Below are 55,117 nucleotides of genomic sequence, written 5' to 3' on the forward strand. Positions count from 1 at the left end.
ATACCCCGAGCCCGGAGGCCGGGCCGCCCACCCCGCCGAATCCGAGACCGGGCAGGATGCCCGGTCCCGGTGCCCCCCAGCCCACGCCGGGATCGGCATTGGCCACCCCGGCCAACGGCACCGCGACAGCGGCCGCAGCGCTTGCCAGGATCAGCGCTCGCACAGCGATTCGTCGATCACTCATGGTGAATCTTCCTTCCGTATCAGTGGATTTCGTGCAGCCGCCAGTGTCGTCCGGGTGGTGTTCGGTCAGGGTGAGGGTCGTCCTCACGCTCACCAAACAGCCTTGCCGACAGGATGTTCCATGCGTCCGGCACGTGCCGAACTCACAAATCGATCGAAAGGAAGGCCGAACTATGGCTACCCGACTCACCATCCCGGCGCCGGTGCGCCGCCATACCCTCGTCGGCCTCGCCGTCGTCGGCGCCGCCGCGGCGCTCACGCTGGCGCCGGCCACGCCCGCAGTGGCGGCAGCCGACTGCACGGCAAGCGGCCTGGCCCGCACCGTATCGGCGGTGGCGGCAAGCACGGCGGACTATCTCGACGCCCATCCCGACGTCAATGACGCGTTCACCAAACTCAAGGGGGAGCCTCGCCCGCAGATGCGCGCCGACGCACAGCAGTACCTCAACGCCAACCCCGCCGTCCGCGCTGACCTGCAACAACTGCGCGCGCCGCTCAACGAGTTCGCCCAGCGCTGCGGGATGTCACTGCCGGCCGGGCCGCTCGGGGGCTGACCGGGACGGGCACTGCGCCATGCCTCCTCACGGCGGCCAAACACCAGATCGGCGACGATGATCGAGTGCAGTCATCCAAGACACCGCAACTGCTGGGTTGGCCGCTGCGGGGCAGGACTATCAGGACCAGATTGACCGTGCTCTACGGCGGGGCATTCTTCGTCGCGGGCGCACTCCTGGTGGCCGTGATGTATGTCTACGTGAGGCAGTCACTGGACAACAGCCCGGGAGTCAACGCCCTCGAGACCGCTCAGACATTTCTGGGGCAGCGCGGGATGGAAGCGCATCCACTGCTTCAAGACCTCGTCGTCGGCCTGAGCAAGCAAGCAGAAGAGCAGCGGCGCGAGACGCTGCGCGCCGTGCTTGTCTGGTCACTGGCCTGTCTGGCCGTTGTCGGCTTGGCGGCGTTCGCATTCGGCTGGGCGCTGGCCGGGCGGGCGCTGCAGCCCCTGCAGGAGATCACCGCGACCGCGCGGCGGGTCGTCGACCGCAATCTTCATGAGCGCATCTCGCTGAGCGGTCCATCCGACGAGATCAAGGAGCTTGCCGACACGTTCGACGCGATGCTGGAGCGACTGGACCGTGCGTTTGACAGTCGATATCGGTTTGTGGCCAACGCTTCTCACGAGCTGCGTACGCCACTGGCGATCAATCGAACGGTCATCGAAGTGGCGCTGGAGGATCCCGACCTGGTGGAACCGACGCGTCATCTCGCCGAGACGTTGTTGGGGGTCAACAAGCGGCACGAACGGCTGATCGACGGTCTGCTCGTGCTGGCCAGCAGCGACCAGCGCATCGATCGGATGGTTCAGGTGGAGTTGGCCGAAGCGGCCAATCGAGCGATTGCCGATGTGCGTCAGCAGGCGGCCCAGGCCGGCGTTCAGATCACCTCGACGATCAATTCCGCTGGGGTGCCGGGAGATCCGGCTCTGCTGCAGCGTCTGATCGACAATCTTGTCGACAACGCAGTCCGGTACAACATCCCCTCGGGCGGGTGGGTGCACATCAGCGTGGCGGCTGATTCCCGCGCAGCCTGGATACGGGTGGAAAATGCCGGGCCGGTGATCTCGCCGGCCGACGTGGACCTCATGTTCGAGCCGTTCCGCCGGCTTGCCAACGAGGATCAACAGGCGGATCCTGTCGTCTTCAGCGGCGCCGGCCTCGGGTTGTCGATCGTGCGTGCGGTGGCCCACGCGCACGGCGGCCGGGTCCAGGCGACTCCGGGCCCTCGCGGTGGGCTGACCGTCGAAGTGGTGTTGCCCCGCCACCACTGAGTATTGCGGTGCCAATCATGTTGTCTCCCAAACACCGAACCAACATCGCAATTGATCAACTGGTCCCCGTGGCGCTGGTGGTAGGCGCCGACAACTCGTGCAAAACGAAAGGGAACAGCGATGAATTTCATGGACCAGACCCAGCGTTCGTCCTTCGCGGCGCTTGCCGCAATGAGCGCGGTGGCCGCGATCTCGGTGACCGCGTTCGCCGCCGGACCGTCGGGCTCGACCCTGGCGGCGAGGCTGGCCGCGTTGCCGGTCGGGGTGTCTTCGGCCATCCACGATGTCCTGGTCGAGGCGCACACCGCGATACACGCCGATCGCGGTGAGATCGCCGCTGACCGGAACACGATTCGTGCGACCCGTCACGACGCGGCGCACGCCATCGGAGCCAGCGTCCTGACCGGCGACATCGGCGAGGGCCAGATCGTGGCGATCGTCGATGGGGCCCGCAGCGCCGTTCAGGATGAGCGGGAGGCGGTCGGCGAATCTCGTGGCGACATCCGCCAGACCCGGCAGGCCGCGGCGGCCGATATTCGCACCATCATCGCGGGCAACCATGACGGAAGCACGGTGCAGGATGTGAAGGCGATCCTCGACACCGCCAAGATGGACAACGCGACGACGCGTTCGGCGATCGTCGCCGATGCTCAGGAGAACAAGTCGATCCGGCACACCACCACCAGCGATGCGGTGGCAATCCGGCAGAGCGTGCGGGCCGGCGAGATCAGCAAGCAGGAGGCCGCGCAAGAGATCCAGGCAGGGCGCAGCAGCGCGCATGCCGAAATCGCCGACAACCACGCCCAGATGGCCACCTCGCACAAGGACATCAAGGCGACCCGCCACCAGGCAGCCAAGGACGTCGCCACGACCGTGCACCAGGGCCGCACCGGGGAGTGAGCTGACCGCCGCTGGAGCCCCTCCCGCATCCCGCGGGGGAGGCTCCAGCGCCGGACCGCATAACGCCGAGCCTCATAACAAAGGGGTCAGTAAGACAACGGTAAGGAAACGCCCAGATCTCAAACGGTGATGTTGCCGTGTCGCAAATGTGACATTTGTGCACCAGTGTTACCGAAGTGAAATCGAGCGCCTCGGGCCTCGAACCAAAGGGCAGGAGTGGCAATGACTTCTATGACCGCGTATGAATCGTGGACTGCCGACTCGTGGACTGCCCCGACCATGCTCAGCCTGTGGACCGAGCCGGAACCCAAGCAAGCCAGGGTCGTTCGTCACGTGTCGCAATGGGTGAAGGCCGTCGACACCACCGTGATCGTGCTCTGCCCACCCGTCGTGTCGGTCTGCGCCATCTTCGCCGCGATGATGTGGCCAGGCCCCGTGCTGGCCGACACCATCGGCCATGCGGCGACATCGGTGCCGCTGAACGCTCAGCTGCAGGACGTCGCCCCGGCTCCCTAACCGCTTGTGCGGGTTGACCGGTCGTGCGCTAGTTTCCCGTCGGTTCGCTCGCCCCGGTGCGGAGCGCCGCACCGACCCAGCGGCCCAGGTAGCGGCGCAGCTCGGATCCGTGCCGCGGTGGCCGGCCAGGGTCGACCATGAACGACTGGACGATCCGCAGCAGATGCTCGCCCAGTTCGTCGAGATCGCTGTCGCTGAATCCGTGTGCGGCCCAATCGACATCGAAGCGGCGCAGCAGGGAGCCCGCGAACGTCAATGCGACATCCGAGGTCACCTCGGCGCTGAACGCGCCGGCCCGTTCCGGTCCGAGCAGCAGGCCCATGTGTTTGTCATGGGGCAACGCTTCCACCGCGGCAGCAATACCTTCGGTGACCGCCTCGGCCGGGTCGGTGATGCCCGACAAGTGCGCGGCCATCCGGTCGAGGAATCCGGCCGCAGACGCCATCGCCGCGGCCTGCAGCAGTGCGTCGGTACTGGGGAAGTAGCGATAGACGGTCTGGCGGGTGACGCCGAGGGTGCGGGCCACGTCGGCGATGCTCAGGTCGGCGCCGCGGGCGTCGATGGCCTGGTTGGCGGCGGCCAGAATCCGGGCGACGGCTTCTTCGTCGGTGGCAGGCGCCGAACCCGACCAGCCGTGGGTGCGCACGATCTACCCGCCCACTGCCGCGACGTAGGCCAGGCCGCCGAAGAACAGCACGACCAGGCACAGCACCAGCGTTCCGGCGGCGAAGGGCCAGCCGCGCTTGCGCCGGGCCAGCTGCACGATGGTGACGACGATCCCGGTCAGGCCCACCAGCGCCATGATCGCCAGGGCAGACAACACCGACGTCACGGCGCCGTCGACACTGCACGTCGCGGGCGGGCAGTGGTCCAGGAACGCCAGCGAGAACAGGCCCATGAACGCGCTGCCCGCGCCGACGATCACCGTCGACACCATCAGGATGATCGAGATCGTAAGGTCGGCCGCCGAGCGCGGCGGCTCGGCAGGCGGCGGATAGCCGGGGTAGGGCGCATAGCCCGGGTAACCCATGACCCGGGATGCTATCTCCGGCTCCTGCGTCAGTGGTATGCGACAGGCAGTTCTTTGACCCCGTTGATCCAGCCCGAACGCAGCCGCTCCGGCTCGCCGAGCTTGCTGATATCGGGGATCTGATTGGCGATCTCGTTGAAGATCAGTTTGATCTCCATGCGCGCGAGGTTGGCGCCGATGCAGAAGTGCGCGCCGTTGCCGCCGAACCCGAGGTGCGGGTTCGGGTCACGCAGGATGTTGAATCCGAACGGGTTGTCGAAGACTTCCTCGTCATAGTTGGCCGAGCTGTAGAACAGTCCGGCCCGCTGCCCCTGGCGGATCGTGACGCCGCCGATCTCCACGTCCCGGGTGGCGGTGCGCTGGAAGCAGTGCACCGGGGTGGCCCAGCGGACGATCTCGTCGGCCGTGGTCTCGGGCCGCTCCCGCTTGAAAAGCTCCCACTGCTCGGGGTTTTCGAAGAAGGCGTTCATCCCGTGGGTCATCGCATTGCGGGTGGTCTCGTTGCCGGCCACCGCGAGCAGGATCACGAAGAACGCGAACTCGACCTCGCTCAGCGACTCCCCATCGATGTCGGCCTGCACCAATTTGGTGATGATGTCGTCGGCCGGACACTGCCTACGCTGCTCGGCCATCGTGTACGCGTAGCCCATCAGCTCGGCGTTGGCGACGGTCGGGTCGTCGTCGAAGTCCGGGTCGTCGGTGTTCATGATGCTGTTGGTCCAGTGAAAGAGCTTCTGGCGATCCGCTTCCGGGACGCCCAACAGGTCGGCGATGGCCAGCAGCGGCAGCTGCATCGCGATGTCGGCGACGAACTCTCCGGTGTCCTTCTCGGCGGCCGCGGCCACGATGTCGCGGGCGGCGTCGGCCAGCTTCTCCTCCAGCTTGGCCACCGCCCGCGGGGTGAACAGTCGTGAGACCAGCTTGCGCAGCCGAGTGTGCTCGGGGGCATCGTGGTTGATCAGCAGTGCCTTGGTGATCTCCACCTGGTCTTTGGTCATATCGTCGGCGAAGCGCATCACGACGCCCTGGGCGTTCGTCGACCACAGGTCGCCGTCGCGGGAGATGTCGCGGATATCGCGGTGCTTGCTGATCACCCAGTAGCCGCCGTCGTCGAAGACCGACGGTGCCTCGTTCCACCACACCGGCGCGGTTTTGCGCAGCTGCGCCAACTGGGCGACGGGCATGCCTTCCTTGAGCAGGTCGGGGTCGGTGAAGTCGAAGCCGGAGGGCAGGAGCGAAGCGACCCGGGAATTGGGGTCAGCTCCGAACGGGCACACGCTCGCGGTGGTCATGGTCTACCTCGCTGTCCTGTGATGTAGCGCACGTTGGCTATGACCATACACCTCAATGCCGAGTGTATGCCCGCTAGGTTCGGTTGATGACCGAGCGACCGGACTTCGCCGAGCTGCAACGCCGGCGCGCGCTGACCGAGGACGCGGCGCGCCCCGACGCGGTGGAACGCCGGCACACCGCAGGCGGCCGAACGGCCAGGGAGAACATCGCCGACCTGGTCGACGTGGATTCCTTCGTGGAATATGGGCGGTTCACGGTCGCCGCCCAGCGCCGCCGCCGCGACCTCGACGACCTGATCGCGCGCACGCCGGCCGACGGTCTGATCGCCGGGACCGCGGCCGTCAACGGTCACCCGTGTGCGGTGCTGTCCTACGACTACACGGTGCTCGCCGGTACCCAGGGAGTGTTCGGGCACCGCAAGAAGGACCGGCTCTTCGAGCTCATCGAACGGATGCGACTGCCCACCATCTTCTTCGCCGAGGGCGGCGGTGGCAGGCCCGGTGACACCGACTTTCCCGCGGTGTCGCAGCTCGAGACGCGGGCGTTCAAGCTCTGGGCGGCGCTGTCGGGGATCGTGCCGCGGATTGCGATCGTCAAGGGCCGCTGCTTCGCAGGCAACGCGGTGATCGCCGGCTGCTCGGATCTCATCGTCGCCACCGCCGACTCCTCGATCGGGATGGGTGGCCCGGCGATGATCGCCGGGGGCGGGCTTGGTGACGTTGCTCCCGATTCTGTCGGCCCGATCTCGGTGCAGGCACCCAACGGCGTGGTCGACGTCGTCGTCGACGACGAAGCCGAGGCCGTCGCCGTCGCAAAGCGCCTCATCGGATACTTCCAGGGCAGCACGTCACCCGGCCCGGCAGCGGACCAAACCTCCTTGCGCACAGTCATTCCCGAGCGCGCCCGCCGCGCCTACCCGATCAAGCCGATCATCGAGACACTCGCCGACGACGACTCGGTTACCTTCCTGCGGGAGAAGTTCGCCCCGGAGATGGTCACCGCGCTGGCCCGCATCGAAGGGCGCCCGGTCGGCGTCATCGCCAACAACACGATGGTCATGGCCGGTGCGATCACCGCGGCGGCCGCTGACAAGGCGGCGCGCTTCCTGCAGCTGTGCGACACCTTCGGACTGCCCGTCGTCTCGCTCATCGACTGCCCCGGCTACATGGTCGGCCCGGCAGCCGAGGCGCAGGCACTGGTTCGGCGCGCGTCACGGATGCTGGTCGCCGGCGCGGCGATCCGGGTGCCGCTGGTGGCGGTGATCCTGCGCCGCGGCTATGGCCTGGGTGCGCAGGCGATGACCGGCGGCAGCCTGCACGAACCGCTGCTCACGGTGGCGTGGCCGGGTGCACACCTCGGCCCGATGGGCCTCGAGGGTGCGGTGCGGCTCGGCATGCGCAAGGAACTGGAGGCCATCGACGACGAGGCCGAGCGTGAACAGCGGGTCGCCGAAGCGACGGCGGCGATGGAGGGGAACGCCCAAGCGCTCAATTCGGCGATGATGTTCGAGATCGACGACGTCATCGATCCGGCGGAAACCCGTGGCCTGATCGCCGCGACGCTGACCGCCGCGGCGGCGCGCGGTGAACTCCCGCCGCTGAGGCGGTTCGTCGACACCTGGTGACCGCAGTGGGCGATAGGGTGTGAACCTGTGCGCGTCCTCGTGATCGGATCCGGTGCCCGCGAACATGCCCTGCTACTGGGCCTGCGCAAAGACGACTCCGTCGACTTCCTGGCCGTTGCGCCCGGCAATGCCGGCACATCGGCCGTCGCTGAACAGCACGACATCGACGTCACCTCGGCCGAGGCCGTCACCGCACTGGCCCGCAAGCTCGAGATCGACCTGGTGGTCATCGGGCCCGAGGTGCCATTGGTGCTCGGGGTCGCCGACGCGGTGCGCGCCGCAGGCATCGCCTGCTTCGGCCCGTCGAAGGAAGCCGCCCGAATCGAAGGTTCCAAGGCCTTCGCCAAGGATGTGATGGCCGCCGCCGGTGTGCGGACCGCGGGCAGTGAGACCGTCGACAATCCCGCCCACCTCGATGCCGCACTCGACCGCTTCGGCCCGGCAGCAGGTCAACCCGCCTGGGTGGTCAAGGACGACGGCCTGGCCGCGGGCAAGGGTGTGGTGGTCACCGCCGACCGCGACGCCGCCCGCGCACACGCCGCCGCACTGCTCGACTCGGGGCATCCGGTGTTGCTGGAGTCCTTCCTCGACGGACCCGAGGTGTCGCTGTTCTGTCTGGTCGACGGTGCGACCGTCGTCCCGCTGCTGCCCGCCCAGGACTTCAAGCGGGTCGGCAACAACGACGCCGGCCCCAATACAGGTGGGATGGGCGCATATTCACCACTGCCCTGGCTGCCCGCGGAAGCGACCGCCGCCATCGTCAGTGGAGTCGTGGAACCCGTTGCCGCCGAACTGGTTCGCCGCGGCTGCCCGTTCTCGGGCCTGCTGTACGCGGGGTTGGCGATGACCTCCAACGGTCCGGCGGTGGTCGAATTCAACTGCCGGTTCGGCGATCCCGAGACCCAAGCCGTGCTGGCGCTGCTGGAATCCCCGCTCGGCCAGGTGTTGCACGCCACGGCCACCGGGACGCTGGCCGACTTCGGCCCGCTGCACTGGCATGACGGGTACGCCATTGCCGTCGTGGTGGCCGCGGAGAACTATCCGGGCCGCCCGCGGGTCGGTGACGTCATCACCGGCTCGGAAGCCGACGGCGTGCTGCATGCCGGCACCGCGCGCCGAGACGACGGTGCCGTCGTCTCGTCCGGCGGGCGGGTGCTCTCAGTCGTCGGCTCCGGCGCCGACCTGGTTGCCGCGCGCGAAGCCGCCTACCGAACCCTGGACTCGATTCGGTTGCCCGGCAGCCACTTCCGCACCGATATCGCCCTAGCGGCGGCCGAGGGGCGGATCACGCTAGCTTGACGGGTAGCCGCTTCACGCCGTGAATGACGTTGCTGTGCAGGTATTCCGGCTCGCCGACTTCGACTTCCGGTAGCCGCGTGAGCAGCTGACCGAACAGCTGCCGCAGCTCGGTCCTGGCCAGATTGGCGCCGAGGCAGAAGTGCGGTCCACCGCCACCGAACCCGAAGTGCGGGTTGGGTGATCGGGTGATGTCGAACTCGCCGGGGCGGTCGAACACGGCCTCGTCGCGATTGGCCGAGCAGTAGAACAGGGCGACCTTCTCGCCGGCCTTGATCGTGGTGCCCGCGAGCTCGGTGTCGACTTTCGCGTGCCGGGCGAAGTTGAGGACGGGAGTGGCCCAGCGAATGAACTCCTCGGTGGCCGCGGGTATCCGGGCATCGAAATCCTCGAGAAGCCAGGCCTTCTGGGCCGGATTGTCGGCGAGTGCCTTGAACGCGTGCGAGGTGGTCTGCTTGGTCGTGTCGTTGCCCGCCGAGGCCAGCAGCACCATGAACGACCCGATCTGGATGTCGGTGAGCTGATGACCGTCGACCTCGGCGTTGACGATATTGGTCATCAGGTCGTCGTGCGGTTCGCGGCGGCGCAGCTGCGCGAGCTCGATACCGGAACTGGTCAGGATCCCGATCTGGGTCAGCGCATGCGTGGCGCGTTCCTCGAAGCTGGCGTAGTCGTCGTCGGTGCCGCTGAAGAGGCTTTCGGCCGCGTACGCCACCGCCTCTTGATCGGCGGGCGCGATGCCGATCATGTCCGAGACGGTCCGCATCGGCAGCTTGGACGAGCATTCGCTGACGAAGTCGATTTCCTCGCCGTCACGCAGTCTTTCGATCAGCCGGTCGACGATATCGGCGGCGTTGGCCTGAATCTGCGCCTCGATGCGGCGGACCTGCTTAGGAGTGAACGTCGCACTGATCAGCCGCCGATACAGTGTGTGCTCCGGCGGATCCATGGCCAGGAAGAAACTGGTGGCCTGCTGCACTTCGGCCGGGAGGGGGTCGACGCTCATGCCCAGCGCCGAGCTGAAGATCTCCGGATGCGCGCTGACGTACTTGATGTCGGCGTGCCGGGTGATCGCCCAGTACCCGGTCTCCGAGTGCGGGAAGACCGAGGACACCGGTGCATGCCAGGACAGCCCGTCGGCGGCGCGCAGCTGCGCGAACGTGCGATCGCGGGTGGTGAAATCGGCGGTCCAGAAGTCCGGTGCCGAGATGTCCAGCCGGTGGTACGGCCGCGGCGATATCGGGGGGCTCTCGACGGTCATGATCTCCTCGGTGACGCTTCCGCAAGGCTTATCGAATGGCTGACAGTAATAGCGACTGTAGACAATTCCAGAACGGGAGACAATCATGGCCGACGTGACACCGGATCGTGGTGCGGCGTTCAAGGCCGAGCGCGCCGACATGCTGGCCTTCTGCGCCGGGCTCGATCCCGCCGAGTGGCGGATGGACAGCCGCTGCGACGGATGGCGAATCCACGACGTCGTCGCGCACATGGGCACCGGCTGCAAGGCGATGTTCAGTCCCGCTGCCGCAAAGATGATGCGCACCAACGACATCGAAGCGGCCAACGATCTGTTGGTCGATACCCGCCGGGATCGCTCGTCCCCGGACGTCCTCGCCGAGTACCGCCGCTGGAGCGCGGTGGCCGCCGCCATCTTCCCGGTCATGGCGCGGCGACCGCTCGGCGGACTGCAGATGCAGCTGGCCGACCTGGGCAGGTTCCCGCTGCGGGTGCTCACCGGCGCAATGGTCTTCGACCACCACACCCACCTGCGTCACGACATGGCGCCGGCCCTTGGGCGGCCCGCGCCGGACACCGACGCCAACCGGATGACCGTCGTCGGAGAATGGATGATGGCGGTGCTTTCCAACCAGGTCCGCGCGGCGGCGCCCGCGTGGCTCGACCGTCCGGTGGGGATCACGCTGACCGGGCCCGGCGGCGGCACGTGGCGCGTGGTGCCCGAGGGTGCGGTCATGCCGGGTGTGACCGACGACTGCGCCGCACGGATCACCGGTGTTGCGCTGGAATTTCCGGAGTGGGGCACCCGGCGCGCGAGCTGGCGCGACCGCGACGTGCGGATTACCGGCGACGCCGACTACGCGACGGCGTTCCTGGACACCGTCAACGTGGTCTAAGCGACCAATAACGGTGCCATCCAGGCGATCTCGCCAGGCAGTTGTGAACTCCAGTAGCTGCCGTCGTGCCCGCCCGGTGAGAAGCCGCCGGCCGGCGGGTTGGGCAGCTGGGCGATGAATTGCTTCGTCGCCGAATAGAACGGGTCACTGTTGCCGCAGTCGATCCGGATCGGAATCGACGCCAGGGCGGGCAATCCGAAGACGCTGTTGGCCGCGAAGTCGTCGGGACCGTCGAACGCGCCTGGCGCGGCCGCGCCGGACGACAGCCACAGTGCCGGGCTGACCGCGGTGATCGCGGCGGTGCGGGCCGGACCGAGTCGGGCGCCCAGTAGCAGCGCCCCGTAGCCACCCATCGACCACCCGATGAAGGCGACCCGCGAGGTGTCCAGGCCCTGACCGCCGAGCATCGGGATCAGTTCGTCGAGAACCATGGCGCCGGAGTCTTCGCCGGACGCGCGCTTGTGCCAGTAGCTGCCGCCACCGTCGACGGCGACCACCGCGAACGGCGGCAGCCCGGCCGCCACCGCTTGCGCCAGGCCCTGTTCGACACCGCCGGCCATCACACCCGCCGCGTCCTGGCCCTTGCCGTGCAGCGCGATCACCGGCCTCAGCGGCGCCGTCTGCCCTGGCGGGCGGGCGATGGCCCAGTTGGTGTTGATGCCGCCGCGTGCGGCCGACACGAACGAGCCGGTGACCATCGTGGGAGCGGGGGCGCCCGCCGACGCCGGCTCCAGCGGGGCGGGCGGCAGCAGGGGCGCACCGACACCGGTCATCGTGACGTCCGGGCCAGCAAGCTGCGTGGCGGGTTCGAGGATGCGGCCGGCGGCGAAGGCGCCGGCGGCGCCCGCGACGGCTCCGGCGCCGAGTCGCAGAACAGCACGACGGCTCAGGTTCGCCATTCGGCACATCATGCCATCGCGGGCCGTTCAGCCTAGTGCCAGGTCAAAGCCAGGTTAATGATTCTTCGGAAAGAGCAATGCCGCTTCGGCGCTGCTGGCAGCATTGCTGAACGTGACGGCAGCGATGACCCCCAAGGGGGAACGACGACGGTATGCGCTGATCAGCGCTGCCGCCGAGCTGTTGCGGGAAGCCGGATTCGAGGCGGTGCGGCATCGGGCGGTGGCCCGTCGCGCGGGCCTGCCCCTGGCGTCGACCACCTATTACTTCTCCTCGCTGGACGACCTGGTGCACAAGGCCGTCGAGTACATCTGCGCGGTCGAGACCGCCCAGCTGCGGGCGCGGGTCGACGCCCTGCCGCGCCGGCGGCGCGGTGCCGAGGCGATCGCCGACGTGCTGGTGGATCTGCTGGTCGGCGATCCGGAGGGCGAGGCCAGCAGCGAAGAATTGATCTCCCGCTACGAGCGCTATATCGCCTGCGCCCGCCAGCCCGAATTGCGGGAGATCCAGCGCCGGCTACTGCAGCAGCGCTTCGACGCCGTGGGGGAGGCGATTGCGCGTTCGGGACGCACCATGCGGGTCGATCTGGTGACCGCGCTGGTCCACGCCGTCGATGGTGCCGTGGTCTCGGCGCTGGTCGGCGACGGCGACGGACCCCGCGAGCTGGCCAGGGCGACGCTGATGGACGTGATCGACGTGTTGGCGCCGATCGACGAACGCACCATGCGGGTCTGAGCGATTACGTTCGAAGACATGGATTTCTCCGGGCTCGCCCGGCCGGCCGCGGCACTGCTGGATGGCGTGATGGACCGGGCTTTCGTCGGCTACACCAAGATCGGCTCGGGCCTGCGCAAGCAGTGGTGGGCGGCCGACGCCGGACCGCAGGCGCTGTTGGGCAAGCGGGTGCTGATCACCGGGGCGACCGCGGGAATCGGCCTGGCGATGGCGCGGTCATTCGCCGGATTCGGTGCAGGAGTGCACCTGCTGGGCCGCAACCCGGAGAAGGTCGACCGCTGCGCGGCCATGATCCGCGACGAGGTCGCCGGCGCCCACGTGGTGGCCGAAGTGTGCGACGTCTCCGATCTGGACGCGGTGCGCCAGTGGACCGCCGACTTCGCCAACCGGGTGCCCGCGCTGAACGGATTGGTGCACAACGCGGGGCTGATGCCCAAGGAACGGATCCTCACTCGCGAGGGCCACGAAGTGCAGCTGGCCACCCACGTGCTCGGCCCGCATCTGATCACCGAGCGCCTGCTGCCGCTGCTGCGGGCGGCGGGCGGGGCATCGGTGGTGTTCGTGTCCTCCGGCGGCATGTACAGCTCGCCGCTCGTGGTCGACGATCTGGAGTACCGGCGCGGCTACAACGGGGTGCGGGCGTACGCGCGCACCAAGAAGATGCAAGTCGTGCTTGCCGATTCGTGGGCGCGGCGGCTGGCGGGCACCGAGATCCGGGTGGAGAGCATGCACCCCGGCTGGGTCGACACCCCCGGGGTGGCGCAGTACCTGCCGCGCTTTCGTGCTGTCACCCGGCCGTTGTTGCGCGATGTGGCCGACGGTGCCGACACCGCGGTGTGGCTGGTGGCCACCCGGCCGGAGTCCAAGGCGGGGCACTTCTGGCATGACCGCAGCCAACGGCCGACGACGTTCGGATGGCAGCGCCACGAGAACCCGATCAAGGTGCGCCGCTTCCTCGAGCAGGTCAGCCGGCTGACCGGGACGTCGGAATCCTGGTCGGGCCTGCGCGCCTAATCGGGATCGGGCTGCAACCGCCGCAGGCGGGTCTGCAGCAGCGACACCCGATGCTCATTGCCGGCCAGGCCGACGTAGCGGTCGGCGAACGCGGCCAGTAAGGCATCGTCCAAGCGCCGCACGGCACCCGCCGGGAAGCGGTAATCCATCTGTTCGTTGACGGCATCGGTGTCGAGGTTGGTCAACAGCTCCTCGAGGGCGTCGAGGGTCAGGATGCCGAGCTCACCGAGCAGCGCGGAGATCCATGCGTAGTGCTCGGTGCGGGACCACCCTGCTTCGGGGAAGCGGTGGCCCAGGTAGGTGGCCAATACCGGTGCGGAAATACCCGCGCCCGCGGCGGTCGGGGTGCGGTCGTCGGCCATCGACGCCCGCAGCCGCTCACGGATCTCGGTGAATTCCCGGTCGGCCAACTCGAGCAGCCCCGCCGCCAGCGTGAACCGGCGGTCGAGTTCCGGCGCGTCCCGTTCGGGAACAGTGCCCTTGTAGCGAATGTCGTGTTCGAACTCCGCCCACGCGTGCTGCAGAACGGTGCGCACCTGCACCGACGCCGGCTGCGGTTCACCCTCGATTGCGACCAGCAGGTGTCGGCTCGCGTATCCCCACCGGCCCTCACGCGCGGTGACCTGTCCCATGTCCAGGTCGGCAAGGACTTCCAGTTCCTCGGACAGCACGGTGCCCACCGCGGTCACGTCCTCGCGCAAGTAGGTGATGACCCGCACGCCGACCTGATCGGTGATCTCGGTCGACGGGTCGGTGTAGAGCCGCTGGCCGTGGATGCTGCGATCGGCCTTGGCCGCGAAGGACGCCACGCTCTTGGTGCGGGCGGTCACGCTGAGGTAGTTGATGCCGGCGTCGTCCAGGAGCCGTCTGATCAAGGCCAGGTAGTGCTCGGTGGTGGCGATCAGCGCGGGGCGCTGTTCGGCGTAGCGCGCGACGGCGTCGCCCACGACGCCGGGCGTCGGTTCGGGCGGTGCGGGTGTGAGGTCGCCCGGCAGCGTCGGCGTCACGATGTAGCCGCTGGCGAAGTCCCCGTAGATCGTCACCGAGGCGGGCCGTCGCGTCGCGTACAGCCCGACATAGGCGCACACCACCGCGTCGACCGGATCTTCGGCGCGCCGTAGATCGCTCTTGCGCTGCGCATTCTCGACGGCACTGCGCATTTCGATCCACGTGGGGTTGTCGCCGACCCGAAGGGGCACCGCGGCCTGAGCGAGCCGTTCGATCTCGTCCATCAGCCGCAGCAATTCGGTGCGCAGTTGGGCCAGGGTGCGGCCCTGCTTGTGCTTGTACTTCAGCGTGCGGCCGAGACGGAACAGCACCACTGTGGCCGGATGCGGGTAGACCTCGATGGCCCGCCGGGGTGCCCTCGATTGGGGGTCCATGTCCAGCCCGAGCGCGCCTGCGATGCGGGCGCCGCGCGGTGTGCCGGCGAATTCGGGCTTTCCCGTGTTGGACGGGTGCGCGCCGGCCTCGAACTTGGCGAAGTCGCGGTTCAGGTCCGTTTCGCAGCCCCGCTGGCCGCTCGGGTTGGTCACCACCAGCGGAGCGTCGATGGCGACCAGACAAGGTCCGTCGACGTAGGGCGCAAGCTGCGCGAGGATGCTCGAATCGTCTTGGGCGGTAGCGATATGAACGAGCCTGCCGTCGTCGTCGAGTACCGCGACTCCGGTGGGCTTGCGCTCACCCCAGGCCAGATCCAGGCCGACAAAGTGCATCCGTCTACCTTGCCGTACCTGGGCCGTAAGCTAATGCGTTGTGACAATCCCGAATGTCCTGGCCTCCCGGTACGCCAGCGCTGAGATGGTCGCGATCTGGTCTCCCGAGGCCAAGATCGTCGCCGAACGCAAGCTGTGGCTGGCGGTGCTGCGGTCGCAGAAAGAACTCGGCGGCCCCAATATTTCTGTACCCGACTCCGTTATCGAGGACTACGAACGGGTGCTCGAGAACGTCGACTTGGCCTCGATCGCCGCGCGTGAACGCGTCACCCGCCACGACGTGAAGGCCCGCATCGAGGAATTCAACGCACTGGCCGGGCACGAACACGTGCACAAGGGGATGACGAGTCGCGACCTCACCGAGAACGTCGAGCAGTTGCAGATCCGTCAGTCGCTGCAACTCGTGCACGCCCACGGCGTGGCCGTTGTCGCGCGGCTTGCCGAGAGCGCGGTCATGTACCGCGATCTGGTGATGGCCGGTCGCAGCCACAACGTCGCCGCCCAGGCCACCACGCTCGGCAAGCGGTTTGCTTCGGCGGCCGAGGAGACGTTGATTGCGTTGCGGCGCATCGAAGAGCTGATCGCGCGCTACCCGCTGCGCGGCATCAAGGGGCCGATGGGTACCGCCCAAGACATGCTCGACCTGTTCGACGGCGATGCCGACCGGCTGGCCGAACTGGAACGCCGGGTCGCCGAATTCCTGGGTTTCAACGCCGTTTTCACCAGTGTTGGGCAGGTGTACCCGCGATCGCTGGACCACGACGTGGTGTCGGCTCTGGTTCAGCTGGGTGCGGGCCCGTCGTCGTTCGCGCACACGGTGCGGCTGATGGCCGGTCATGAGCTGGTGACCGAAGGGTTCGCGCCGGGGCAGGTCGGCTCGTCGGCGATGCCGCACAAGATGAATACTCGCAGCTGCGAACGGGTGAACGGCCTGCAGGTGGTGCTGCGCGGGTACGGTTCGATGGCCGCGGAATTGGCTGGCGCGCAATGGAATGAGGGTGACGTCTTCTGCTCGGTGGTGCGCCGGGTGGCGTTGCCGGATGCGTTCTTCGCTGTGGACGGGCAGATCGAGACATTCCTGACCGTGCTCGACGAGTTCGGTGCCTACCCCGCCGTGATCCAGCGGGAGCTGGATCGCTACCTGCCGTTCCTGGCCACCACCAAGGTGCTGATCGCCGCGGTGCGGGCCGGGGTGGGCCGGGAGACCGCACACGAGGTCATCAAGGAACACGCGGTCGCTGTCGCGCTGGCGATGCGCGAAAAAGGCGCTGAGCCAGATCTTTTGGACCGGCTGGCCGCCGACGAGCGGCTGCCGCTGGACCGGGCCGCGTTGGATGCCGCGCTGGCCGACAAGCAGGCCTTCAGCGGTGCGGCCGCAAGCCAGGTCGACCAGGTGGTCGCCGAGGTCGACGAGCTGGTGAGCTCCTACCCCGACGCCGCCAAGTACGCCCCGGGGGCGATCCTGTAAGACGTCACATCACGGCGTGACCGGCATCGACCGGGAGTGCCACGCCGGTGATGTAGCGGGCTTTCGGACTCGCCAGCCACACAACGGCATTGGTGACGTCCTCCGCCTCGACGAAGGGGACCGGCAGCAGATTGGCCGACAATGCGGCGCCGTTGGGGTTCTCCTGGAATGTGCGCAGGGTGTGATCGTTGAGAATCATCGGGGTGCCGACTCCGCTGGGGTGCACGGTGTTGACCCGGATATTGTGCTGGGCATAGGCATTGGCCGCCGAGCGCATCAGCCCGACCACGCCGTGCTTGGCCGCGGCATAGGCGAACATCGCCGCGCTGCCGTCGCCGCCGCGGCCCACCAGCCCCTGTGCGGAACTGGTCAGGATGATCGAGCCGCCGCGCCCCTTGCGGATGATCGAAGGCACCGTCGCCACGATCGTGTGCCACACGCCGCCCAGGTTGGTGTCGACAATGTCGCGGTACACCTGCTCGTCGACCGGATCTTTGAGCCCGATGGCCACCACTCCGGCGTTGGCCACGACGATGTCGATATCGCCGAGTGCGTCCACACCGCTCTGGACGCCGGTTCGTAAGGCGTCGAGGTCGCGGACGTCGGCGACCACCGGCACGATTCGCCTGCCCTGGGCCTCGACCAGCCGGACGGTCTCGTCGAGATCCTCCTTGGTGCCCAGCGGATACGGGATCGAGTCGATGTCGGCGCAGCGGTCGATCGCGATGATATCGGCGCCCTCGGCGGCCAGTGCCACGGCGTGGCTCCTGCCCTGACCGCGGGCGGCGCCGGTGATTACTGCGACGGTGTCGATGAGCTCTGCCACGACGCGGACTCTAACCGATCCGGCCGCGACTGTGAGAAGCTTCCAGCAGCGATGGCGAAACCCAAAGGTGCAGCGTCGGCCAACTCCTCGTTCCTCGGTCGGCCGGTCGGCGCCAACAGTGAAGAGACGAGGCGGCGGATCCTCGAGGCGACCATGCGCTGTGTCGCGGAGGTCGGCTACTCGAAGACGACGATTCGCGAGATCGCGCGTCAGGCGAAGATGACCAGCGGCAGTCTCTACCATTACTTCCCGAACAAGGCCGAGCTCGTCAAAGCGACGTTCGACGAGGTCGCGACCATCGCCGTGCCACGCTTGGAGCAGGCCGCCGGACAGAACGCCGCCACCCTCGACAAACTGATGGCTGTGCTCGACGAGAGTGTCCAGGTGATGCGCGATTACCCGCTGGCGGTCGCCTTCGACAGAGCCATCCGCGCGGAGAGCCCGCAGCATCTGCACCTTGCCGAGACCAGCGACACCCGGTTCGTCGCACTGCGCAACCTGATCCGCGACATTCTCGAACGGGGCGTCCAGGACCAGGAACTGGGCCGCGATGTGGACGTGGAGAGCGCGGCCAACGCCGTGTACATGGTCTTCCGGGGCTTGAACGAATACGCCGCCAGCGCACCGCCACCCGGGGAATACCTGGCCACCGTGGCCGCGCTCAAACAGCTTCTGCGCGGCCAGCTCTTCACCTAGAGCCGGTAGAACATCCGCGCGTTCGTCTCGAGAACCGCCTCGGCGTGCTCGCCGCCGACCGCATCGGCGACGCGGTCGATGTCGCTGTCCTGGAACGGAATCGCTGCGCGGGTCGACGGCAGGTCGCTGCCGAAGATCAGCGCGGCGGGGTTCACGCCGACGATCGTGCGCATCAGGGCGTCGGGGTCGGTCACGCTGATCCGCCCGGCGAGGGCGTCTCCTTCGCCTCCGGCGAATCGGGTTGCCTTGACCACAGTTCCGGCTTCGACCAGGCGCAGCAGCGGTCCGGTGTCGTCCGACATCGCCAGGTGGTCGATGCTCACCTGCGGCAGGGCGGCCAGTGTGGCCTCCAGTTCGGGCAGGTCGGCGGCGTCGAGATAGAACTCGGAATGCCAGCCGGCGACCTCGTGCACACGTCGCGCCAGGGTGTCGACGTGCTCCGAAGTGGCCGACCCGCCGCGATACAGGTTGAAGCGTACTGCGCGGACACCGGCACGATCCAACGCCAGGATGTCGTCGTCGGCCGTGTCGACGGGAATCTGCGTGACTCCCACGAAGCCCGGACCCAGCTGTGCCAGAGCGTCTTTCAGATACTCTTGGTCGAATCCCTGAAATGAGCCGCTGACCACCGCGCCGCCCGTGACTTGCAGCGCGCCGACACGCTGTAGGTAGTCGGCGGTGGTGAACGAATCAGGCAGGTAACCGTTGTTGGGCACCAACGGAAATCGGGAATCGATGATGTGGAAGTGCGCGTCGAAGACGTTCATGTGGCGGCTTGGATGAAGTCGGCACAGCGTTCACCGACCATGATCGCCGGAGCGTTGGTGTTGGCCCGGGGAATGCACGGGAACACCGACGCGTCGGCAACCCGCAAGCCGTCGACGCCACGCACTTTCAGCTTCTCGTCCAGGACGCTGCCCGCATCGGTGCCCATCGCCGCCGAGCAGGCGGGGTGGCCGGTGGTTGCCACCGAACTGCGCACCCACGCCTCGATCTGAGCATCGGTGACCACGTCGGGACCGGGGTTCAGTTCGGTGGTGATGACCGAGCCGAATGGCTCGGCGGCGACGATCTCCCGAGTGCGACGCACCACCCGGACGAACGCTTGCACATCGTCAGGATGGGCCAGGGTGTTCAGCCGGATCTCCGGCGCATCACGGGGATCCGCGGACTGAGCCAGCACCGTGCCGCGGCTCTTCGGCGTCCAGTACGACTGCAGCACCGAGGACGCGCGGCGCAGTTCGCGCTCCATCGCGGCGAGGTTCACGTAGCTGGGGGAGTGGATCAACTGGAAGTCCGGTGCGGGCAGGTCCGGGTGCGACCGGATGTGCGCGAGGGCCTCCATCGCGTTGCTGGTCATCTTGCCGGTTCGGCGAAACACCCAGCGCAACAACCACTGCGGCTTCTGCGCATCGGAGAGTCCGACGAAGCCGGGATGAACGTCCCAGCTCATCGCCGTCGCGGGATGGTCGGTGAGATTGGTTCCCACCCTGGGGCTTTCGGCGATCGGTTCGATACCGATGGCACGCAGATGGTCGGCCGCGCCGATGCCGGACAGCTGTAACAGCTGAGGTGTCCCGTACGCGCCTGCCGAGAGGATCACCTCGCGGTTCGCACCGGCGATCACCCGCTGTCCCTTGCGTTCGTACTCCACGCCGATCACCCGGCCGCCGCGGATGACCACCCGGTGCACGAGGGCTCCGGTCAGCACGGTGAAGTTCGGGCGGCGGCGTGCCGGGCGAAGATACGCCCGTGCGGTGTTCCAGCGCTGGCCCTTCCACACCGTCACCGGCGCGATGGACGTCCCGTCGAGATCCGGTCCGCCGAGGTCCTCGTTCGCGGAGACACCCGCGGCCCTGGCCGCCGAAATCCACCGGGTGGAGGTGACATCGGGCTCGGCCAGCCGGGTCACGCGCACCGGTCCCGAGGTCCCGTGTGCCGGGCCGCCGAGATAGTGCGACTCGATGCGGCGGAACACCGGCTCGACATCGGACCAATTCCAGCCGGGCAGCTGCCAGCCGTCGTAGTCGAGCCGGGTGCCCCGCACCCACACCATCGCGTTCATCGAACTGGTGCCGCCCAGCACCCGGCCGCGGGGTTGTGGAATGACACGGTCGTCGCACGCTGGTTCGGGGACCGAACGGTAGTCCCAGTCGGTCGGGCCGCCCATCTGCGCGGCGAAGGCCAGCGGTGCCCGGACCGTCAACCGCCGATCGGACCCGCCGGCTTCCAGCAGCAGGACGCGCGATGTTCCGGCCGCCAGGCGGCCGGCCAGCGCACAGCCCGCCGAGCCGGCGTCGATCACGATGTAGTCGTAGTCGGGCACTAGCCTTCCGCGCTGATCGCGTGCTCGGGGCAGTCTCCCACGGCCTTGACGACGAGATCTCGGTACTGGTCCGGGATCTCGTCAAGCACCACTTCGGCATAGCCGTCCGGAGTCCAGGCGAAGACCTCCGCGCACGTCGACACGCAGTCGCCGTGCCCGGCGCAGCGGTCGGAATCGACAGCGGCCTTCATCGGTCCCCAATCGTCAGATCTCGACACCCTCGTAGCTGGCGAGCATATCGGGATCCGGCAGCGCCATTTGCAGATATACGTCGATGCGGGTGATCTTTCCCGCCGTGTCGAATTCGTACACCGACAGCGAATTGACCGAGTTGCTGAACTCGCCGATTCTGCTGCGCTCTTCGAGCTCCAGGAACACCACATTGCCGACCTCGGTGACCCGCTTGAACGAAGAGTCCCACTCCGATGACGTCGCCCAGTTGGTCAGGAAGCTGACGTACTCGGCCCAGTTCATCACCTCTTTGAAGTTGCCCACCCGGACAAAGTTCGCGGTGTCGATCAGGTCGGCCAGCGGTGACCAGCTCTCGGTGGTGAAGCCCGGTTGCTTGGCCTCGTCGACCAACCGCTTCATCAGCGCGCTGTAGTCGAGCACGGTCGCCGACAACGTCATCAGACGGTCAATCCCTCTTCGGCCAGCCGGCGCTCCAGTGCGTCGGTGTACTCGTGGGTGCCGTGGAATGGCCCGTGCACGCCGATCGCGACATCGAGGAAGTCGCTGTACTCGCCGTTGACGTGGGTCTCCCAGCGCATGACTTCGCCGTCGTCGTTGGTGTCGACGAAACTGTATGAGTAGAAGCCCATTACGGTGCCGTCGGCCTTGTTGGTGCCTTGCCAGCGGGTCTTCATCACGAAGCCGTTGTCTGCCGCCCAGTGCCGGAAGTCGACGGGCTTCCAGTCCGGGAATCGCAGCGAGTACACCTTGGCCTCCATCGTCGAGGCGCGGGCGGATTCTTCGGGGAACTCGCTGAGCTTGAAGGCTTCGTCACCGGTGAAGTAGGGCGAGGCGTACATGCAGTCGGGATGGAACTTCCAGACCTCCACGAACTTTTCGCCGTCCTGTACACCCTGGCGCAGATAGGCGTCTCCGTAGGCCTGAGCCATCCGGTTGTGCAGGGCAATGCGTTCTTCGAGGTTCACCTGGTTTCCTTTCCGGCCATCCAGCGATCCAGTGTGTCGTGGAATTTGGCGACGACGACTTCTTCGGTCACCAGCATCAGGTGATCCAGACCCTGGTTGCGCAGACCTGCCTGCTGGCGCTGCATCTGTTCGTAATCTTGTTGCAGCGCTTCGAAATACTTGTAACTACCGGGTGTGTCGACCTCGATCAGGTCTACCGTGAAGGCGTCGGCCATCTCCGGCGGCAGGTACATGTAGCTGGCCACGTGCCAGATGCACCGGTTGGGGTCGCCGTCGGGGTGCGGCATCGACAGGATCACGTGACACTCGCCGGCCCGGATGGTCATCATGAAGTTGGGGAACAGGAACCAGCCGTGGTTGTCGCTCATCTGGGCGTCGGTCAGGCCGCTGACGTCCAGGCCCATCTCGGTCAGGTGCGCGCGGGTGGCCTTCTGCAGCAGCGTGCGGGCCGTGACACCGTCGGGAAAGTCGACGGACCCGTCGGCTGCGGTGTACTGCTTGACGAGTTCTTGGAAGCGCGGGATCACCGCGACCGTCCCCGGGAAGGTCTCGGGCAGGGCGAGTGTCCCCTCCACCTGCTTCTCGGGCGTCGCCCCGACGACCTCGAACGGCGCCATCGCGATGCCGTGGTTCTCGAAGAACCTATAGCGCGTGGTCTCCGGCTGGATGTTGAGCACCGCCAGCAATTGCGGATGCACACCGTTGACGTGGTAGCCCTCGTTGAAGGCGTCCATCACCACTTTCCAGTTGCAGTCCAGCGCCTCTCGCACATTCATCACCGTCGACATCTGCTCGAGGTGGTACGGCGCGAGAGTCGCCATCGCCTCCTGGCCGAGCCAGTCCGCCAGCGGCGCTGCGCCGGGGTCGGGGTTGAGGAAGACGAACCCGCCGAAGGTGTCGACGGGCACCTCGATCAGGCTGTTCTCGCTTTTGTCCAGGGGGCCCGCCTGCGCTTCACGCAGCAGTCCCTTGAGCTTGCCGTCGAGGTCGTAGGACCACAGGTGGTACTGGCACAGGAATCCGCGCTTGGCGTTGCCGGTGCCCTGGCACAGGGCATTCCCGCGGTGCCGGCAGGCGTTGACGAATCCGCGCAGATTCTCGTCCTTGCCGCGCACGATGATGAAGGACTGGTCGTAGATCGTGTGGACTTTCCAGTCGCCCACCTTCGGCAGCTCGTCGGTGCGGCCGGCGACCTGCCAGGTCTTCATCCAGATCGCTGCCCGCTCGCGCTCGGCGTACTCGCGACTGCGGTAGCGATCCGTCGAGATCCGCACGTTGAAGCGGCCCGCCAGATCGTCGAGGCCGGGGGCGTGGTCAACCCACTCTCCGGGTAGGGCGGTTGACGTCATCGGTGATCCTTCCGCGGAAGCATTAATCAATCATTTGATTAATTATTCGCGCTGTCAAGGTCTGGCGCGGTTTCGTGCGCAGTGCGCTCGTCAGCGCGCCGAAGACCGCCACGCGCGCGGCATCGCGACACCCGCCGAACGCAGTTCGAGAGCGGCCAACCCGCGAATCGCATACGGGTCCTCGCGCCGCCACGCCCCGACCGGGTCGAAGCTGACCTCGGTGAGCCTGCGCAGGGGCCGGTTGGCCAGCGCCCGCAGTGCCAGCAGCTGTTCACCCGCGGGAGTTCCGGCCAGCATGATCACCGTCCACTTCCGGCGGAAGAACCGGATGCGCAGGAACAGCCACGGCATCCCGATCGCGAGAATCGGCGGCGCGGCCACCGCGATACCCAGCAGCACCGCCAGCCATGAGGCTGTGGTGTCCAGGTTGTGGCCAGCGCCGGCGAGGTCGAGCGCGTACTCGCTGGCCGCTCGCAGCGGCTTGGCGACGGTATCCCCGATCAGCGGGACCCCGTCCGCGCTGTCGCCGGCCGAATGCAGGTTGTCGGAGATCCCGGTGGCACCGTCTTTGACCTGGCGGCCCACCTCGGCGATCGTCGCGACCGCGGCATGCACCGCCAGTCCGACGAGCACCCACACGGTGATCCACGATGCGACCAGCAGGTCGGTGACCAACTGCACCAGCAGTCGACCCGGGGTGGTGGCATAAGGCAGATACCGCGATCTCATGGCTCGATCCCAGCACAGTCCCGCCGCGTCAGCGGCCGATAGGCTGACGCGATGCGCCCTGCTCTGAGCGACTATCAACACCTGGCCAGCGGGAAGGTTCGCGAGATCTATTCCATCGACGACGAGCATCTGTTGTTCGTCGCCAGCGACCGGATCTCGGCGTACGACTACATCCTGGACAGCCTCATCCCCGATAAGGGCCGCATCCTCACCGCGATGAGCGTGTTCTTCTTCGACTACATCGACGCCCCCAATCACCTGGCCGGGCCGCCCGACGATCCCCGCATCCCCGACGAGGTACTGGGCCGCGCGCTCGTTGTCCGCCGGCTGGAGATGGTGCCCATCGAATGTGTCGCCCGCGGCTACCTCACCGGCTCGGGCCTGCTCGACTACCAGCGCGACGGCACGGTGTGCGGGATCGCACTGCCTCCCGGCCTGGGCGAGGCAAGCAAGTTCGACGAGCCGCTGTTCACCCCGGCGACCAAGGCCGAGTTCGGCGACCACGACGAGAACATCTCGTTCGAGAAGACCATCGAACTGGTCGGTGCCGTCCGCGCCAACCAGCTGCGGGAGCGCACCCTGCAGATCTACCTCCACGCCGCCGACCACGCGTGGGCGAAGGGCATCATCATCGCCGACACCAAGTTCGAGTTCGGCGTGGACGCCGACGACCGGGTGGTGCTGGCCGACGAGGTCTTCACTCCGGACTCGTCGCGGTACTGGCCGGCCGACACGTACAAGCAGGGAGTGGTGCAGCCCAGCTTCGACAAGCAGTTCGTCCGCAACTGGCTCACCGGAGAAGAATCGGGCTGGGACCGCTACGGTTCCGCCCCGCCACCGCCGTTGCCCGACGAGATCATCGAAGCCACCCGCGCCCGCTATATCGAAGCCTACGAACGCATTTCAGGACTGTCGTTCGCCGACTGGATCGGACCCAAGCAGTGACTCCTCCTCTTCCCAAGCGGATCGACACCCAGCGTGTCCACCACGACGATGTGTTCGTCGATCCCTACGAGTGGTTCCGCGAGAAGACCGATCCGGAGGTGATCGCCCACCTCGAGGCCGAGAACGCCTACGCCGACGAAGCGACTGCCCACCTCGAGCCGTTGCGGCAGAAGATCTTCGACGAGATCAAGGCCCGCACCAAAGAAACCGACATGTCGGTTCCGACCCGGCGCGGCGACTGGTGGTACTACGGGCGCAGCTTCGAAGGCAAGCAGTACGGCGCGCATTGCCGCTGCCCGGTCGCCGGCCCGGACGACTGGGATCCGCCGGTCTTCGACGAGAACACCGACGTCCCCGGCGAACAGGTGCTGCTCGACGAGAACATCGAAGCCGACGGTCACGAGTTCTTCTCGCTCGGCGCCGCCAGCGTGAGCATCGACGGGAACCTGCTGGCCTACTCGGTCGACGTCGTCGGCGACGAGCGGTACACATTGCGGTTCAAGGATTTACGTACCGGTGAGCTTTATCCCGACGAGATCAAGGGCATCTCGTCCGGGGTGACGTGGGCGGCCGACAACGCGACCGTCTACTACACGACGGTCGACGAGGCCTGGCGTCCGGACACGGTGTGGCGCCATCGGCTCGGCACAGGTGAGCCCGACGAGCAGGTGTTCCACGAACCCGACGAACGGTTCTGGATCGGCATGGGGCGCACCCGCAGCAACAAGTACGTGATCATCGCCGCGGGCTCGGCGATCACCTCGCAAGTGTGGGTCGGGGATGCCGCCGACCCGAATACCCAGTTCACCAGCGTGCTTCCGCGCCGCGACGGCATCGAATACTCGGTGGATCACGCGGTGATCGGTGGTGAGGACAAGTTCCTCATCCTGCACAACGACGGTGCGGTCAACTTCACTCTCGTCGAAGCGCCGGTCACCGATCCGGCCGATCAGCGCACCCTGATCGAGGCCCGTGACGACGTGCGTCTCGACGGTGTCGACGCCTTCGCCGATCACCTCGTCGTCAGCTACCGCAGGGAGGCGTTGCCGCGGATTCAGTTGTGGCCCATCGGCGCCGACGGCTACGGCACGCCCGAGGAGATCGGATTCGACTCGGAGCTGGCGTCGGCCGGGCTGGCCGGCAATCCGAATTGGTCGACCCCCAAGCTGCGAGTGGGCACCACGTCGTTCGTGACGCCGCTGCGCATCTATGACCTCGACCTGGCCACCGGTGAGCGCACGTTGCTGCGCGAGCAGCCGGTGCTGGGTGGTTACCGCCGCGAGGATTACGTCGAGCGCCGGGACTGGGCCGTCGCCGAGGACGGTACCCGAATCCCGATCTCCGTCATCCACAAGGCGGGTATCGAATTCCCCGCTCCCGCACTGCTCTACGGCTACGGCGCCTATGAGTCGTCCGAGGATCCCAGGTTCTCGGTGGCGCGGCTGTCGCTGCTCGACCGGGGAATGGTGTTCGCCATCGCCCACGTTCGCGGCGGCGGCGAAATGGGACGGCTCTGGTACGAGCGTGGCAAGCTTCTGGAGAAGCGCAACACCTTCACCGATTTCATCGCGGCGGCACAGCATCTCGTCGACTCCGGTGTGACCCGGCCGCAGAATCTGGTGGCGCTCGGCGGCAGTGCCGGCGGCCTGCTGATGGGGGCGGTCGCCAACCTGGCGCCGCACCTGTTCGCCGGAATCCTCGCCCAGGTGCCGTTCGTGGATCCGCTGACCACGATCCTGGATCCGTCGTTGCCGTTGACGGTGACGGAGTGGGACGAGTGGGGAAATCCGTTGGAGAACTCGGACGTCTACTTCTACATGAAGTCCTATTCGCCGTACGAGAACGTCGAGGCCAAGGAGTATCCGGCGATCCTGGCGATGACCTCGCTCAACGACACCCGCGTTCTCTACGTCGAGCCCGCGAAGTGGGTCGCCGCGCTTCGGCACACCAAGACCGACGAGCGTCCGGTGCTGCTGAAGACTCAGATGGCCGCCGGGCACGGCGGGATCAGCGGACGCTACGAACGGTGGAAAGAAACGGCGTTCCAGTACGCGTGGCTGCTGGCCACCGCGGGTGCTTGCTAGGGTCTGACAGCATGAGTCTGACGGACATCCCGCTCACCACGCTCGCCGGCGCACCGACTTCGCTGGCCGATTACGCCGACCGCGCGGTCCTCCTGGTCAACGTCGCCTCCAAGTGCGGTCTCACCCCGCAGTACGGGGCGCTGGAGCAGTTGGCGCGCGACTACGCCGACCGCGGCCTGACCGTTATCGGCGTGCCGTGCAACCAGTTCATGGGGCAGGAGCCCGGGACGGCGGAAGAGATTCAGACCTTCTGCTCGACCACCTATGGCGTGACGTTCCCCCTACTGGCCAAGACCGACGTCAACGGGCCGGACCGGCACCCGCTCTATGCCGAGCTCACCGAATTCGCCGACGCCGAGGGCAAGGCGGGCGATATCGCATGGAACTTCGAGAAGTTCGTCATCGCCCCCGGCGGCACGGTGGTCAAGCGATTCCGCCCGCAAACCGCGCCCGACGCCCCCGACGTGGTCGCCGCGATCGAGGCGGTCCTGCCGGGCTGAACACCGATGGACGTCTGACATCTGGCTGCCAGACACCGTTTGGACACCTGAAATTGCCACACTGCGAATGTGGCTGGTCAACTCGTCGTGTCGATTTCCGGGATCACTGATCGGACGCTGGGCGAGGTCAAGGAGTTCTGCGCTGCACTCGACGGTCGCAAGGTTCCGCTGTCGCTGCTCGTCGCGCCCAGGCTCAAAGGCGGCTACCGCCTGGAATCCGACCCCGGCACCATCGGCTGGCTGACCGGCCGGCGATCCGGCGGGGATGCGGTGGTGCTGCACGGATTCGACGCAGCCGCCACCAAGAAACTGCGCGGGGAATTCGCCACGCTGCCCGCGCACGAGGCAAACTTGCGGCTGATGGGCGCCGATCGGGTCCTCGAACACGTCGGCCTGCGGACCCGGTTGTTCGCCGCCCCGGGCTGGACGGTCTCCTCGGGAACCGCGCTCGCCCTGCCGCGCAACGGCTTCCGGCTGCTCGTCGACCTGCACGGTGTCACCGACCTGGTGACCGGCAGAACAGCGCGGGCACGGGTGGTCGGCATCGGCGAAGGATTTGTCACCGAACCATGGTGGTGCCGCACCCTGGTGCTCTCCGCGGAGCGCACCGCCCGGCGCGGGGGCATCGTCCGATTGGCGGTCACGGCAAAGCAACTCGGCAAGGTCGGCCCGCGTCAGGCCATGCTCGACGCAATCGATCTGGCTCTGATGCACGGGTGCGTGCCGACGGTGTACCGCTGGGGGACCGCGACGCCCGCCACCTCTGCAGCGTGACTAGCGGCCTGAACCACTCGCCGTCGTCGCCATCCCACCGTCGACCGGGATGATCGCCCCGTTCACATACGAGCCGGCCCGGCTGGCCAGAAAGATTGCGATACCGGCCATATCGTCGTCACGGCCGATCCGCCGCAGGGGTGAGGAGGCCGCGATGGCGTCCCCGAACGCATCCAGGGTGGCGGCCATCATCTTCGACTGGAATGGGCCCGGCGCCACCGCATTGACCGTGACATGTTGCGGTCCAAGCTCTTTGGCGAGTACCCGGGTCAACTGATGCACGGCCGCCTTGCTGGCCGAGTAGGAGTAGGTGTGCATCACCGGTACGTGGATGCCGTCGATGCTGCCGATGTTGATCACCCGCGCGGGATCGTCGGCAGTGCCGGCCCTGCGCAACGCATCCGCCAGCTCCTGCACCATCCAGAACGGCGACTTCACGTTGAGGTCGAGGACCTTGTCCCACGCCGAGGTCGGAAACGACTCCAGCGGTTCACCCCACGTCGCACCGGCATTGTTGACCAGGATGTGCAACTCGTCGGTGTCGGCGAGGATCTCGGCGGCCAGCCGCTTGCACTCCGCCCGGCGGGACAGGTCAGCCGGGATGGCGCTGATCGTCCCGAACTCCGAGAGTGCCTCGACCACCTGAGCGCACTTGTCGGCTTTGCGCGAGCTGATGATCACGCGGGCGCCCGCCTGCAGCAGGCCGCGCGCGATCATCACCCCGATGCCGCTGCTGCCGCCGGTGACCAGCGCGGTCTTGCCGGACAGCCCGAACAGGCGGGTCAGATCTGCAGAACTCATCAAAGGCCTTTCAGCGCAGGACTTCTCAGAACCGGAACGAGGTCTCCTCCGGCAGCACCCGGAAGTCGGTGTCGGTCATCTCGGTGAGCCGACCGTAGTAGATTCCCCGGGCCTCCGGAGCCACTATGCCCTGATGGATGGGGACCGCGTGCGCTGGTGCCACCGCCCGCAGGTAGTCGACCGCTTCGGAGATCCGCATCCACGGGGCGGCCGCCGGCGCGGCCAGCACGTCCACCGGCTCGCCCGGTACGTACAACGCATCACCGGGATGCATGAGCCGGGCCGGATGGTCGGCATCGCCGATCAGATACGAGATGTTGTCGATCACCGGGATCTCCGGATGGATGACGGCATGCCGGCCGCCCACTCCGCGGATGGTCAGCCCGGCGACGTTCAGTTCGTCTCCGACGTGCACCGCACGCCAGGGCTCACCGAGTTCGGCCGCGGTGGCCGGATCGGCGTACAGCACCGCGTTCGGGTTGGCCTCTACCAGCGCGGGCAGCCGTTCGCGGTCGGCATGGTCGGGATGTTGATGGGTGATCAGAATGGCCGACAAACCGGTCACACCCTCGAAACCATGGGAGAAGTTGCCCGGGTCGAACAACAGCGCGGCGCCATCGAACTCGGCGAGAAGGCATGAATGCCCGAAATGCGTCAGTTCCATGTCTACGATTGTGCGCGCATGGGGAGGCGTCAAAACGTGCGGTCGGCTGTCGCGGTGATGTTGGTGGCCTGCGGGCTCGCCGTCGCGCCGCCTGCTGCCGCCGATCCCGACACCTGTCCACCCAACTGCGATCGGATCCCCGACGCGGCGTGGATTGCGCCGTGGGCGATGCCGCTCAATGCCCGCTACACCTGGCCGCGCCTGGCCGGGGTGGCGGTGACCGCCACCGCCCCCCGGTTCCGGTTCGAGGAATTGTGCGGCACGCCGCCGGTCGCCGAGGATCCACGCGTCTACGCCGTCGCCGAACGGGCCTCCGTCGTGAACCCCGACGGCCAGTGGCAGCTGCAGGCGACCGTGATGCACTGGCGTGGGGAGACCTGGCGCGGTGGCCAACTCGCCGACGACGTCTATCACCGCGCCGTCGCCGCGCTGCGGTCCTGCCAGCGCACCAACCCGCTGGCCTCGCCTTCGCTGACCGTCGACGAGGCCGACCGGATGGCCGCGGTGGTCAGCGGACCGGTGATCCTGCACCAGTATCTGGTGGCCAGTCCCACCAACAGCACCGTCACCGAGCTGGCGCTGTGGTCGACCGCGCCGCCGCTGACCGCATGGCCGATGGGCTCCGACGAGACCGTGCTCGACGCGCTCGGGGCACCGCTGTGCACCGCCTACATCGGGTCCTGCGGGTGAGCCGCCGGTAGAGTTACACCGCAACATTCCCGACGTCAGCAGGAGCGCCTGTGGCCCGTGTGGTGGTCAACGTGATGCCCAAAGCCGAGATTCTCGACCCTCAGGGTCAGGCGATCGTCGGCGCGTTGGGCCGGCTGGGACATGCCGGTATCGCAGATGTCCGGCAGGGCAAGCGATTCGAACTGGAAGTCGACGATTCGATCAGTGACGAAGCGCTCGCCGAGATCGCCGAGTCGCTGCTGGCCAACACCGTCATCGAGGACTGGTCAGTTACCCGGGAGCCGTCGTGAGCGCACGGATCGGGGTCATCACCTTCCCCGGAACGCTCGACGACGTCGACGCCGCCCGCGCGGTGCGGCTGGCCGGTGCGCAAGCCGTCAGCCTGTGGCACGGTGATGCCGACCTCAAGGGCGTCGACGCCGTCGTCGTGCCGGGCGGTTTCTCCTACGGCGACTACCTGCGCTGCGGGGCGATCGCCAAGTTTGCGCCCGTCATGGGTGAGGTCGTCACCGCCGCGAAGGCTGGTATGCCGGTGCTGGGCATCTGCAACGGATTCCAGGTGCTGTGCGAGGCTGGGCTGCTGCCCGGCGCGCTGACCCGCAACGCCGGTCTGCACTTCATCTGCCGTGACGTGTGGCTGACGGTCGACTCGATCACCAGTGCGTGGACGTCGCGCTACGAGTCCGGCGCCGAACTGCTGGTGCCGCTGAAGTCCGGTGAGGGCCGCTACGTGGCCAGCGAGGCCGTGCTCGACGAGCTCGAGGGCGAGGGCCGGGTGGTCTTCCGCTACGCCGACAATCCCAACGGCTCGATGCGCGACATCGCCGGCGTCAGCTCGGCCAACGGCCGGGTCGTCGGGCTCATGCCGCACCCCGAGCACGCCACCGAGGCGCTGACCGGCCCGTCCGACGACGGGCTCGGCCTGTTCTACTCCGCGCTGGATGCCGTCCTGGCCGCTTCTTAGGTGGTCAGGGCAACCGACGCCTCGGCGGTGTAGCAGAGGAACGTCAGTGTCTCCTGCAGGTACAGCTGCACGGTGTCGGCATCATGGCTCAGGTAGCCGATCGCGACGTCGGTGCCGAGCTGCAGATCGAAATCCCCGCCGCGGGTGCTCAGCAGGAAGGCGCCGTCGATGGCGGGAGCCCAGATGATCTCGCCGTCGACCAGCCGGTTTAGGTGCTCGCGGATCGGATAGCCGTGCTCGGTGGTCTCGCTGACCTTCGTGTAGGCGTCGGCGGACAACAACACCGAGTAGGGCCCGTCCACACCGGCCAGCCGCAGCTCGGAGAGCGCCTGGGCGAAGACGTCGGGGTATTCGCGGGGATCTTCGGGCAGCGCCAGCGCCGGATTGGAGCTGCAACTGCGGATCCCGTCGATCGAGGCCGCCGAGTAGCCCTCGAAGATCGCGCGGTCCTCGATGAACGCCAGCTTCTTGGCGGCATCCTTGACCGGATCCCAGTCGGAATCCTGCGCACCGCGCTCCACATCGTCGATTGCGGTGCGCGACAACGTGAACGGCACCCGCAGCCGCACCAGCGGCTTGGATTCCCGAAGGTGAGCCACCACGCCCTCGGCGGGCGCGGGCACGTCGCGCAGGTGACCGGTGCTGATCGCCGCCGTCACCGGGCCGCCCGGCTCGCTGACGTCGACGACGCGACGGCCGGCGATGTGCCGCTTGAACGTCCGGGTAGCCTCCAATTCGATTTCGCTCCAAGCGGATTCGGTGATCGGAGCAAGCTCGCGGTAGAGGTTGTTCATCAGGACTGTCCTTTCAAGCTGCCGATCGCCAATGAGCCGTCGGAGGTGGGGGCAGGTGCCGGGGGAGCCGCCTCGGTCTCGCCGAAGCCCGGCCTCGGCGGCGGATTGTTCAGGAAATCGACGATGGGGGTGAAGAACATCGAGCCGGTCAGCGCGGTGGAGAAGTCCAGGATGCGGTCGGTATTGCCCGGCGGATCGCCGAGGAACATGTTCTCCAGCATCTTCTCGGTCACCTCGGGTGAGCGCGAGTAGCCGATGTAGTACGTGCCGTATTCGCCGGTGCCGACCTCCCCGAACGGCATGTTGGCCCGCACGATCTTGAGCTCGTTGCCGTCGGTGTCCTCGATCACGTTCAACGCGATGTGGGAGTTCGACGGTTTCACATCGTCGGCCATCTCGATGTCCTCGAGCTTGCTGCGGCCGATCACGTTCTCCTGCTCGGTGACCGACAACGAATCCCACGACGTCATGTCATGAACGTACTTCTGCACGTGGACGTAGCAGCCGCCGGCGAAATCCGGGTCCTCGTCACCGATCTCGGTGGCGCTCGCCGCTTGTGGGCCGTCCGGGTTCTCGGTGCCGTCGACGAATCCGAGCAGGTCTCGGTTGTCGAAGAACTTGAACCCGTGCACCTCGTCGACAATCGTGATCGCCCCGTTCATCGCCTTGACCACCCGGCCGGCGAGCTCGAAACAGACGTCAAGCGTCTCGGCGCGGATGTGGAACAACAGGTCACCCGGTGTCGACGGGGCTTGGTGGCGGGAGCCGCGCAGCTCGACGAACGGGTGCAGATCCGCCGGCCGCGGCCCGGCGAACAGCCGGTCCCACGCGTCGGATCCGATCGACGTCACCATCGACAGGTTCTTGGTCGGGTCACGGAATCCGATCGCGCGGACCAGGCCGCCCAGATCGGGTAGCGCGTCGTGTACCGCGGCCTCGCCTCCCTCGTTGATCGTGGCCACCAGAAAGATCGCGGCGGGTGTCAGGGGAGCCAGTACCGGTTGAGGTAGCGGGGAGGGCACCATCTGACCCTAACGAACATGATGTCGGCGATGATGGTGAACATGTCCACAGGTGCCAGTGCGCACGGGTTGTGCGAGTTCATCGACGCGTCGCCGTCACCGTTCCACGTCTGCCACACGGTCACCCGGCGGCTCACGGCCGCCGGGTACACCGAGCTGACCGAGACCGACCGATGGCCGGACGGCAGCGGCAGATACTTCACGGTGCGGGCCGGATCGCTGGTGGCCTGGAATGCGGGTGCCGGCGCCGACAAGCCGTTCCGCATCGTCGGTGGCCACACCGACAGCCCCAACCTGCGCGTCAAGCAGCATCCCGATCGCGTGGTGGCCGGCTGGCAGGTCGTCGCGCTCGAGCCCTACGGCGGGGCGTGGCTCAACTCCTGGCTGGATCGCGACCTCGGGATCAGCGGCCGGCTCTCGGTGCGCGACCCCGGCGCCGACGGTGGGGTGTCGCACCGGCTGGTCCGCATCGACGACCCGATCCTGCGGGTGCCGCAGCTGGCCATCCATCTCGCCGAGGACCGGGCGGCGGTCAAGCTCGATCCGCAGCGCCACGTCAACGCGGTTTGGGGGCTGGGCGGCGAAACCCGGTCGTTCCTCGGCTACGCCGCCGAGTGGGCCGGGGTGCAGCCCGCCGACCTGCTATCGGCCGATCTGATGACCCACGATCTGACCGCGTCGGCACTCCTGGGCGTCGACGATGAGTTCGTCAGCGCACCCCGGCTGGACAACCAGGGCACCTGCTATGCCGGGCTGGAGGCGTTCCTGGCCGCCGAGCCGCGCGGCTACCTGCCGGTGCTCGCGTTGTTCGACCATGAGGAAGTCGGTTCGACCTCCGATCACGGCGCGCAGTCCGATCTGTTGCTGACGACGCTGGAGCGCATCGTGCTGGCCGCCGGGGGAGACCGTGAAGACTTCCTGCGCCGGCTGACCGCGTCGATGGTGGCCTCCGGTGATATGGCCCACGCGACGCACCCCAACTATCCCGACCGCCACGAACCGGGGCACCCGATCGCGGTGAACGGCGGCCCGGTGCTCAAGGTGCAGCCGAACCTGCGCTACGCCACCGACGGCCGGACCGCGGCCGCCTTCGAGCTGGCCTGCCGCCAGGCCGGTGTGCCGCTGCAGCGCTACGAGCACCGTGCCGATCTGCCGTGCGGCTCGACCATCGGGCCGATGACCTCGGCGCGCACCGGAATCCCCACCGTCGACGTCGGCGCGGCCCAGCTGGCCATGCACTCCGCGCGAGAGCTGATGGGGGCGGCCGATGTCGCCGCGTATTCGGCTGCGCTACAGGCCTTTCTGTCACCTGCCTAAACGGCCGTGTTCATCGCCTAGACGGTTTCTGGACGGCCGGGAAACGTCGGCGCCGCCTATCATCCGCCGGTGCCGACGATCTCGCTGCCGCCCGCCCCGCCGATCCCGCGTGCCCTGCAGGCCGCGATCGCGGTGGCGGATCGTCGGACCGCCCTGCACATCGTGCGGCGGCGCTATGGTCCGGCCTTCACCCTCAACCTGCCCATCTTCGGACGGGTCGTGGTGCTCAGCGACCCCGGCCAGATCCGGGCGCTGTTCACGGCCGGCGCTGACGTCGCCGACACCACCGACGCCAACCTCGGCCGGGTCATGGGCCCCAATTCGATGTTTGCGCTGGCGGGGTCGCGTCATCGCGCGCACCGCAAGCTGCTGACACCCCCGTTCAACGGGCGGCGGCTGGGAGCGTACGAAGCCATCGTGGAGCGCGAAGCCTCCGCCGAGTTCGACACCTGGCCCCGGGAGCGCAGATTCGCCGCGTTGCCCTCGATGATGCGCATCACGCTGAACGTCATCCTGCGCGCGGTGTTCGGGGCCGACGGCGCGGAGTTCGACCGCCTGCGCGAAATGCTGCCACCGGCCATCCAACTCGGATCCAAACTCTCGCTCATTCCTGTGCCGCAATGGGATTGGGGACGATGGAGTCCCTGGGGCCGCTTCGGTATCTACCGCCGTGAGTACGACGAGATCATCGACCGGCTGATCGACAAGGCGCTGGCCGACCCCGATCTGGAAACCCGGGACGACGTGTTGGCGCTGATGCTGGGCAGCCGTTACGAAGACGGCTCACCGATGAGCCGCGCCGAGATCGCCGACGAGCTGATCACCCTGCTCGCCGCCGGCCACGAGACCACGGCCACCACGCTGGCGTGGGCGGTCGAGCGCCTGTCGCGTCACCCGGTGCTGCTGGCGCGCCTGGTGGACGACCTCGACACCGGATCCGATGCGCTACTGAACGCCACCATCCTCGAGGTCCAGCGCACCCGTCCCGTCATCGACGTGACGTTTCGGCAAGTCACTGCGCCCGCATTGACGCTGGGCCCCTGGACGATTCCGCAGGGGCTGACGATCGTGGCCAGCATCGGGCTCCTGCACGCCGACGAAGCCGTCTTCTCCGACGCAGGCCGATTCGATCCTGACCGGTTCCTGTCCCGGTCCCCGGATCCGGCGCAATGGATTCCCTACGGCGGCGGCATCCGCCGCTGCATCGGGGCCGCGTTCGCGAACATGGAGATGAGGGTGGTCTTGCGGACCCTGCTGCGTGATTACGCGATCAGCCCATCGGGCGCGCGCAGCGAATCGCAGATGTCGCGCGGCGTGGCCATTGCGCCGGCCAAGGGGGCGTTGGTCACCGTCAGACCCCGATAGGCGGGGACATGGCTGCGTGAGAGGCATTTCTGTCGCCGGGTGGCGGACGGCGAGCAATGAGATACCAGTCTTGACATGAGACATCAGTCTCATTATGGTTTGCGCATTGGCCACCACCGACCCCGAGGAACCGCCATGGCACTCAGCCGCGCCGAGATGGACCAGAAAATCGATGAGCACTTCGATTTCGAGGCCCGCGACGACATCGACGGCGTCCTCGCCACGCTCGCGCCGGATGCCGAGCACGACATCGTCGGCTCCCCGCTGGGGCCCACCCGCGGGCGTGACGGTGCCCGACCGTTCTACGAAGGGCTGTTCTCGGATCTCTCCGAGGGCCGCGTCCAGACCATCCGCAGGCTCTACGGAGAGGATTTCCTGGTCGACGAATCGCTGTGGCGGGGCCGCGCGCCCGGCGCTCCCTTCGGTCTGGTGGGCAAGGACCGTCCACTCGAGTTCCGGTTGTTGCACGTCATCCAGTTCGCCGAGACCGGCGACATCCAGCGCGAGAACGTCTGGATCGACCTGGCGGCGATCATCGACCAGCTGCCACAGGACTGACGTGGTAGCCGCCACGCCGGCTGGACGCCACAACCAACGGTCGCGTACCCGAAAAGACTTGTTGGAAGCCGCTTCCCGGCTGCTCAAGCAAGGGTGCAAGCTCTCGATCGAGGAAGTGGCTGAGGAGGCACGGGTGTCGAGGGCCACGGCATATCGCTACTTCCCGAATGTGGAGATGCTCCTCGTCGAGGCGCCACTGGAGGGGGCAATGCCCGACGCCACGGACATTTTCCGGGGAGCATCGGACGATCCGGTCGAGCGGGTGAACCGCGTCGACGCGGCGCTGCACGAGATGATGGCCGCCAACGAGCAGGCGCTTCGGATGATGCTGGCACAGTCACTGCAGCGCGGCGTTAACCACGAGGCGGGGATCGAGTACCCGATTCGCCAGAACCGCCGCACAGCGTTGATCGAGGAGGCGCTGGCGCCAGCTCGTGAGCAGTTCCAGCCCAATGCCCTGGAGTCGTTGACGAACGCACTCGCGGTGATGATCGGAACCGAGTCGATGGTGGCGTTCAAGGATGTGCTGCAGTTGAACGAGAGTCGCGCCGAAGACATCCGGCGGTGGGCCATCCGCGCGCTGATCGACGCGGCCCGAGAGGGACCCTGATCGCTGCGCGACACCGCCGACACGCCGTGTGCCGCGCACAGATTCAGCCGTGCTGGAATGATGCCTAGCTGTGGTGCAGTCGCTGATCGCACTCTCGGTGGTGCTGACGATCTGGTCGCTACTCGCCCGGCCGATGCAGCGGGGCCGGATCACCGCCCCGATCCTGCTGGTGGTGGTCGGGGCCGGCATCGAGTACGGCACCTACCATGCCGTGGCCGACACGCTGAATTCCCAGGTGGCTCAGCATCTTGCGGAGCTGATCCTGGCCGTGCTGGTGTTCGTCGACGCCACCGACGTGCGCGGCGGGCTGCTGGGCCGGGACCCCCGCTCGGCGCTGCGGCTGCTCGGCATCGCGTTGCCGCTCAGCATCGGGCTGGCATTCGTGCTGGGGTGGCTGTTGCTGCCCGGCATGACCTGGCCGGTGCTGCTCGTCCTCGCCTGCATCGTGGTGCCCACCGACTTCGCACCCGCATCCCGGATCCTGCGCGATGCACGGATTCCCGAGCGGGTGCGCGAACTGCTCAACGTCGAGGCGGGCTATAAGGACGGCATCGTCGCGCCCGTGCTCGTCTTCGCGCTCGCCCTGGCGGCCGGGCCGGAAGAACACGAGCCGCCGATGCACGCGTTCACCGAGGCGATCCCCGAGGTTGGCATCGCTTTGATCGTCGGCCCCCTGGTCGGCGCGCTGCTCGGCAGGCTGGCCAACGCCGCCGAACACCGGAACCTGATGACCGAGCAGTCCAAACGGATCATCTACGTGGCCGCACCGCTGCTGTCCTACTCGCTGAGCGTCGGCCTCGGCGGCAACGGCTTCGTGTCGGCATTCCTGGCCGGGATGGCCCTGAACTACGTGCGTGAGACGCAGGATAAACACCGCGAACTGGAACTGATCGACGACGTGGCCGTGCTGCTCACCGCGTTCATGTGGTTCACGGTGGCCGGAATCGGCGTCATCGCCCTGATGTCGGGCGGCGTCACCTGGGGCATCGTCGGTTACACGATCGTCGCCGTGACCGTCGTCCGCCTCATCCCGGTGTTGTTCGCGCTGCTCGGATCCGACCTGGACTGGCGGGAGCGGCTCCTGGTCGGGTGGCTGGGCCCCAGGGGCACGACCTCGATCGTGTTCGGTCTGCTGGCATTCAACGTGCTCGAAGGCGGTATCGAGAAGCAGGTGCTGTTGATCATGGTGCTGGTGGTGCTGAGCAGCGTGGTCGTCCACGGCCTGTCCGCCTCGGCGGTCGCGCACGTGTTCGCGCGGTCGCGCGCGCGACGGCGCCGAACCGCGGAGCTGCGCCACTAGACTGTCCTCGTGACATCTGGGCTCACTGGAGCTGTCGACACTGTCGACCACGCGACGACCACCCCCGAGCACCCGCAGCCGTACCGCGAACTCGGCCTCAAAGACGACGAGTATCAGCGGATCCGGGACATTCTCGGCCGCAGGCCCACCGACGCCGAGCTGGCGATGTACTCGGTGATGTGGAGCGAGCACTGCTCCTACAAGTCCTCCAAGGTGCACCTGCGCTACTTCGGCGAGACCACCACCGACGAGATGCGCAAGTCGATGCTGGCCGGTATCGGCGAGAACGCGGGCGTGGTCGATATCGGCGACGGCTGGGCGGTGACGTTCAAGGTGGAGTCGCACAACCACCCGTCCTACGTCGAGCCCTACCAGGGTGCGGCCACCGGTGTGGGCGGCATCGTGCGCGACATCATGGCGATGGGCGCACGGCCGGTGGCGGTCATGGACCAGTTGCGCTTCGGTGCGGCCGACGCCCCCGATACCCGCCGCGTGCTCGACGGCGTGGTCCGCGGTATCGGCGGCTACGGCAACTCTCTTGGCCTGCCCAACATCGGCGGCGAGACCATCTTCGACCCGTCGTATGCGGGCAACCCCCTGGTCAACGCGCTGTGTGTGGGGGTGTTGCGCAAGGAAGACCTGCACCTGGCGTTCGCCTCGGGGACCGGCAACAAGATCATCCTGTTCGGTGCGCGCACCGGACTGGATGGTATCGGCGGCGTATCGGTGCTGGCCTCGGACACGTTCGGCGGCGACGAGGGCTCCGGGCCCGGCCGCAAGAAGCTGCCCAGCGTGCAGGTCGGTGACCCGTTCATGGAGAAGGTGCTCATCGAGTGCTGCCTCGAGCTGTACGCCGCCGGGCTGGTGATCGGTATCCAGGACCTCGGCGGTGCCGGATTGTCCTGCGCCACTTCCGAATTGGCATCTGCTGGCGACGGCGGAATGGCCATCGAGCTGGACAAGGTGCCGCAACGGGCGGCCAACATGACCCCGGCCGAGATCCTGTCCAGCGAGTCGCAGGAACGCATGTGCGCGGTGGTCTCCCCGGACAACGTCGAGAAGTTCATGGCGGTCTGTCGCAAGTGGGACGTGCTGGCGACGGTGATCGGCGAGGTCACCGACGGCGACCGGCTGCGGATCACCTGGCACGGCGAGACCGTCGTCGACGTGCCGCCGCGCACGGTCGCCCACGAGGGCCCCGTCTACCAGCGTCCGCTGGCGCGCCCGGACTCGCAGGACGCACTGATCGCCGACACCTCGGCCTCACTGCCGCGGCCGGCGACGGGTGACGAACTGCGCGCGACTTTGCTTGCGCTGGTTGGCAGTCCGCACCTGTGCAGCCGGGCGTTCATCACCGAGCAGTACGACCGCTACGTGCGCGGCAACACGGTGCTGGCCGAGCATGCCGACGGCGGCGTGCTGCGCATCGACGAGGCCACCGGCCGGGGGATCGCGGTGTCCACCGATGCCTCGGGGCGTTACACCCAGCTCGATCCGTACACCGGAGCGCAGCTGGCGCTGGCCGAGGCCTACCGCAATGTCGCGGTCACCGGCGCGACCCCGATCGCGGTGACCAACTGCCTGAACTTCGGCTCGCCGGAGGATCCCGGCGTGATGTGGCAGTTCTCCCAGGCCGTCCGCGGGTTGGCTGATGGCTGTGCGGCCCTTGGCATTCCGGTCACCGGCGGTAACGTGAGCTTCTACAACCAGACCGGTTCCACAGCTATTCTCCCCACTCCGGTGGTGGGTGTGCTCGGCGTCATCGACGATGTGAGCAGGCGGCTGCCCACCGGGCTGGGCAACGAGCCGGGGGAGACCCTGTTCCTGCTCGGTGACACCTACGACGAGTTCGACGGCTCGATCTGGGCGCAGGTCACCGCCGACCACCTCGGGGGTGTGCCGCCGAAGGTGGACCTCGCTCGCGAGAAGCTGATCGGCGAGGTTTTGGTGGCCGCGTCCCGCGACGGGCTGGCATCGGCCGCGCACGACCTGAGCGAAGGTGGCCTGATCCAGGCGGTCGTGGAAGCGGCCCTTGCCGGTGAAACTGGTTGCCGCATAGTGATTCCCGAAGGCGCTGATCCTTTCGTGACGCTCTTCTCCGAATCGGCGGGCCGGGTTCTGGTCGCCGTGCCGCGCACCGAGGAAAGCCGCTTCGTGGCGATGTGTGAAGCCCGCGCTCTGCCTGCGACCCGCATCGGGGTGTCCGACCCGGGATCGGATTCCGTTGAGGTCCAAGGCTTGTTCACGGTGACGCTGGAAGAGCTGCGCACCACCTCGGAGAAAGTGCTGCCCGGGCTTTTCGGATGACCAGCGCGGTCGACGACGTCACCGGCGAGGCGCAAGCCCCGCCAGCGCCACGACGTCGCCGCGAATCGTTCGTCGAGTGGGCGTGGAGTCTGGTCCGGCTGGATTTCGTCGGTGTGGCGTTCGGCGCGCTGTTCTTCTGCCTGTCGCTGACACCGTCGCTGATGCCGCGCGACTGGGTGCTGGCAGGCGTGATCGGCGGGATCAACGCTGCAATCGGTTATGGCATAGGGGTTTTGGTCGGCAAGGTGGTGCGCCGGCTGTTCCTCGACCACCGGCCGTGGTGGCCACCGCGCGCAGGAGTTCTCTTCGGCCTCAAGGCCCTGACCGTCGCGCTCTCGATCACCGCGAGCGTGCTGATCCTGGTGCCCGCCGCGGCCTGGCAACGTCAGATCGCGGCGGTCATGGGGATCGAGGCGCTGTCGACCGCCGTCTATTCGCGCACCCTGCTCGTCGCGCTGATCGTCGGTGGCCTGCTGGTCGGCCTGGCGCGGGTCATCAAGGACGCCATCAAATTCCTGGCCCGCGTGATGATCCGGCGGTGGAACATCAACGACGAGGTCGCGATGTTCATCGGCACCGCGATCGTCGTGGTGCTGGTCATCACGCTGGTCAACGGCGTGCTCTACCGCGGCTTCATCGCCGGTGCCAGCGCGATGTTCCAGCCCGTGAACGACACCACCCGCCCCGGGATCTCTCAACCCGTGCAGCCCGAAAGATCGGGCAGCGCTGAGTCGTATGCGGACTGGGATACCCTGGGGTTTCAAGGCCGCAACTTTGTCGCCACCGGCCCGCACGCCGCCGAGCTCACCGAGCTCAACGGGCGACCTGCCAAGGAACCGATCCGGATCTATGCCGGCCTGGAAACCGCCGACACCACCGAGGGCCGGCTGGCGGTTCTGCTTTCGGAACTGCAGCGCACCAAGGCTTTTGAGCGCAAGGTGCTGGTCATCATCCCCACCACCGGTACCGGCTGGGTCGACCCGGTGGCAGCCCGGTCGATCGAGTCGATGTACAACGGCGACACCGCGCTGGTGGCGATGCAGTACTCGTACCTGCCCAGCTGGATTTCGTTCATGGCCGACCGGGAGAAGTCGGTCGAGGCGGGCCGGGCGATGATCGACTCGATTCACCAGCGGTGGTTGCAGTGGCCCGAGGCGAGCCGGCCCAAGCTGATGCTCTACGGCGAGAGCCTGGGGTCGATGGCCGGCCAGGGCGCGTTCGGTTATCTGCCCGACGTCGCCGACCTGGGGTTCTCCTCGGTGTTGTGGGTGGGACCGCCCAATGCCAGCACCCTGTGGAAGGCCCTGACCGTCCGGCGCGACCCGGGCACCCCGGAGGTTCAGCCGTCCTACGACGCCGGGCGCACCGTCCGATTCGCCCAGGCGGCCGGCCCCGCCGAGATCGCCGGCGTCGCGGCGTCCCCGCCGTGGAAGGGCACCCGGGTGCTGTACCTGCAGCACCCGTCGGATCCGGTGGTGTGGTGGACGCCCGATCTGCTCTTCGACCGTCCGGACTGGTTGAAGGAGCCGCCGGGCTTCGACCGCAGCCCGGCCATGCGCTGGTATCCGATCATCACGTTCTGGCAAGTCAGCGCCGATATGGCCGGCAACGTCACCAGTGCACAGGCCTCGCCCGTCGGGCACGGCCACAACTACGGGGACCGCCAGCTCGACGGCTGGGTCGCGGTCGCGGCCCCCGACGGCTGGACCCCGGCGGACACCGAACGGATCCGCCGGGCGCTCGAGCAGCTCATCGCCGCCGGCGGTCCCGAATTCCAGTGAATCGCAACATCTATCGGGCCTCGGCCCTGGCAGCTGGATTGGTCGGGTACAGCTTCACCGCCGGCCTCGAGGTGCCGGGCCGGCGTCATCCCGTGGTGCAAGGAGTACTGGGCACCGCGTTGGCGGTCGCAATGCGGGCGCCGCTGGGGTTGCGGCCTCCCACGCTGTGGTCGGGACTGCGGTTGGGTGGGGCGGCCGCGGCTGCGGTGGCGGCCGCTGTCGCGGCGACCACGGCCATTCCCCGCGTGCGGGCGGCGATGATCGACCGCGACCTTCCGGCGAACGCGTGGCAATGGCTTGCCTTCGAGATTCCGGTCGGCACCGTGTGGTCTGAGGAGATGGCATTCCGTGCGGCGCTGGGCACCGTCGCGGACGCCGCCTTCGGGCCAGGGGGCGGCCGGTTGCTGCAGGCGGCGGCCTTCGGCCTTTCGCACATTCACGATGCCAAGGTCACCGCCGAGCCGGTCGTCGGCACCGTACTGGTGACGGGATTGGCCGGGTGGGTGTTCGGCTGGCTTGCCGAGCGGTCGGGCAGCATGGTGGCCCCGGTGCTGGCACACCTGGCGATCAACGAGGCCGGGGCGGTGGCCGCACTTCTCGTCCAGCGTTAGTCGGCCGTCGTCGGGACATCCCGGCTGTAGGGCACCAGGTCGTGCGGCTCGGTGTCGGTGTCGTCGATGCCGAAACTGATGATCCGCTTGGGGGTGATCCGGATCAGGCCCGCGCCGTCGGGTGCCTCGGCCTGTTCGGCGGTGCCGCGGATTTCCAGGCAGCGCACCCGCCACGGGTTGCGTGAGGCGATGTCGTCGACGACGAACGCGACCGTGTTGTTGGTGGCGAGATTGCGGAACTTGCGGCTCTTGGCCATGTTGTAGCCGACCACGTCGATCGTGCCGAGCGCCTCGTTGTAGCTGAAGCCGACGGGGCTGTTCTGCAGTGTGCCATCCGGTGAGATGGTGGCGAGCCTGCCGAGGTCCGCCGAGTTCAGGTAATCGATTTCGTAGCGCTTGAAAGGCCCTGGAAATGACATGAGCCTCACGGTAGGACCTCAAGTTCGGTTGACGTCAAGGACGCATACTTGACGCCATGCCCGCCCGCCAGAACGCCGACCCCGAAGCGACGGTGGCCGCCGTGCGCGCTGTGGCGCCCTGGCTGCGGGACGGGACCACGCCCGCCCCTGACCGCGCCGCGATCGCGTCGGCCGTGCGGCTCACAGCACGCACTCTGGCCACTCTGGCCCCAGGGGCCAGTGTGGAGGTCCGCGTCCCGCCTTTTGTTGCGGTGCAATGCATCTCCGGTCCCCGGCATACCCGCGGCACACCGCCGAACGTCGTCGAGACGGACCCCAGAACGTGGCTTCGGCTGGTGACAGGCCTGCTCGACGTCGACGAGGCGGCCAATCACGGGTCGCTGCGGCTGTCCGGGTCGCGGGCCGGCGAGGTCGCGGGGTGGCTGCCGATCGTGACACTCGGGGAGTAGTCGGCGCGACACTCGGCGTTCAATTCCGCGTTTCCTGCCGATGGCCGTAAACTGGCTTACGTCACCGACCTGCGCCAGGGAGCAGCCCATATCGTGACCGAAGAACTGGAAAACCCACCTGCGGAAGAATGCGGCGTCTTCGGAGTCTGGGCACCGGGCGAAGATGTAGCGAAACTCACTTATTACGGCCTCTATGCGCTGCAACACAGAGGCCAGGAGGCGGCCGGTATCGCCGTCGCCGACGGATCTCAGGTGCTGGTCTTCAAGGATCTCGGTCTGGTCAGCCAGGTATTCGACGAGCAGACGCTGGCCGCGATGGAGGGCCACGTCGCCATCGGCCACTGCCGCTACTCGACGACCGGCTCCACCACCTGGGAGAACGCTCAGCCGGTCTTCCGTAACACCGCGGCGGGCACCGGAGTCGCGTTGGGCCACAACGGAAATCTGGTCAACACCACCGACTTGACGACGCGGGCCCGCGATGCCGGCCTGATCAACCCGCACATGCCGGGTGCGGCGACCACCGACTCCGACATCCTCGGGGCACTGCTGGCACACGGCGCAGCGGACTCCAGCATCGAGCAGGCCGCCCTCGAGCTGCTGCCCAGCGTCCGCGGCGCGTTCTGCCTGACCTTCATGGACGAGACCACGCTCTACGCCGCCCGCGATCCGTTCGGGGTCCGCCCGCTGTCACTGGGCCGGCTCGACCGCGGCTGGGTGGTGGCCTCCGAAACCGCCGCCCTCGACATCGTCGGCGCCTCCTTCGTCCGTGACATCGAACCCGGTGAGCTACTGGCCATCGACGCCGACGGCGTCCGTTCCACCCGGTTCGCCAACCCGACTCCCAAGGGCTGCATCTTCGAATACGTCTACCTGGCCCGGCCGGACAGCACGCTGGTCGGCCGCTCGGTGCATGCCACCCGCGTCGACATCGGCCGCCGGCTGGCCAAGGAGAAGCCGGTCGAGGCCGACCTGGTGATCGGTGTGCCGGAGTCCGGCACACCCGCCGCTGTCGGCTACGCGCAGGAATCCGGTATCCCGTTCGGCCAGGGCCTGATGAAGAACGCTTACGTCGGGCGCACGTTCATCCAGCCGTCGCAGACGATCCGGCAACTGGGTATCCGGCTCAAGCTCAACCCGCTCAAGGAGGTGATCCGCGGTAAGCGGCTCATCGTCGTCGACGACTCGATCGTCCGCGGCAACACCCAGCGGGCCCTGATCCGGATGCTGCGGGAAGCGGGCGCCGTCGAGGTGCACGTGCGCATCGCGTCACCGCCGGTGAAGTGGCCGTGCTTCTACGGCATCGACTTCGCCACCCCGGCCGAGCTCATCGCCAACGCGGTCGACAACGAGGGCGAGATGCTCGAAGCGGTGCGGCACGCGATCGGCGCCGACTCGCTGAGCTACATCTCCCAGCAAGGCATGATCGCGGCCACCGAACAGCCGCCAACCCGGTTGTGCTGCGCCTGTTTTGACGGCAACTATCCGATCGAGCTTCCGGGCGAGACGGCACTGGGCAAGAACGTCGTCGAGCACATGCTCGCCACCGCCGCCCGCACCGGCCTCCCGATCCAGCCGGTGGCCGCCGACAACGACAACGTCTCCGCGCTCAGTCGCCCTTAGCGGTCCGGCGATTCAGCGGTCGTGAGGGCCCGGCCCACGGCGGATCGCTCGGCAGCTGCGCGGCAACGTCGGTGTCCCAGCTTGGCTCGCGTTCGGCGCGGGCCAATGCCTCCGAGACCGCCAGCCGATACGGCGTCAGCCCCGCGGCCGGCCGGTCGATGATCGTGTCGACGTCGTGGTTGGCCATCACGGCATTGCAGTGCAGGGATTCGACGAGCGGCCGGGCCAGCCCGGACGGGATGGGCGTCACCAGACCCACCCACAACGAGGCGATCCGCGGGGTCAGCACCGGCAGGACCAAGATGCGCCGCCGGGCCAGCCCGGCGACTTCGGCGTAGATCTGCATCATGTCGCCGTACTCGAGGATGTCGGGGCCACCGACGTCCCACGCGCGCGAGGTCGGCACCGTGGCGGTGGCGGCCGCCGCCAGGTAGTGCAGCATGTCGCCGATCGCGATCGGCTGAATCTTGTTGTGCACCCACTTCGGCGTCGTCATCACCGGCAGCCGGTTGGTGAGGTGACGGATCATCTCGAAGGATGCCGAACCCGAACCCACCACGACACCGGCCTGGAGCACGACGGTTTCGACGCCGGAGCCGATGAGGATGTCACCGACGGCGGTGCGTGACGCGAGATGTGTTGATAATTCCGTCCCTTCGGGGTGCAGACCGCTGAGATAGACGATGCGCCGGACGCCGGTGCGGCGGGCGGCGGCGGCGACGTTGTGAGCGGCACGACGTTCTTCGGCGGCGAAATCGGAGGAGGTGCCCATCGAATGCACCAGGTAGTAGACGACGTCGACATCGGTGAAAGCCTCGGTGAGCGAGGCGGCGTCGCTCAGATCGCCGCGGACGACCTCGATGCTGTCCCGCCACGGCACGCCCGCGAGCTTCTCGGGGGTGCGGGCCAGCGCACGCACGGCGAACCCGTCGTCCAGAAGTCGTGGGACCAGCCGGCCCCCGATGTAGCCGGTGGCACCGGTCACCAAGCATCGAGTTCGCTGCGCCGACATAGGTCCTCCGTCCGACGAATCCACCGTACGGATCCGATGACCGCAAGGATTGCCAGTTATTCGAACGGGCAACCAGGATTGGGCATGTCCACGGCCAGCGGGCTGCCCTCCGGCTTGATGTAGAGCACCCACATGACCACCGGGACGGGGCCTTCGTTGCGGCCCTCGTGCACGTAGCCCGTGCCGCTGCCCTCGCTGATGGAGTCGCCTGCGTTGTACACACCGTCCACCGAGCAGTCGCCGTCGTAGTGGGTCAAGGTGCCCTGTTTGATCACCCCGAACACCTGTCCGGGGTGGTAATGCCACCCCGTGGTGCCGCCCGGGGCGATGGTGAGTTCACGGGTGACGAAGTCCTTGCCGTTGAGCGTGGACTGGACCATGGTGGTCGCTTCGATGCCGGCGCTCGGCGTGGCCGCGGCGGAACCGGGGGCCAGCACGGCCACGGCGACGACGACGGGCAGCACCCCTGGCAACCACTGCAACGGCCTCATGGATGAACAGGGTGTCACACAATGTTCGGATGGCGTTTCACGGATGGCCCATCGAAGCGGTCGAGTTCTACGAGGGCCTCGAGGCCGACAACTCCAAGGTGTACTGGACCGAACACCGGGCGGTCTACGACCGCAAGGTGAAGGCACCCATGGAGGAACTGCTGGCCGAACTGGCCGACGAGTTCGGCGCGGGCACGCTGTTTCGGCCCTACCGCGATGTGCGGTTCAGTGCCGACAAAGTCCCGTACAAAACCAACTGCGCGGCGCGGATCGGGTCCGGGTACGTGTCGTTCTCGGCCGACGGGCTCTCGGTGGGCAGCGGTCTGTACATGCCCGACGCGGCAGCGCTGACCCGCTACCGCGAAGCCGTCGACGACAAGAAGGCCGGTGCCGAGCTCGCCGGGATCGTCGCGACGCTGCACGACGGCGGCTACGACACGATGGCCCACGAGGTGCTCAAGACCGCGCCGAGGGGATATCCGAAGGACCATCCGCGCATCGAGCTGCTCCGCCACAAGGGCATCGCGATGATGAAGACCTTTCCTGTCGGTGCCTGGCTCGGCACGCGCGCGGCCAAGGACCGGGTCGTCACCACCCTGCGGGCCGGGGCGCCGCTGCGCGAGTGGCTGGCTCGTAACGTCGGCTGACGACGGCCCGTATCGGGCGGAGTCGGGGACCGGTAGCCTTATGCGCGATGACGGATCGCGAGGAAGACAACCACATTTCCTACGCATCGGCCGGGGTGGACATCGAGGCCGGTGACCGCGCGGTCGAGCTGTTCAAGCCGCTGGCGAAGCGGGCCACCAGGCCCGAGGTGCGTGGCGGGCTTGGCGGGTTCGCCGGGCTGTTCGCACTGCGTGGCGGCTATCGGGAGCCGCTGCTGGCGGCGTCGACCGACGGTGTCGGGACCAAGCTGGCCGTGGCCCAGGCGATGGACAAACACGACACGGTCGGCCTGGACCTGGTCGCCATGGTCGTCGACGACCTCGTGGTGTGCGGTGCCGAGCCGCTGTTCCTGCAGGACTACATCGCCGTCGGGCGGACCGTCCCGGACCGCGTCGCGGCCATCGTCGCCGGTATCGCCGAGGGCTGCGTGGCGGCCGGTTGTGCGTTGCTGGGTGGCGAGACCGCTGAGCATCCGGGGCTGATGGAACCTGACCACTACGACATCTCGGCCACCGGAGTGGGTGTCGTCGAGGCCGACGACGTGCTCGGGCCCGAGCGGGTACGCCCCGGTGACGTGATCATCGCGATGGGATCATCGGGCCTGCACTCCAACGGATACTCGCTGGCCCGCAAGGTGCTGCTGGACATCGACCGGATGAACCTGGCCGGTCACGTCGAGGAGTTCGGCCGCACCCTCGGTGAGGAACTTCTCGAGCCCACCCGTATCTACGCCAAGGACTGTCTGGCGCTGGCCGCCGAGACGCAGGTCCGTACCTTCTGCCACGTCACCGGCGGCGGGCTGGCCGGCAACCTGGAACGCGTCGTCCCGCACGGCCTGGTCGCCGAACTGGACCGCGGAACCTGGACTCCCGCACCGGTTTTCGCGATGATCCAGCAGCGCGGCAGGATCGACCGCGCCGAGATGGAAAAGACGTTCAACATGGGCGTCGGCATGGTCGCCGTCGTCGCGCCGGAGGACACCGACCGCGCACTGGCGATTTTGACTGCACGCCACCTGAACTGCTGGACGCTGGGAACCGTCACCAAAGGGAAGGACGGCCCACGAGCCAAGCTCGTGGGGCTACACCCGCGGTTCTAACGGACCGGAGGCGGCTCAGGGCCGCCAGTCGTCCTCGTCGGCCCACGAGTCGTCGACCAACCCGTTCTCTGACTTTTCGGGTTCGCTCCCGCCCGAGCCTGCCAGCTCCTTACGGAGCCGATCGACATCGATCTGCGGAGAGCTGTATTTCAGCTCCCGAGCAACCTTGGTCTGCTTTGCCTTAGCCCGGCCGCGGCCCATGGGGGAACCCCCTCGCGCAATAACGGAGCGGCCCGGGATGCAGGCGGCTCCGATCTGTGTATTGGTTATTGTCCTGCCAACACCTTACCGTGCCCGACTGCGATGTGCTGGCAGGCCCGTTCGGCCGATGGGCAACGTCACAGCACGCCGCGGCGCAGGCGCTCCACCGCCAGCCGCCCGGCGCCCACCGCATCGGTCGGCGGCAGCGAGTCGGCGTCGATCTCGGCGGCCACCTCGTGCTCGCCGCCCGTGGTCAGGGCGGTATCGGCCGGAATGCCCCGCTTCACCAGAGCCAGCGCGATCGGACCGAGGTCGACGTGATCGACGACCGTGCCCAGCCGGCCCACGACACGCCCACCGGCCAGTAGCGGGTCGCCGGTGGCCGGGCGGTCGCCGGACCCGTCGAGGTGCACGAGGACCAGCATCCGGGGTGGCTTTCCCAGGTTGTGGACGCGGGCCACGGTCTCCTGACCGCGATAGCAGCCCTTGTCGAGGTGCACAGCCCCCTGCCCTGGTCCGCCGATCCAGCCCGCTTCATGCGGGATGGTCCGTTCGTCGGTGTCCACGCCCAGCCGGGGGCGTTGGGCGGCGACCCGGTGGGCCTCGTACGCCCATACTCCCGCGCGGCGGACCCCGGCGGCTTCCAAGCGGGCCATCCAGTCGGCGGTGTCGGCCCGCGGCACCAGGAGGTCGAGTTCGATCTGGCCGGGTTCGGCGGGCATCCGGCGCACGAAACCACCGCTGCTGAGTGGGACGGCCGCCGACTCGGCGGGCAGTTCGGCCAGGCCGAGGACCGCCAGAACAGCGGGGTCGGCCAGGCGCGGACCGAGCAGCGAGAGCACCGCGAGGTCGGCGGCCGCGGGGGCGACGTCGGACCAGAACACCATCTTGCGCAGATAGGCCAGTAGCGGCTCGCCCCGTGAGCCCTCGGTGTCGAGGTAGGTGACACCGTCCAGCTCGGTCTGCACCCAGTGATCCTCGACACGGCCCTGCCCGTCGAGGCTCAGATTCTCCGTCGACGTGCCGTCGGGCAGCTCGATGACGTGCTGGCTCGAGATCGAGTGCAGCCAGCTGCGCCGGTCGGCTCCGGTCAGCGCGAGGACGGCGCGGTTGGACCGATCCACCACGACGGCGTCATGTGCGGCAGAGCGCTGTTCGCCGAACGGATCGCCGTAGTGCCAGATCGCGCCGGCATCGGGAGAGTTGTCAGGGGCGGGGACGGCTGACACACATCAACTCTACGGGGCTGCCAGTACGCTGTGACCCCATGCCTGATATGCCGAGCAGCCTGTCGGTGCTCGTCACGCTCGACGGCGAGGTGTGCGATCCGGCCCAGCCGCTGCTGTTCGCCGACGACCTGGCCGCCGTGCGCGGTGACGGCGTTTTCGAGACGCTGCTGGTCCGCGACGGCCGTGCCTGCCTGGTGGAAGAACACCTCTATCGGCTGGTTCAGTCGGCCAGGATGATGGACCTGCCCGAGCCGGACCTGGCCGCCTGGCGGCGGGCCATCGGTATCGCGGTCGGGCAGTGGACGTCCGCCGAGGAGGCCGCCCTGCGGCTGGTCTACAGCCGCGGCCGTGAGCACGGCACCGCGCCGACGGCCTATCTGACGGTCAATCCGCTGCCGGCGCGGGTTGGCGCGACCCGGCGGGACGGGATCGCCGCGCTGCTACTCGACCGCGGGCTACCCGCCACCGGGGTCGACTCCATGCCCTGGCTGGTGGCCGGCGCCAAGACGCTGTCCTACGCGGTGAACATGGCCGCGCTGCGGTACGCCGCCGAAAAGGGCGCCGGTGACGTGATCTTCGTCAGCTCCGACGGATATCTACTCGAGGGACCGCGGTCGACGGTGGTGATCGCCACCGACGACGGTTCCGGCGGGACATGCTTTCTCACCCCGCCGCCGTGGTATCCGATCCTGCGGGGAACGACTCAGCAGGCGCTGTTCCAGGTCGCCAGGGACAAGGGCTACGACTGCGACTACCGCGCGCTGAAGCCATCGGATCTACTTGATGCCCAAGGGGTTTGGCTGGTGTCCAGCATCACTCTCGGGGCCAGGGTGCACACCCTCGATGGACATCCCTTGCGGCCCAACAGGCTGGCGGCCGAGGTGACCGCGCTGGTTGACGCCGCGATTGTCTGCGATCGCTGAAAAGCGAAAATCTGTTGGCACACCCGGTGTGGCGCGAGTACGGTCGGCCCTACACAGGGAAGGAGGTGGTCCGCGAAATTGATAGCTTCTAGGACATGTGAGGTGGCTGCCAGCTAGCAGCACCAGGTGCGGTGGATTCACCTGCGCCCTGCGCGCGCTGGCGAATTCCCGGCAGCTACCCGGCCCCCGAGCTCTGGTTTGTCCAACCAGGTGAACGGCTCGGGGGCCGCCCATTTCTGCAGACCTTTGTGCGGCCTCAGTGCTGCGGTGGCGCGGGCGCCAATGACGCGCACGCCTGCAGGCCCCTGTCCCACACGGATTGATCGACACCGGGCGGCGCCGGCGGCTGACCGCCCTGCCCTTGCCCACCCGGACCGCCCTGCGGCGGCGGGCCGCCCGGCTGACCGCTCGGACCACCTTGCGGCGGCGGCCCCTGAGTCGGTGCGGGGACACCGTTTTCAGTCATGCAGGCGACGAAGGGATCATCGGGTCCGCCCGGACTGCCCGGCGCGGCCTCACTCGACGGTGAGCAGGCCACCACCGTACCGATCACAGCAGCCCCCAGGGCGATCATCGCCCCGGCATGCAGCGGTCGCAGAATCATCGTCGTCTCCTTCTCGAAAGCGAAACCCGACGGTATGCACGCCGCGTAGGTGTGGATTAGCACCCGGCTGTGGGGTAGCTGTGAGCCACCCTGATCATCGAATCCGGTTTTGCCGAAAGGTTATTGACGAACCCCGGCAGGAGTGACCCCGCTGTTCTTGCGGGGTTCACCGGGGCTAGCTCGCGGGCCCCGGCTCCAGCGGGCTGCACGCCCTTCTGGCCTGCTCCCACACGCCGGGGTCTACGCCCGCCGGCGGGCCCAGCACGGCCGGGCCTGCCGAATCGGGCACGCCGTGCTGGTGTAGGCATTGCGCCAGCGATCCATGCTCGGCCGGGGCCGCATTGGGGGTGGTGCTCGGCGTTGCGCCGGCGGTGCTCGGTGCCGGACTGATCACCGTGGGTTGCGAGGGGGAGGGGGCCGGTGCGCAGCCCGCCAGGATCGCGGTGGCCGCCGCAGCGACCCCGAATGCGCCGCTGCGCATCAGCCGACGTGTCGCGTCAGCCGCGCGGACAGGTGGGGAACCAAACCGCCGTCGGCGTCGACCCGCTCCTCGACGTAGGCAAGGTCTCCGCCCTCGACGATCCCGTAGAGCCGCTTGGCCCCGCCGACCAGCACACCGGACTTGCTGCGGGCCAGTGCGTCGGTCACCAGCTCCCACGACGACTGCGTGAGCGGCTGGCCGTAGAACAGCTCGACGTAGCCGGCGGAATGCGCCAGCAGCAGTTCGATGGCCTGAGACTCGCCCGCGTCGGCGGGGTCGGTGACGAACCGCCAGAAGCCGGTCTCCCGCAGCCCAGGGGAGTGATAATCGCCGCCCTCGTCGAGACGCCAGGACCGGGCGTCCCAGTTCAGATAATCCCCGCCGTCGTGCGAGACGATGATCTGCTGTCCGAAGCGGTAGTCGCCGTGCGGCCCGCGGCCTTCACCCTCGCCACGCCACACACCGACCAGCGGCAGCAAGGCCAGCAGTGCGTCGTGCAGATTGGCACCCAGGCGCAGATTCGCGGTGTCGGCGGGCAACGGCAGGTCGTCGAAAACGGGGATGTTCCGACCGGCCGTCTCCTTGGCGCGCTCAGCGGCAGCGGCTACGGCGCGATCACCGCTACGGGGGATGTCCTCGGAACTCACGACTCGTCGGTGATCAGTCGGTAGAGCGCGTACAACGCGAACCAGGTGATCAACACGACCGTTGCGACCAGGAGGATCTCGTAGAAAAGAACCACGATCGTCAGTCTATCCGGGGCACGGGCGGGCGCACCGCCCGAGCCGCTGGGAGACTACGCAACTTTGATGTCGACCTCGTGGATGCCTGCGCCGACCGGCGCCACGGTGGCGTCGCCGTTGCCGACCTTGGACAGTGCACGCACGGTCCAGGTGCCCGGCGCGGCGAAGAACCGGAAGTCACCGGTGGCCGAGGCAACCACCTCGGCAGTGAACTCGTCACTGGAATCCAGCAGGCGCACGAACGCGCCTGCCACCGTCTGACCCGAGTCGTCGACGACGCGACCGGTGATCACGGTTTCCTTCTCCAGGTCGACACCGGCAGGCAGGGTCTGTCCTTGTTTAGGTGCAGAGCACATGATCAACTTCCCAACTCGATCGGGGCTCCCACCAGGGAGCCGTATTCGGTCCAACTACCGTCGTAGTTCTTGACGTTCTTGTGCCCCAACAGTTCCTGCAGCACAAACCAGGTGTGCGACGAGCGCTCACCGATGCGGCAGTAGGCGATGGTCTCCTTCTCGCCGTCCAGGCCTGCCGCCGCGTAGAGCGTGGCCAAATCCTCATCGGACTTGAAGGTGCCGTCTTCGTTGGCAGCCTTGCTCCACGGAACGTTGATGGCGCCGGGGATATGCCCCGGGCGCTGGCTCTGCTCCTGCGGCAGGTGGGCCGGCGCCAGGATCTTGCCGGAGAACTCGTCGGGGGAGCGGACGTCGACGAGGTTCTTGGCGCCGATCGCGGCGATCACCTCGTCGCGGAACGCACGAATGCTGTTGTCGGGCGCCGCGGCTGTATACGTAGTGGCTGGGCGCGGCGCGACATCCGTCACCAGGGGGCGTCCGTCGAGTTCCCACTTCTTGCGGCCGCCGTCGAGCAGCTTGACGTTCTCGTGGCCGTACAGCTTGAAGTACCAGTACGCGTAGGCGGCGAACCAGTTGTTGTTGCCGCCGTACAGGATCACCGTGTCGTCGTTGCTGATTCCCTTGTCGGACAACAGCTTCGAGAACTGCTGCTGGTCGACGAAGTCACGCTTGACCTGGTCCTGCAGCTCGGTCTTCCAGTCCAGTCTGACGGCGCCGGCGATGTGGCCGTCTTCGTAGGCCGAGGTGTCCTCATCGACCTCGACAAAGACGGTGTTCGGCGCGTCGAGATTGCTCTCGGCCCAGTCGGTGGAGACCAGGACGTCGGAGCGTGCCATGAAGTGGTTCCTTTCGGTTGCGGGTCTTGAAGTCTCAAGGGGTGGCCGGAGCCGGGCGCAGCCGGGCTACGAGTGGGTAGAGCTGGCAGCCGAGGCAGATGCCGAAGGCTGCGTTGAGGAACGTGGCGAACAGCGCGAAGGAGGTCGCGATCATGCCGAGCAGGGGCGCGCCGAATGCGAAGCCGGCGACGCCGACGACGGCGAACACCAATCCCACCAATTGGGCGAACTTCAACGGCGGTACCGGTTCCCGCTCGGTGACCGGGCCCAGCCGCGGCGCCACCAGATTGGCGAAGATCAGCCCGTACGGGTGCTGACGCGGCCCGCGCAGCGCACCGATCGTGAATACGACGGCCTGCAGCGCGAGTAGCGCGGCCGCGGCGACGGTGCTGAACCCCGAGATCCCCAACACCGCGATCAGGACGACGGTGGTGACCCACGCCCCGAAGCGCGGGCCGCGGACGTCCACCTGGGCGGGTCTGGTGGTGTTGGTGCTGGTCGACATCGATCTACTCCTGTTGTTCATCGGGCTGGACGGAGGCAAGCCGCAAACGGCCGCTCCAGAGTGGCGGCGCGAACGGAAGGCGCGGCTACTCAGCAGCTACAGCAACAACAGCAACAACCCGCGACGCGGCACAGATCAACTGCGCGACGCTTGGTGAGCGAGAGCTCGAGGCGGGCCGACACGCCAGACATGGTACCCAATGACCGGGGTCTCAGGCCAACAGAGGTTCGACGGCCGAGCGCAGGTCAGCGGCCTTGGGAACCCCAGCCGTGCGGTATCGCTGCCGGCCCTGCGCGTCGAAGATGAACGTAGTCGGTAGCGACATGACCGAAAGCTTGCGCGCGGCAGCCGGATTGGCATCCATATCGATCTCTACGTGAGCGACGTCACGCATGTCGTCGCAGACCTGGTTGACCACTCGGCGAACTCCTGCGCAGGGTCCGCACCACACTGCGCTGAAGTGCACGATCGTCGGCCCGGTCCGGGAAAGTCCCAGCTCGCTGACGTCGACGTCGACCGATTCGGCTTCGCGCACGATGCCCGAACGCCGGTTGTGCAGCACGCCGGCGACTGCGGCGACACCGAGCGCGGCGACGACGGCGATAATCGCGGTGACCGTGGGAGTCATGACTGTTTGAACCCGTCGAGGCGCAGCGTTACTCCCTCGGTGATGCCC

At 67.6% G+C, this 55,117-nt stretch carries 62 protein-coding genes and 2 pseudogenes (1 of these 64 cut by a window edge); 31 read left to right on the forward strand and 33 right to left on the reverse strand.

Features of this window, described 5'->3' with window-relative positions; genetic code table 11:
* A pseudogene (locus tag HPC46_RS21140) lies at positions 1–184 on the reverse strand (hypothetical protein); the annotation flags it as partial.
* Between the two features lie 172 nt (positions 185–356).
* Here HPC46_RS21140 and HPC46_RS21145 point away from each other — a divergent pair.
* From HPC46_RS21145 to HPC46_RS21160, 4 genes are all read left to right on the forward strand, one after another.
* Positions 357–737 (forward strand): heme-binding protein, encoded by a 381-nt coding sequence (locus HPC46_RS21145; protein WP_179473530.1) that lies wholly within the window; start codon positions 357–359, stop codon positions 735–737.
* Positions 738–802: 65 nt separating this feature from the next.
* Positions 803–2,011, forward strand: a complete 1,209-nt coding sequence (locus HPC46_RS21150) for a sensor histidine kinase (RefSeq protein WP_325096721.1) — start codon at positions 803–805, stop codon at positions 2,009–2,011.
* 120 nt (positions 2,012–2,131) lie between these two features.
* Positions 2,132–2,911 carry a hypothetical protein gene (locus tag HPC46_RS21155; RefSeq protein ID WP_179473532.1) on the forward strand — a complete coding sequence of 260 codons (780 nt, stop codon included), beginning with the start codon at positions 2,132–2,134 and terminating at the stop codon, positions 2,909–2,911.
* Positions 2,912–3,133: 222 nt separating this feature from the next.
* On the forward strand, positions 3,134–3,427 hold the full coding sequence (locus tag HPC46_RS21160) for a hypothetical protein (RefSeq protein WP_179473534.1): 294 nt from the start codon (positions 3,134–3,136) through the stop codon (positions 3,425–3,427).
* 28 nt (positions 3,428–3,455) lie between these two features.
* Here the strand turns inward: HPC46_RS21160 and HPC46_RS21165 are convergent, their stop codons facing one another.
* The 3 genes from HPC46_RS21165 to HPC46_RS21175 are packed head-to-tail and all read right to left on the reverse strand — an operon-like array spanning position 3,456 to position 5,749.
* On the reverse strand, positions 3,456–4,073 hold the full coding sequence (locus HPC46_RS21165) for a TetR/AcrR family transcriptional regulator (protein WP_179473536.1): 618 nt from the start codon (positions 4,071–4,073) through the stop codon (positions 3,456–3,458).
* 3 nt (positions 4,074–4,076) lie between these two features.
* A complete protein-coding gene (locus HPC46_RS21170) occupies positions 4,077–4,457 on the reverse strand; it encodes a hypothetical protein (protein ID WP_179473538.1) in 381 nt (126 codons plus the stop codon).
* A gap of 29 nt (positions 4,458–4,486) precedes the next feature.
* A complete protein-coding gene (locus HPC46_RS21175) occupies positions 4,487–5,749 on the reverse strand; it encodes a cytochrome P450 (RefSeq protein WP_179473540.1) in 1,263 nt (420 codons plus the stop codon).
* Between the two features lie 86 nt (positions 5,750–5,835).
* Here HPC46_RS21175 and HPC46_RS21180 point away from each other — a divergent pair, with 86 nt between their 5' ends.
* Together HPC46_RS21180 and purD are read left to right on the forward strand one after the other, a co-directional pair.
* Entirely contained in the window at positions 5,836–7,374 is a 1,539-nt protein-coding gene (locus HPC46_RS21180; RefSeq protein WP_179473542.1) for an acyl-CoA carboxylase subunit beta, read from the forward strand.
* Between the two features lie 27 nt (positions 7,375–7,401).
* On the forward strand, positions 7,402–8,673 hold the full coding sequence (purD, locus tag HPC46_RS21185) for a phosphoribosylamine--glycine ligase (RefSeq protein WP_179473544.1): 1,272 nt from the start codon (positions 7,402–7,404) through the stop codon (positions 8,671–8,673).
* Here the strand turns inward: purD and HPC46_RS21190 are convergent.
* Positions 8,660–9,931 (reverse strand): cytochrome P450, encoded by a 1,272-nt coding sequence (locus HPC46_RS21190; protein ID WP_179473546.1) that lies wholly within the window; start codon positions 9,929–9,931, stop codon positions 8,660–8,662. The two genes, purD and HPC46_RS21190, sit on opposite strands and share 14 nt — an antisense overlap.
* 85 nt (positions 9,932–10,016) lie before the next feature.
* Between HPC46_RS21190 and HPC46_RS21195 the strand changes: the two genes are divergently transcribed.
* Entirely contained in the window at positions 10,017–10,805 is a 789-nt protein-coding gene (locus HPC46_RS21195) for a maleylpyruvate isomerase N-terminal domain-containing protein (RefSeq protein ID WP_179473548.1), read from the forward strand.
* Here the strand turns inward: HPC46_RS21195 and HPC46_RS21200 are convergent.
* Entirely contained in the window at positions 10,802–11,716 is a 915-nt protein-coding gene (locus tag HPC46_RS21200; protein WP_179473550.1) for an alpha/beta hydrolase, read from the reverse strand. The two genes, HPC46_RS21195 and HPC46_RS21200, sit on opposite strands and share 4 nt — an antisense overlap.
* Before the next feature lie 91 nt (positions 11,717–11,807).
* Between HPC46_RS21200 and HPC46_RS21205 the strand changes: the two genes are divergently transcribed.
* Positions 11,808–12,437, forward strand: a complete 630-nt coding sequence (locus HPC46_RS21205) for a TetR/AcrR family transcriptional regulator (protein ID WP_179473552.1) — start codon at positions 11,808–11,810, stop codon at positions 12,435–12,437.
* An 18-nt stretch (positions 12,438–12,455) separates the two neighbouring features.
* Positions 12,456–13,451, forward strand: a complete 996-nt coding sequence (locus HPC46_RS21210) for an SDR family NAD(P)-dependent oxidoreductase (protein WP_179473553.1) — start codon at positions 12,456–12,458, stop codon at positions 13,449–13,451.
* On the opposite strand, the gene relZ is transcribed toward HPC46_RS21210, so the two are convergent.
* The gene (gene relZ, locus HPC46_RS21215; protein ID WP_179473556.1) at positions 13,448–15,166 is read right to left on the reverse strand and encodes a bifunctional ribonuclease/(p)ppGpp synthase; all 1,719 of its coding nucleotides are present in this window, start codon (positions 15,164–15,166) and stop codon (positions 13,448–13,450) included. The two genes, HPC46_RS21210 and relZ, sit on opposite strands and share 4 nt — an antisense overlap.
* 40 nt (positions 15,167–15,206) lie before the next feature.
* Between relZ and purB the strand changes: the two genes are divergently transcribed.
* Positions 15,207–16,634, forward strand: a complete 1,428-nt coding sequence (gene purB, locus HPC46_RS21220) for an adenylosuccinate lyase (RefSeq protein WP_179473558.1) — start codon at positions 15,207–15,209, stop codon at positions 16,632–16,634.
* 4 nt (positions 16,635–16,638) lie between these two features.
* Here purB and HPC46_RS21225 read toward each other — a convergent pair whose 3' ends face one another.
* Positions 16,639–17,460 carry a mycofactocin-coupled SDR family oxidoreductase gene (locus tag HPC46_RS21225; RefSeq protein WP_179473560.1) on the reverse strand — a complete coding sequence of 274 codons (822 nt, stop codon included), beginning with the start codon at positions 17,458–17,460 and terminating at the stop codon, positions 16,639–16,641.
* Positions 17,461–17,511: 51 nt separating this feature from the next.
* Here HPC46_RS21225 and HPC46_RS21230 point away from each other — a divergent pair, with 51 nt between their 5' ends.
* Positions 17,512–18,156, forward strand: coding sequence for a TetR/AcrR family transcriptional regulator (locus tag HPC46_RS21230; RefSeq protein WP_179473562.1), 645 nt, complete (start codon positions 17,512–17,514; stop codon positions 18,154–18,156).
* Here the strand turns inward: HPC46_RS21230 and HPC46_RS21235 are convergent.
* The 7 genes from HPC46_RS21235 to HPC46_RS21265 form a co-directional block, all read right to left on the reverse strand.
* Entirely contained in the window at positions 18,153–18,923 is a 771-nt protein-coding gene (locus HPC46_RS21235; RefSeq protein ID WP_179473564.1) for an amidohydrolase family protein, read from the reverse strand. The two genes, HPC46_RS21230 and HPC46_RS21235, sit on opposite strands and share 4 nt — an antisense overlap.
* On the reverse strand, positions 18,920–20,482 hold the full coding sequence (locus HPC46_RS21240; protein ID WP_179473566.1) for a GMC family oxidoreductase: 1,563 nt from the start codon (positions 20,480–20,482) through the stop codon (positions 18,920–18,922). The genes HPC46_RS21235 and HPC46_RS21240 overlap by 4 nt, the downstream gene beginning before the upstream one ends.
* Positions 20,482–20,673 carry a ferredoxin gene (locus tag HPC46_RS21245; RefSeq protein ID WP_179473568.1) on the reverse strand — a complete coding sequence of 64 codons (192 nt, stop codon included), beginning with the start codon at positions 20,671–20,673 and terminating at the stop codon, positions 20,482–20,484. Before HPC46_RS21245 ends, HPC46_RS21240 begins: the two co-directional genes overlap by 1 nt.
* A gap of 13 nt (positions 20,674–20,686) precedes the next feature.
* Positions 20,687–21,112, reverse strand: a complete 426-nt coding sequence (locus HPC46_RS21250; RefSeq protein WP_179473570.1) for a hypothetical protein — start codon at positions 21,110–21,112, stop codon at positions 20,687–20,689.
* The gene (locus HPC46_RS21255; protein ID WP_179473572.1) at positions 21,112–21,639 is read right to left on the reverse strand and encodes a hypothetical protein; all 528 of its coding nucleotides are present in this window, start codon (positions 21,637–21,639) and stop codon (positions 21,112–21,114) included. Before HPC46_RS21255 ends, HPC46_RS21250 begins: the two co-directional genes overlap by 1 nt.
* Positions 21,636–22,988, reverse strand: a complete 1,353-nt coding sequence (locus HPC46_RS21260; RefSeq protein WP_179473574.1) for an aromatic ring-hydroxylating oxygenase subunit alpha — start codon at positions 22,986–22,988, stop codon at positions 21,636–21,638. Before HPC46_RS21260 ends, HPC46_RS21255 begins: the two co-directional genes overlap by 4 nt.
* Before the next feature lie 90 nt (positions 22,989–23,078).
* Positions 23,079–23,717: a hypothetical protein gene (locus HPC46_RS21265; RefSeq protein WP_179473576.1), complete on the reverse strand. Its 639-nt coding sequence runs from the start codon at positions 23,715–23,717 to the stop codon at positions 23,079–23,081.
* A gap of 51 nt (positions 23,718–23,768) precedes the next feature.
* On the opposite strand from HPC46_RS21265, the gene HPC46_RS21270 reads away from it, so the two are divergent.
* The 4 genes from HPC46_RS21270 (at position 23,769) to HPC46_RS21285 (ending at position 28,020) form a co-directional block, all read left to right on the forward strand.
* Positions 23,769–24,662 (forward strand): phosphoribosylaminoimidazolesuccinocarboxamide synthase, encoded by an 894-nt coding sequence (locus HPC46_RS21270; RefSeq protein WP_179473578.1) that lies wholly within the window; start codon positions 23,769–23,771, stop codon positions 24,660–24,662.
* Complete coding sequence (locus HPC46_RS21275) at positions 24,659–26,746, forward strand: S9 family peptidase (RefSeq protein ID WP_325096722.1); 2,088 nt, start codon at positions 24,659–24,661, stop codon at positions 26,744–26,746. Before HPC46_RS21270 ends, HPC46_RS21275 begins: the two co-directional genes overlap by 4 nt.
* 11 nt (positions 26,747–26,757) lie before the next feature.
* Complete coding sequence (locus HPC46_RS21280) at positions 26,758–27,246, forward strand: glutathione peroxidase (protein WP_005139167.1); 489 nt, start codon at positions 26,758–26,760, stop codon at positions 27,244–27,246.
* 69 nt (positions 27,247–27,315) lie between these two features.
* On the forward strand, positions 27,316–28,020 hold the full coding sequence (locus HPC46_RS21285) for a DUF2334 domain-containing protein (RefSeq protein WP_179473580.1): 705 nt from the start codon (positions 27,316–27,318) through the stop codon (positions 28,018–28,020).
* Here HPC46_RS21285 and HPC46_RS21290 read toward each other — a convergent pair whose 3' ends face one another.
* Together HPC46_RS21290 and HPC46_RS21295 are read right to left on the reverse strand one after the other, a co-directional pair.
* Positions 28,021–28,821 (reverse strand): SDR family oxidoreductase, encoded by an 801-nt coding sequence (locus HPC46_RS21290; protein ID WP_179473582.1) that lies wholly within the window; start codon positions 28,819–28,821, stop codon positions 28,021–28,023.
* A gap of 25 nt (positions 28,822–28,846) precedes the next feature.
* A complete protein-coding gene (locus HPC46_RS21295; protein WP_179473584.1) occupies positions 28,847–29,485 on the reverse strand; it encodes an MBL fold metallo-hydrolase in 639 nt (212 codons plus the stop codon).
* A gap of 36 nt (positions 29,486–29,521) precedes the next feature.
* Between HPC46_RS21295 and HPC46_RS21300 the strand changes: the two genes are divergently transcribed.
* From HPC46_RS21300 to purQ, 3 genes are read left to right on the forward strand one after another with little or no spacing between them, the layout of a single operon-like run.
* Entirely contained in the window at positions 29,522–30,175 is a 654-nt protein-coding gene (locus HPC46_RS21300) for an ATPase (RefSeq protein WP_407665543.1), read from the forward strand.
* A gap of 50 nt (positions 30,176–30,225) precedes the next feature.
* A complete protein-coding gene (gene purS / locus HPC46_RS21305) occupies positions 30,226–30,465 on the forward strand; it encodes a phosphoribosylformylglycinamidine synthase subunit PurS (protein WP_179473588.1) in 240 nt (79 codons plus the stop codon).
* Positions 30,462–31,139 carry a phosphoribosylformylglycinamidine synthase subunit PurQ gene (purQ, locus tag HPC46_RS21310; protein WP_179473590.1) on the forward strand — a complete coding sequence of 226 codons (678 nt, stop codon included), beginning with the start codon at positions 30,462–30,464 and terminating at the stop codon, positions 31,137–31,139. The genes purS and purQ overlap by 4 nt, the downstream gene beginning before the upstream one ends.
* On the opposite strand, the gene HPC46_RS21315 is transcribed toward purQ, so the two are convergent.
* Both HPC46_RS21315 and HPC46_RS21320 read right to left on the reverse strand, forming a co-directional pair.
* On the reverse strand, positions 31,136–31,933 hold the full coding sequence (locus HPC46_RS21315) for a family 1 encapsulin nanocompartment shell protein (protein WP_005139180.1): 798 nt from the start codon (positions 31,931–31,933) through the stop codon (positions 31,136–31,138). The genes purQ and HPC46_RS21315 overlap by 4 nt on opposite strands.
* The gene (locus HPC46_RS21320; protein WP_179473592.1) at positions 31,933–32,955 is read right to left on the reverse strand and encodes a Dyp-type peroxidase; all 1,023 of its coding nucleotides are present in this window, start codon (positions 32,953–32,955) and stop codon (positions 31,933–31,935) included. Before HPC46_RS21320 ends, HPC46_RS21315 begins: the two co-directional genes overlap by 1 nt.
* 42 nt (positions 32,956–32,997) lie before the next feature.
* Between HPC46_RS21320 and HPC46_RS21325 the strand changes: the two genes are divergently transcribed.
* From HPC46_RS21325 to HPC46_RS21360, 8 genes are all read left to right on the forward strand, one after another.
* Positions 32,998–34,272 (forward strand): M18 family aminopeptidase, encoded by a 1,275-nt coding sequence (locus tag HPC46_RS21325; protein ID WP_233716548.1) that lies wholly within the window; start codon positions 32,998–33,000, stop codon positions 34,270–34,272.
* A 69-nt stretch (positions 34,273–34,341) separates the two neighbouring features.
* Entirely contained in the window at positions 34,342–35,637 is a 1,296-nt protein-coding gene (locus HPC46_RS21330; protein WP_179473597.1) for a cytochrome P450, read from the forward strand.
* A 135-nt stretch (positions 35,638–35,772) separates the two neighbouring features.
* A complete protein-coding gene (locus HPC46_RS21335) occupies positions 35,773–36,195 on the forward strand; it encodes a nuclear transport factor 2 family protein (protein WP_179473599.1) in 423 nt (140 codons plus the stop codon).
* Positions 36,196–36,253: 58 nt separating this feature from the next.
* Complete coding sequence (locus HPC46_RS21340) at positions 36,254–36,805, forward strand: TetR/AcrR family transcriptional regulator (RefSeq protein ID WP_218894481.1); 552 nt, start codon at positions 36,254–36,256, stop codon at positions 36,803–36,805.
* A gap of 70 nt (positions 36,806–36,875) precedes the next feature.
* Positions 36,876–38,105: a cation:proton antiporter gene (locus tag HPC46_RS21345; RefSeq protein ID WP_179473603.1), complete on the forward strand. Its 1,230-nt coding sequence runs from the start codon at positions 36,876–36,878 to the stop codon at positions 38,103–38,105.
* A 9-nt stretch (positions 38,106–38,114) separates the two neighbouring features.
* Positions 38,115–40,412 (forward strand): phosphoribosylformylglycinamidine synthase subunit PurL, encoded by a 2,298-nt coding sequence (gene purL, locus HPC46_RS21350; RefSeq protein ID WP_179473605.1) that lies wholly within the window; start codon positions 38,115–38,117, stop codon positions 40,410–40,412.
* Positions 40,409–42,193, forward strand: coding sequence for an alpha/beta hydrolase (locus tag HPC46_RS21355; protein WP_233716549.1), 1,785 nt, complete (start codon positions 40,409–40,411; stop codon positions 42,191–42,193). Before purL ends, HPC46_RS21355 begins: the two co-directional genes overlap by 4 nt.
* The gene (locus HPC46_RS21360) at positions 42,190–42,804 is read left to right on the forward strand and encodes an Rv0804 family intramembrane glutamic endopeptidase (RefSeq protein WP_179473607.1); all 615 of its coding nucleotides are present in this window, start codon (positions 42,190–42,192) and stop codon (positions 42,802–42,804) included. Before HPC46_RS21355 ends, HPC46_RS21360 begins: the two co-directional genes overlap by 4 nt.
* On the opposite strand, the gene HPC46_RS21365 is transcribed toward HPC46_RS21360, so the two are convergent.
* Complete coding sequence (locus HPC46_RS21365; protein WP_179473609.1) at positions 42,801–43,223, reverse strand: PPOX class F420-dependent oxidoreductase; 423 nt, start codon at positions 43,221–43,223, stop codon at positions 42,801–42,803. The genes HPC46_RS21360 and HPC46_RS21365 overlap by 4 nt on opposite strands.
* 56 nt (positions 43,224–43,279) lie before the next feature.
* Between HPC46_RS21365 and HPC46_RS21370 the strand changes: the two genes are divergently transcribed.
* Positions 43,280–43,672: a sterol carrier family protein gene (locus HPC46_RS21370; protein WP_179473611.1), complete on the forward strand. Its 393-nt coding sequence runs from the start codon at positions 43,280–43,282 to the stop codon at positions 43,670–43,672.
* 90 nt (positions 43,673–43,762) lie between these two features.
* Positions 43,763–45,295 (forward strand): amidophosphoribosyltransferase, encoded by a 1,533-nt coding sequence (purF, locus tag HPC46_RS21375; RefSeq protein WP_179473698.1) that lies wholly within the window; start codon positions 43,763–43,765, stop codon positions 45,293–45,295.
* 28 nt (positions 45,296–45,323) lie between these two features.
* Here the strand turns inward: purF and HPC46_RS21380 are convergent.
* Positions 45,324–46,307: pseudogene (locus HPC46_RS21380) on the reverse strand (NAD(P)H-binding protein); the annotation flags it as partial.
* Between the two features lie 56 nt (positions 46,308–46,363).
* A complete protein-coding gene (locus HPC46_RS21385; RefSeq protein WP_179473615.1) occupies positions 46,364–46,798 on the reverse strand; it encodes a cupin domain-containing protein in 435 nt (144 codons plus the stop codon).
* A 29-nt stretch (positions 46,799–46,827) separates the two neighbouring features.
* On the opposite strand from HPC46_RS21385, the gene HPC46_RS21390 reads away from it, so the two are divergent.
* Positions 46,828–47,445, forward strand: coding sequence for a DUF2461 domain-containing protein (locus HPC46_RS21390; RefSeq protein WP_218894482.1), 618 nt, complete (start codon positions 46,828–46,830; stop codon positions 47,443–47,445).
* Between the two features lie 47 nt (positions 47,446–47,492).
* Positions 47,493–48,563, forward strand: coding sequence for a phosphoribosylformylglycinamidine cyclo-ligase (gene purM / locus HPC46_RS21395; protein ID WP_179473619.1), 1,071 nt, complete (start codon positions 47,493–47,495; stop codon positions 48,561–48,563).
* 15 nt (positions 48,564–48,578) lie between these two features.
* Here the strand turns inward: purM and HPC46_RS21400 are convergent, their stop codons facing one another.
* Together HPC46_RS21400 and ygfZ are read right to left on the reverse strand one after the other, a co-directional pair.
* On the reverse strand, positions 48,579–48,764 hold the full coding sequence (locus HPC46_RS21400) for a DUF3073 domain-containing protein (protein ID WP_179473621.1): 186 nt from the start codon (positions 48,762–48,764) through the stop codon (positions 48,579–48,581).
* A 137-nt stretch (positions 48,765–48,901) separates the two neighbouring features.
* Positions 48,902–49,993, reverse strand: a complete 1,092-nt coding sequence (ygfZ, locus tag HPC46_RS21405) for a CAF17-like 4Fe-4S cluster assembly/insertion protein YgfZ (protein ID WP_179473624.1) — start codon at positions 49,991–49,993, stop codon at positions 48,902–48,904.
* 38 nt (positions 49,994–50,031) lie between these two features.
* Between ygfZ and HPC46_RS21410 the strand changes: the two genes are divergently transcribed.
* A complete protein-coding gene (locus HPC46_RS21410) occupies positions 50,032–50,916 on the forward strand; it encodes an aminodeoxychorismate lyase (RefSeq protein WP_179473626.1) in 885 nt (294 codons plus the stop codon).
* A 256-nt stretch (positions 50,917–51,172) separates the two neighbouring features.
* Here HPC46_RS21410 and HPC46_RS21415 read toward each other — a convergent pair whose 3' ends face one another.
* The 9 genes from HPC46_RS21415 to lmeA all read right to left on the reverse strand — a co-directional run.
* Positions 51,173–51,520, reverse strand: coding sequence for a hypothetical protein (locus tag HPC46_RS21415; protein WP_179473628.1), 348 nt, complete (start codon positions 51,518–51,520; stop codon positions 51,173–51,175).
* A gap of 175 nt (positions 51,521–51,695) precedes the next feature.
* Complete coding sequence (locus tag HPC46_RS21420) at positions 51,696–52,001, reverse strand: hypothetical protein (protein WP_179473630.1); 306 nt, start codon at positions 51,999–52,001, stop codon at positions 51,696–51,698.
* On the reverse strand, positions 52,001–52,648 hold the full coding sequence (locus HPC46_RS21425; RefSeq protein ID WP_179473632.1) for a heme-binding beta-barrel domain-containing protein: 648 nt from the start codon (positions 52,646–52,648) through the stop codon (positions 52,001–52,003). The genes HPC46_RS21420 and HPC46_RS21425 overlap by 1 nt, the downstream gene beginning before the upstream one ends.
* A 149-nt stretch (positions 52,649–52,797) precedes the next feature.
* A complete protein-coding gene (locus HPC46_RS21430; protein ID WP_005139213.1) occupies positions 52,798–53,100 on the reverse strand; it encodes a DUF1416 domain-containing protein in 303 nt (100 codons plus the stop codon).
* 2 nt (positions 53,101–53,102) lie between these two features.
* Positions 53,103–53,936, reverse strand: a complete 834-nt coding sequence (locus HPC46_RS21435; RefSeq protein WP_179473634.1) for a sulfurtransferase — start codon at positions 53,934–53,936, stop codon at positions 53,103–53,105.
* 34 nt (positions 53,937–53,970) lie between these two features.
* Complete coding sequence (locus HPC46_RS21440; protein WP_179473636.1) at positions 53,971–54,441, reverse strand: DUF4395 domain-containing protein; 471 nt, start codon at positions 54,439–54,441, stop codon at positions 53,971–53,973.
* An 89-nt stretch (positions 54,442–54,530) separates the two neighbouring features.
* On the reverse strand, positions 54,531–54,632 hold the full coding sequence (locus HPC46_RS35975) for an Ms5788A family Cys-rich leader peptide (protein WP_353619844.1): 102 nt from the start codon (positions 54,630–54,632) through the stop codon (positions 54,531–54,533).
* A 20-nt stretch (positions 54,633–54,652) separates the two neighbouring features.
* On the reverse strand, positions 54,653–55,069 hold the full coding sequence (locus HPC46_RS21450) for a TlpA family protein disulfide reductase (RefSeq protein ID WP_179473641.1): 417 nt from the start codon (positions 55,067–55,069) through the stop codon (positions 54,653–54,655).
* A protein-coding gene (gene lmeA / locus HPC46_RS21455) for a mannan chain length control protein LmeA (protein WP_179473643.1) crosses the window boundary here: on the reverse strand, positions 55,066–55,117 show its end. It continues 752 nt past the right edge of the window; 52 of the gene's 804 nt are visible here — the last part of the coding sequence; its start codon lies beyond the right edge, outside the window — the gene reads right to left on this strand; its stop codon occupies positions 55,066–55,068. Before lmeA ends, HPC46_RS21450 begins: the two co-directional genes overlap by 4 nt.

Source organism: Mycolicibacterium vinylchloridicum, assembly GCF_013404075.1.
GTDB lineage: Bacteria > Actinomycetota > Actinomycetes > Mycobacteriales > Mycobacteriaceae > Mycobacterium > Mycobacterium vinylchloridicum.

Excerpts from the sequence above, each read along its gene's own strand:
- HPC46_RS21145 (WP_179473530.1), top strand. The coding sequence starts at position 357 with ATGGCTACCCGACTCACCATCCCGGCGCCGGTGCGCCGCCATACCCTC.
- HPC46_RS21155 (WP_179473532.1), top strand. The coding sequence starts at position 2,132 with ATGAATTTCATGGACCAGACCCAGCGTTCGTCCTTCGCGGCGCTTGCC.
- HPC46_RS21160 (WP_179473534.1), top strand. The coding sequence starts at position 3,134 with ATGACTTCTATGACCGCGTATGAATCGTGGACTGCCGACTCGTGGACT.
- HPC46_RS21170 (WP_179473538.1), bottom strand. The coding sequence starts at position 4,457 with ATGGGTTACCCGGGCTATGCGCCCTACCCCGGCTATCCGCCGCCTGCC.
- HPC46_RS21175 (WP_179473540.1), bottom strand. The coding sequence starts at position 5,749 with ATGACCACCGCGAGCGTGTGCCCGTTCGGAGCTGACCCCAATTCCCGG.
- HPC46_RS21180 (WP_179473542.1), top strand. The coding sequence starts at position 5,836 with ATGACCGAGCGACCGGACTTCGCCGAGCTGCAACGCCGGCGCGCGCTG.
- HPC46_RS21190 (WP_179473546.1), bottom strand. The coding sequence starts at position 9,931 with ATGACCGTCGAGAGCCCCCCGATATCGCCGCGGCCGTACCACCGGCTG.
- HPC46_RS21195 (WP_179473548.1), top strand. The coding sequence starts at position 10,017 with ATGGCCGACGTGACACCGGATCGTGGTGCGGCGTTCAAGGCCGAGCGC.
- HPC46_RS21200 (WP_179473550.1), bottom strand. The coding sequence starts at position 11,716 with ATGATGTGCCGAATGGCGAACCTGAGCCGTCGTGCTGTTCTGCGACTC.
- HPC46_RS21210 (WP_179473553.1), top strand. The coding sequence starts at position 12,456 with ATGGATTTCTCCGGGCTCGCCCGGCCGGCCGCGGCACTGCTGGATGGC.
- relZ (WP_179473556.1), bottom strand. The coding sequence starts at position 15,166 with ATGCACTTTGTCGGCCTGGATCTGGCCTGGGGTGAGCGCAAGCCCACC.
- HPC46_RS21230 (WP_179473562.1), top strand. The coding sequence starts at position 17,512 with ATGGCGAAACCCAAAGGTGCAGCGTCGGCCAACTCCTCGTTCCTCGGT.
- HPC46_RS21235 (WP_179473564.1), bottom strand. The coding sequence starts at position 18,923 with ATGAACGTCTTCGACGCGCACTTCCACATCATCGATTCCCGATTTCCG.
- HPC46_RS21245 (WP_179473568.1), bottom strand. The coding sequence starts at position 20,673 with ATGAAGGCCGCTGTCGATTCCGACCGCTGCGCCGGGCACGGCGACTGC.
- HPC46_RS21250 (WP_179473570.1), bottom strand. The coding sequence starts at position 21,112 with ATGACGTTGTCGGCGACCGTGCTCGACTACAGCGCGCTGATGAAGCGG.
- HPC46_RS21260 (WP_179473574.1), bottom strand. The coding sequence starts at position 22,988 with ATGACGTCAACCGCCCTACCCGGAGAGTGGGTTGACCACGCCCCCGGC.
- HPC46_RS21265 (WP_179473576.1), bottom strand. The coding sequence starts at position 23,717 with ATGAGATCGCGGTATCTGCCTTATGCCACCACCCCGGGTCGACTGCTG.
- HPC46_RS21270 (WP_179473578.1), top strand. The coding sequence starts at position 23,769 with ATGCGCCCTGCTCTGAGCGACTATCAACACCTGGCCAGCGGGAAGGTT.
- HPC46_RS21280 (WP_005139167.1), top strand. The coding sequence starts at position 26,758 with ATGAGTCTGACGGACATCCCGCTCACCACGCTCGCCGGCGCACCGACT.
- HPC46_RS21290 (WP_179473582.1), bottom strand. The coding sequence starts at position 28,821 with ATGAGTTCTGCAGATCTGACCCGCCTGTTCGGGCTGTCCGGCAAGACC.
- HPC46_RS21295 (WP_179473584.1), bottom strand. The coding sequence starts at position 29,485 with ATGGAACTGACGCATTTCGGGCATTCATGCCTTCTCGCCGAGTTCGAT.
- HPC46_RS21315 (WP_005139180.1), bottom strand. The coding sequence starts at position 31,933 with ATGAACAACCTCTACCGCGAGCTTGCTCCGATCACCGAATCCGCTTGG.
- HPC46_RS21325 (WP_233716548.1), top strand. The coding sequence starts at position 32,998 with ATGTCCACAGGTGCCAGTGCGCACGGGTTGTGCGAGTTCATCGACGCG.
- HPC46_RS21335 (WP_179473599.1), top strand. The coding sequence starts at position 35,773 with ATGGCACTCAGCCGCGCCGAGATGGACCAGAAAATCGATGAGCACTTC.
- HPC46_RS21355 (WP_233716549.1), top strand. The coding sequence starts at position 40,409 with ATGACCAGCGCGGTCGACGACGTCACCGGCGAGGCGCAAGCCCCGCCA.
- HPC46_RS21365 (WP_179473609.1), bottom strand. The coding sequence starts at position 43,223 with ATGTCATTTCCAGGGCCTTTCAAGCGCTACGAAATCGATTACCTGAAC.
- HPC46_RS21370 (WP_179473611.1), top strand. The coding sequence starts at position 43,280 with ATGCCCGCCCGCCAGAACGCCGACCCCGAAGCGACGGTGGCCGCCGTG.
- HPC46_RS21385 (WP_179473615.1), bottom strand. The coding sequence starts at position 46,798 with ATGAGGCCGTTGCAGTGGTTGCCAGGGGTGCTGCCCGTCGTCGTCGCC.
- HPC46_RS21390 (WP_218894482.1), top strand. The coding sequence starts at position 46,828 with ATGGCGTTTCACGGATGGCCCATCGAAGCGGTCGAGTTCTACGAGGGC.
- purM (WP_179473619.1), top strand. The coding sequence starts at position 47,493 with ATGACGGATCGCGAGGAAGACAACCACATTTCCTACGCATCGGCCGGG.
- HPC46_RS21400 (WP_179473621.1), bottom strand. The coding sequence starts at position 48,764 with ATGGGCCGCGGCCGGGCTAAGGCAAAGCAGACCAAGGTTGCTCGGGAG.
- HPC46_RS21410 (WP_179473626.1), top strand. The coding sequence starts at position 50,032 with ATGCCTGATATGCCGAGCAGCCTGTCGGTGCTCGTCACGCTCGACGGC.
- HPC46_RS21415 (WP_179473628.1), bottom strand. The coding sequence starts at position 51,520 with ATGATTCTGCGACCGCTGCATGCCGGGGCGATGATCGCCCTGGGGGCT.
- HPC46_RS21420 (WP_179473630.1), bottom strand. The coding sequence starts at position 52,001 with ATGCGCAGCGGCGCATTCGGGGTCGCTGCGGCGGCCACCGCGATCCTG.
- HPC46_RS21430 (WP_005139213.1), bottom strand. The coding sequence starts at position 53,100 with ATGTGCTCTGCACCTAAACAAGGACAGACCCTGCCTGCCGGTGTCGAC.
- HPC46_RS21435 (WP_179473634.1), bottom strand. The coding sequence starts at position 53,936 with ATGGCACGCTCCGACGTCCTGGTCTCCACCGACTGGGCCGAGAGCAAT.
- HPC46_RS21440 (WP_179473636.1), bottom strand. The coding sequence starts at position 54,441 with ATGTCGACCAGCACCAACACCACCAGACCCGCCCAGGTGGACGTCCGC.
- HPC46_RS35975 (WP_353619844.1), bottom strand. The coding sequence starts at position 54,632 with ATGTCTGGCGTGTCGGCCCGCCTCGAGCTCTCGCTCACCAAGCGTCGC.
- HPC46_RS21450 (WP_179473641.1), bottom strand. The coding sequence starts at position 55,069 with ATGACTCCCACGGTCACCGCGATTATCGCCGTCGTCGCCGCGCTCGGT.